This window comes from Bradyrhizobium sp. MOS003 (assembly GCF_003020125.1).
Taxonomy (GTDB): domain Bacteria; phylum Pseudomonadota; class Alphaproteobacteria; order Rhizobiales; family Xanthobacteraceae; genus Bradyrhizobium.
In genome coordinates this window covers 507,264-561,405 of the sequence record NZ_PYFW01000004.1, presented here as the reverse complement: position 1 = coordinate 561,405, position 54,142 = coordinate 507,264, and the positions used below count along the sequence as shown (strand labels likewise).

Sequence of the window (54,142 nt, the reverse complement as noted above, 5' to 3'; positions counted from 1 at the left end):
ATCCACTCGGGGCAGCGGGGCACGGGAGGATGATATGAAACAGGGCCAGGCCGAGACGCGCCGCCAAAATGTCGCGAAGCGTTCGATGACGAAGGAAGCCAAGCAGCTGACCGGCCTGATCGCCGGACTGCGCGAGTCCCTCGAACGGATCCACAAGGAGCGGACGGGCACAAAGCTCACCGGCGCCGAGATGGGCATGCTCGACGAGCGACGCAACAACTTGCTGCTCACAATCGCAGCCCTCGACGACCGCCTCTCTGCGGTGCAGGGGCTGATCGATCTCGGCCGTCCCCACATCATCCGCGTGCACTAGGGGCTCCGGAATTGGGACGATCGGTTCCATCGTCGCCGGTCGCCAGCGCCGATCATTGGCACCATGCCTGCGGATGGCACCAAATTGCCACGCTCCCGGCGAATTGCCGCCAAAGCCCGCTGCCACGAGAAGGCCGGGTGCAGGGCGACGCAAGGGGATGCGAATTGGCCTACAAAATGATCGCAGAACGCGACAACGCGAAGTACAGTTTCGCCCGCGAGAGCCGGTTGCTCATCGTGGCGAAGGCCAAGGTGTGGGCGAGCGAGGGGTGGCAGGTCGTCATCACCGACCAGGACGGCAAGGCTTACGCACCACCGGAGTTCGATCAACTGTCGGCGGCGTGACTGAAAGACGGGACGGCATTTGACATCGCTGTTTCATTCGGGGCGCGACCGGATCGTGCCCGTGATCGCTGTTGCAGCCGCCGCCGTTCTGACGGCGACGGTTGCCGCCGCGCAAAATCTCGACGCCGGCAAGCCGCCCGCAAAGCTGTTCGCTGACGGCTGCGCGACCTGCCATCGCAGCCCGCGGGGCCTTGCCAAGGGGCGCTTCAGCCTGACGCTGGCCTGGTTCCTCAAGGATCACTACGCGACCAGTTCGGACTCGGCCAAGGCGCTCGCCGCCTATCTGCAGTCTGTTGACGAGCCGCCGCGCGCTGCGGTCAGGCCCAAGAAGCCAGCGCGGTCCGCTCCGCGTTCGGCAAAGCCCGTGCAAAGCCAATAGCGGCGCGCCGGTTCCCCGGCATCAACGCACCATGGTCTCCGAGAACAAGTTGATGACCACGACACCTGATACGATCAGGCCAATGCCGACGAAGGCTGCGGCGTCCAGTATCTGGCGGAACAGCACGAAGGGACACGGTGGCGGTCATGATGATGCCGACCCCACCCCAGATCGCGTAGGCGATGCTCAACGGGACAACCCGGATCGCCACCGACAGCGCATAGAACGAGGCGACGTAGAGCAGGACCATCCCCAGTGTCGGCCACGGACGGGTGAACTGCGCCGACTGCTGCAACAACGCCGACGCGGTGACCTCGAACACGATGGCGAGCGCGAGTGCTGCGTAGGCATTGAAAGCTGGGGTCATGAGTCTCTCAGCGGGTGAAAGATGCAGCGCGACAGCCACGGTCAGTCATGAACAGACTCTTCGCCGAGAGCAAATATCATTCGTAAGTGACGAAGCTGCGACACCGGATGGGAAACGGACCGTGCGGTGTCAGCTGATCCGCACGGAGAGCTCGACGTCTTCGGCGAAGTTCGTTGACATGTAGCCGCTGCCGGGCGCGCGCACGCGCGCCAGATAGTCCGGGCTGTCGTCGGCATTGTCGGCGACGATGATCGCGCCCGGTCCGAGATGGCCTTCCAGCAGATCGAGGATATCCAGATAGAGCGCCTTGGCGCCGTCGAGCAGCACGAGATCGATCGTATCGGGCAGATCGATGCCGAGCGTCTTCAGCGCGTCGCCCTCACGAATCTCGACGAGATCGATCAGGCCGCCGGCGATGAGGTTTTCCCGTGCCCGCGCCGCCTTGGACGGCTCGAACTCGCTGGTGATGAGGTGGCCGCCGCCATTGTCGCGCAGGCCTGCGGCAAGGTGCAGTGTCGAGATGCCGAACGAGGTGCCGAACTCGACGATCACCCCGGCCCGGGAGGCGCGTGCCAGCATGTAGAGCAGGCGTGCTGTCTCGCGCGAGACCGCGAGCGGCGCGTCCTTCAGGCGTCCGTAGAGGTCGCGATAGTCAGTCTTGCTCTGCATCAAGCGCGCCCGGTCGGCATCGGACAAATCTGCGACGGCGGCCAGTGTTGCGCCGTTTGCTGCCTCGGACTCGTCGAACAGGCGCTCCAGCAGCGGCCCAAGCGATGTGATGGTTGGGGTGGTCATTTTAGGTCTCCAGAGGGTGGCGAAGAAACGCGTGCTTGCGTGCCGCGTGAAATACGACTAATTCGTCGCATTTCCTATTCGCATTCGCCAAGTGAGCCGTGGCCGAGCGTCGAAGCCGTTCAATCTCTTCACGAAAACAGCCGCAACAGGCCCGCTCAAGCGAGCTTGTCGCGGCCATCCTCGATGCCGCTGTTCAGGTTCTGACGAAGGAGGGCGCGCAGCGTTTCACCACGGCGCGGGTGGCGGAGCGGGCCGGGGTGAGTGTCGGATCGCTATACCAATATTTTCCGAACAAGGCCGCGATCCTGTTCCGTCTCCAGAGCGACGAGTGGCGGCAAACGAGCGAGCTGCTGCGCGGCATCCTCGAAGACCGCACGAAGTCACCGCCGGTGCGGCTGCGCGCGCTGGTGCAGGCTTTCATTCTGTCCGAGTGCGAGGAGGCCGCGATCCGCGGCGCGCTCAGCGATGCAGCGCCGCTCTATCGCGACGCGCCCGAGGCGCAGGACGCGCGGGCCGCCGGTGAGGGGATCATCGCGGCGTTCATGCGGGAGGCGCTGCCCAAAGCATCGGAGGCGACCCGTGCGCTTGCCGGCGAGCTGATCAAGACGACGCTAAGCGAGGTCGGTAAGCGGTTTTCGGAGACGCCGCGCAGTGAGGCCGAGATCGCGCGTCATGCCGACGGGCTGGCCGACATGTTCTGCGCCTATCTCGGCGAGCTGGCACGACGTTGAAGTGCGGGCGCCGCGTGCTCTCGGGGCCGAGACGGGCTAGTCTTGCATCGCCTGATGTTTCTCCTTACGGACCTCTTCCATGCTCGTCATCTCCATTCAAAGCCAGGTGGTCCACGGCCATGTCGGCAACAGCGCGGCCGCCTATGCCATCCAGGCGGAGGGCGTGAACGTTCTGGCGGTGCCGACGACGCTGCTGTCCAACCATCCGCGCTATCCGAGCCTGCGCGGGCGGGTGCTGGAGACCGAGCTCGTTGCCGATCTTCTGACCGGTGTGGAGGAGCGCGGTCTGGTCGACGAGGCCGCTGTGCTCGTCACCGGCTATCTTGGCTCGCCGGGCAATGCCGCCGTGATCGCCGATTTCGTCGAGCGGGCGCTCAGACGGAATTCCAGGCTCGTCTATCTCTGCGATCCCGTGATCGGCGACGATGGCCGCGTCTATGTCGCCGACGGCATTCTGGACGTGGTCCGGCACCGGCTGCTGCCAGCAGCAAACCTCACCACGCCGAACCAGTTCGAGCTCGAGCTGCTTTCGGGCCTCACGATCGCGAATGCGCAGGACCTGCGTGCGGCGTGTGCGGCGCTGGCGGGGACTGGCCGCATCGACGTGGTCGCGACCGGCTGCACGCTCGCTGATACGGCGGCGGGGCAGGTGGAGACGATCCTGTGCGCCGCGGGGCAGTTGTCGCGCTTTGCGACGCCGCACCTGCCGATCCGCCCCTCTGGCACCGGCGATCTCCTGGCCGGCCTGATCGCCGCGCATCTGGCCAAGGGCGAGGCGATCGAGGCCGCGGTGCAGCTTGCGGTCGAGACTGTCTTTGCGGTGCTGGTGCGCACACAGGAAGCCGGCACGGCCGAGATGCGGCTGGTGCCGCTGCCGATGCCGGGACGCGGAACGTAACGTCGTCAGATGGCGCGCTTGCCGGTCGATTGCGCCGCTTTCTGTGGCTTGGCCGGGCTCTTCTGCTCGCGCGCGGCTTGTGCCTTCTGAGCCTTTGGCGGCTTGGCGCTCGCGACAGCGCGCGGCTTCTTATGTTTGGCGCTGGCGACTTCCTTGCGCTCACTCGTGCCACGCTTTGAAATGTATTCGGCGCCGTCGACCGGGCCGACATGCGGCGGATCGCGGCCGAGATAGGGCCGGCCAATGCCGTACGCCTTGGCATTGGCGTCGACCCACTTCCAGAGGATTTCAGTCGAGACCCAGCGCTGCGCGCGGTTATTGCCCTGGGTGCTGACGATGTCCGCCGCCATGCCGTGGCCGTAGCCGCCGCGCGTGCTGCCTCCGTGATAGGAACGGTCGGAGGCGGCCTTCAGGCCGCTCGCGATCGACTGGCGGTAATCGTCGCGGAACGCGCTGGTGATGCCGGGCGAGAGGCCGGCGGCCTCCGCGGCTAGTAGCGTGCGGAACAGCTTCCGCTTGAAGCCCTTGTCCATGCCGCCGATGACGTAGTCCATCATCGACATGCCGGCATGCTCGGCCGCCTTCGGATCCTTCCAGCCGAAATCCTGGTCGACCAGCTTGGTGAAGCTGCGCATCACCGTGACCGTCTTGCCCTTGCGCTTGACGGTGACGGCGCGGCGCTCCTGGACCTTGATCGAGTCCTCTTTTGCGGTGCGCTGATAGAGCGCCCAGAGATAGCGGTCGATGCAGGCATCCATGACGAAGCATTCGTCGAGCACGGCGACGGTGTCGGCCGGCGGCGATGCCTTGCTCACAGGTGTGGCGGGGCCGGTCGCGATCGCCGCGGGGGACAGTTCGTCCGTCGTCACGATCTCGGTGGGATCGGCAGAGGCAAGCTTGATGGTCGCTGGCGCTGCAACTGGGGGAGCCTCACTGACGACGGGCTCTGGTTCAGGGGAGATCTGCATCTGGGGCGCGGGCGGCGTCTCCGCCGGCAGGATCAGCACCGGATCGGCCGAGGCGAGCTTGATAGCGGGCGGCTCGGGCACCGTGTCCGTGATCGTGGGGTCCGGTGCCGCGGCGACGGCAGCCGCGATGTCGGCGGTCAAGGCGATGCCGTCCTCGATCATCGCAGCGTGCGGCACGTCGGCGAGGTTGAACCGGCTGAGATCTTTGGCGCGGGACACGGCAGCCGCATTGGCGCCGCTGTTTTCGATGAGGGCAGGGGCATAGGCGGAGAGGGAGAGCGCCAGCCAGCCGGCGAGCACGGCCGAGGGGCAGGCTACCGCCACCAGAAGAGACCGCCGATCGTTCATGATCCCTGCCTCCAAACGGTTCTGCTCGGACACACTCTGTCGGAACAGTCATGATGCAAAAACAGTGTTGCACGGAAAGGCACGCAGCGCCTCGATTGTTCGGAGGACCGTGTGGCGGCGCAATGGCGTAAATCGGCGGAAACGGGGCTTTTCGCGGAGGTGTTGCCGAGGTGCAACGCTGGTTCCACTGCGTCTCCGGGGACGGCAAGCAAGCGTTCATTGTCGTCAACTTGAAGCGATCAGATTCACTCAATCTTGGATTGTGGTGGTTCATTTCTCGCTTGCCGAAATTCCGGCGGAGTGGGAAGGACGCGATTGTGAATTTGAAATGCAAATGGGTTGAATTCCTTGCCGATGAATCCGGCGCTACCGCGATCGAATACGGCCTGATCGCAGCCGGAATCGCGCTCGCGATCATCGAGATCATCCAGGCGCTCGGTATCAATCTCGTCGCAAAGTTGCAGTCGCTGGCGACGGCATTGAAATAGGGCGTCGCGCGATGGCCGAGGCATTGTGCGCGGTGGCTGAACTCCGCCCATAAAACCGTCATGTCGCGGCCGGCCGTGATTCGGCCAACGCCTTATACGCATTAAACATATCGCCATGCACCGCACGCGCCGTTGCAATGCAACAAAGTATGTCGCAATGCAGCAAAACGCGCCTAAATATGTTCCAGCACTTCCACTGGAGCATCACAATGAACAAGAAGACTATGTCGATCGCCGCCGTCATCCTGGCGATCGCGGGCAGCACCGCGGCTTTCGCCGCCGAGTTGCCGACTTACGAGACCAACGGATTTCCGGTCTCGCCCTTGCAGGTTCGCGTCCTCGGTGCCGCGCATGTCGAGCAGCAGACCGCTGCGCCGACCACGCTCGCCTCGGTCCATCAGGCGAAGGTGCTCAGCCCTCGCAAGGTGAAGACCGCCACCGTCGGCGTGGCGCGCTAAGCGGACATTTTGAACGGCAGGTGGGCTCCGCGGAGACGCGGGACCCACTGCTTCACGAGAGCGAAATCGCCGCTGCTTGCGCACCGCGCGGCGATCGTTGGAAATGTGCGATCTCGATGCGCTGATTGAGATTTCGGCCGCGAACAAGTTCGCGTGAATGTGCCGGAGATGTATCCCCGTTCATAACGGGCGTGATCCCTTTAACAGTTGATTTGCACGTCGCGTTGCTTGATGCGGCCGCTGCATTGTTGCGGCAAATTTTGAAATCATATTGGAGGCCGTCATGCCCGTCGCGCAGAAAGCCGGTATCGTCACCATTTCCCCGCGTGCGTTCATTCTCAAGCACACCGCCTTGTTCGCTGCCGCCGTTTTGTTCGTGTTCGTGCTGGGCCTGACCTACGGCCTCGATCTCAGCCCCGGATTGTTCTGAGCGACATCCGGCGCTGCGCTGAAGCCCGATCATCACCGCCGCGTGCCAGCCCTGCAACCGCGTGGGTTGAGCAGAAATAAGCGCTGCCATAAGGCTTGAGCCCATGGATCAGCGCACGAGCCGCGCCGGCGCTCTCTCTCAGAACAACGATGCGTCGCCGGCACTGCTCGGCGTCACTTGCGGCCTTGCCGCGGCGCTGTTCTGGGCGCTCGGCTTTGCCGCCACGCGGCACGGCCTCAAGGTCGGCTTCACGCCGGTCGATCTGCTGGTGCATCGCTATGTCTGGTCGGGACTCGTGTTCCTGCCGCTGGTGTTCCGCGCCGGCATCTCCGATCTCTGCGGCATCGGCTGGAGTAGGGGCCTTGTGCTGATGGTGCTCGGCGGCCCCGTGATGTCGCTGATCTCCTACACCGGATTCCTGTTCGTGCCGCTCGGCCATGGCAGCGTGATCCAACCCTCCTGCGCGACGCTCGGTGGCCTCCTGCTTGCGGCGCTGGTGCTGAAGGAGCACATCTCGGCCTCGCGCCTCGCCGGCGCCGTCGTCATCGTCGGCGGCCTCGGCGTGATCGGCGCGGAATCGATCGGCCATATCGGGCCCGACGGCGTGCTCGGCGATCTGATCTTCGTGCTCACCGGATTGATGTTCGCAGGCTTTGGCGCGGCCCTGCGTCACTGGCGCGTCTCGGCCGTGTCGGCTGCGCTGGTGATCAACGTGCTGTCGCTGCTGCTGCTGCCGGTCTACATCGCAACCGTCGGCTTCGCCCATGTCGCGGCGATCGGCGTGACCGAGAATGCGATCCAGGCGCTGGCGCAGGGCGTGCTCGCCGGGCCCGCTGCGCTCTATCTCTACGCCGTCTCGGTGCAGCGTCTCGGCGTCGCCCGCGCGGCGGTGTTTCCGGCCTGCGTGCCGGCACTGACGCTGCTCACCGGCTGGCTGCTGCTCGGCGAGGCGCCGACGATGCTGCAGGGCGCGGGGCTGGTGACGGTGCTGTGCGGATTCTATCTGGCGCAGCGGCAGAGCTAGGCGCGAGCTACGCCTTCTTCACGAACTCCGATTTCAGGTTCATCGCGCCGATGCCGTCGATCTTGCAGGCGATGTCGTGGCCGTCGCTGGCGTCCTGCAGGCGGATGTTGCGCACCTTGGTGCCGCCCTTCACCACCGAGGAGGAGCCCTTGATCTTGAGATCCTTGATCACGATGACGCTGTCGCCATCAGCGAGCACATTGCCGTTGGCATCGCGCACGCCGGCCGCCTGCGCGGTGTCCGCCGCAGTCTCCGCCGCACCGCTCCACTCATGGCCGCATTCCGGACAGACCCAGAGATCGCGGTCCTGATAGGCGTGCTCGGAGTTGCAGGCAGGGCATTTCATCGTGTCGGTCATCGGGACTCGTCTCAGGGTTCGTTCGCGGCGCGACCGTAGGGGCGGGATCGCGGAAAGCAAGGGAAAGCTGCAGCCTGCGATTGCTGCCGGTGCGATATCACCGAAACGGCGCGACGAAGATCTGAAACAGCCCGGACGCGCGCTTGACGCAGATCAATTTCAGTCTCTGCGTCCGACCTACGCTTGATGCGCCTCGAGGCAACAGCGGGGAATGGTGATGTCGCACGGCGTTCGAATCTATCTCGGCTTGATCGTCCTGATCGCGTTGTCGGTGCTGTTTCTCCTCGGCATCATTCACCCGGCCGCGGGGGCGCCGCGGTCCGGCTCGCGCGCCGTGACCGAGGGGCATCGTCTGGCCGAGGCGTGGTGCGAAAGCTGTCACGCCGTCGAGCCGCACATGACGGGATTTTTCGACGAGGCTCCGAGCTTCCAGGCCATCGCCGACCGCAGCGGCACCACCGCGCTCTCGCTCAAGGTGTTCTGGCGAACCAGCCACCAGACCATGCCGAACCTCGTGATCTCGCCGCAGCAGGCCGATGCGCTGTCGGCCTACATCCTGAGCCTGAGAGACAAGTGAGGCTGGCGGAGGCGATTTTGCGAAAACAACCCCATGCACAGTAGAGATGTCTTTGATTAGGCTCGCGTTTTCGGTAACGCCGAAGAAGGACTTGAGGCGTCGGGCAAAACACGGGCATGATGGCATGCTCGACCGCGAGAAGTTCGTGCGAAGTGCAGTGCCCGATGGCAGGCTCCGCGAGATCCGGGTCCGGGCGTGCGGCATCATCCCGGATTGCGCTGCGCGCCATCCCGGCTAGGCTCGCCGCGCAACCCGCTACGAGCCCGCCATGACTTTCCTGCTCAACATCGACGTCCCCGACGTGGCGCAAGCCACGCGCTTCTACACCGCCGCCTTCGGCCTCAGCGTCGGCCGCCGCTTCGGGACTGATTTCGTCGAACTGCTCGGCTGGCCCGCGCCGGTCTATCTCCTGACCAAGCAGGCCGGCACGATAGGCGCCGGCGGCGACCGCCGCCGCTACGAGCGGCACTGGACGCCGATGCATCTCGACGTCGTCGTCGAGGATGTCGACGCCGCGGTCGCGCGTGCGCTTGGCGCCGGCGCGATCCTGGAGGCGCCGGCGCGCGATGCGCCCTATGGGCGGATCGCAATGCTGGCCGATCCGTTCGGGCACGGGTTTTGTCTGCTGGCGTTCAGCGAGAAGGGGTATGATGCGTTGATCGAACGTTCGTAAGTCAACTGCAGGACGACATGCCGGCAAAGCCGAAACGAAAGCTGAAGACCTACCAGACCTCGCTCGGCTTCTATGACCAGGCCATCGCCGCACCCTCGATGAAGGCGGCGCTCGAGGCCTGGGGCGCCAGCTCCAATCTGTTCCATCAGGGCGCGGCGAAGGAGACCGACGATCCCGATGTGGTCGCGGCGACCATGGCGAAGCCGGGCGTCGTGCTCAGGCGCCCGGTCGGCTCGGACGGCGCGTTCAGCGAAAGCGCCGAACTGCCGACCGATCTCGGCGATGACGACGCCGAGCCGCGAGGCAAGCGCAAGAAACAACCCAAGAAGCAACCGAAGAGCGAGGCGCGATCGGCGAAGCGTCCCGCCAAGGCCGCGAAGACATCATCCAGCAAGAGCGACGAACAGGCAGCCCGCAAGGCCGCAGCCGCGTTCGAAAAGGAGGAGCGGCGGCGCGAGGCCGCGCGCGCCAAGGAGGAGGCCGCCCGCGCCAGGGAGCGCGCCCGCCGCGACAAGGCGGTCGCTGTCGCCGAGGCGGCGCTGGAGAAGGCACGACGGGAACACGACTCCCGGGCGGAGGCGATCGAAGCCGAGCGCGCCGCACTGGACGAGCGCGCCGAAGCGGAACAGGATCGCTGGGACAAGCAGCGGGTCAAGCTGCAGGAGGCGCTGCGCCGGGCGCGGGAGTAGGGCAGCGAAAATGCGGGACCAACATGTCTCGCGCGAGCCGCAGGATCGCGGTTCCATGCCTATATGAGCTGATGTCTCATACAGGTCCTCAATGCCCGAAAAACTCTCGAAATCCGCAAACCCGATGCTCGTGCGCCCCAAGCGCGCGGCGCCGGTGCTGGTCTGCCGCAAATGCCTCAAGCGCAGCGACGAGGGCCGCGATGTCGGTCGCGCGCTGAAATCCGAATTGAAGGCGCGGAGGCCTGATGGCCTCAAGCCCGCCAAGCTGGTCATGACCGGATGCTTCGGCCTGTGCCCGAAGCGGTCGATCGTGGTCGCGAGTGGCGCGAGCCTGCAGCGGCAGGAATACGTGCTGGTCGAGGACCGCGCCCAGGTGCCGCGCGCGCTCGCGCTGTTGAACGGCGAGCGCGAGGGGTGATCAACAGCCCCGACAGTGGGGCGTTATTTGGCTACGCGCACTGCAAAATCCCTGTCATTGCGAGCGAAGCGAAGCAATCCAGAATCCCTCCGCGGACACATTCCTGGATTGCTTCGTCGCAAGAGCTCCTCGCAATGACGTGGAGGTAGCGGGGCGCCAAACCAGCAGCACGCATCACCTAATCTCGCGCGAAATTTGCTTGCCTTGTTCCGAGTCCTTTTGCACTCTCGCGGCGAAGGAGACCATTGCATGACAAAGATCACCGCCGCCTGTGCGCTCGGAACCGCCCTGGTGCTGGGCAGCCTCGCAACATCGGGTGCTGACGCGAGGCCGCGCAAGGCGGTCGTGGTTCGCGCACCCCAGGAGCGCCTGATCATCACGGCGCCCGTGCTGAGGCCGACGCCGTGGGATTACAACGTCGTTCCGCGCTACCGCTATCGCCCCGAGGACGACAAGGTCGATCCCTACGGCCCGCCGCTGGTGCCGTCCTATGTGCGCTATGAGGGCTGGCGCTGGCCGTACTGGTGGTAGGAAGCGACAATTCGTAGGGTGGGCAAAGCGAAGCGTGCCCACGCGTCTGGTTGGATCGCAGAGATCGTGGGCACGGCGCAAGGGCGCCATTGCGCACCCTACAACGCTGTTTTGGAGCAGCGCCGCAAGCCCGCCCTCAGATGTTGCCTTGCTCGCTCTCCGGCACCTTGTCCCAGGGGCGGTAATAGAGCCGGGCGCATTCCTCCCGCAGCACACCGCCTTCGATCGTGAGATCATCGCGATACGCCTTGGCGACGAAGTCGAGCGTGTCGATCTGGCGCGCTTCGAAATACATCTTGTGGACGTCGTCGCGGCCGGCGCCGTAGACGATGCGCGAGACCTTCGACCAGATCGACGCCATGGTGCACATGCCACAGGGCTGCAGCGTGGTGTAGAGCGTGGCGCCGCGGATCTCGCCGTTCTCGAACGCCGCGCCCGCGGCCCGGATCGCCTCGATCTCGGCATGGGCGACGGCATCGTGATGCTCGGCGACATGATTGCGCTCGGCCGCGAGCACGCGCCCGTCCAGCACGATGACGCAGCCGATCGGGCTCAGCGCGGGATCGGTTCCCCCGGAGCTTGCCACGCGCAGCGCCTCGCCCATCCAGCGTGCATCCTCGCTCATGAGGCGCCTATTTTGGCTCGATGCTCAGCTTGGGGTCTGTCGGCAGCACGGTGGCGCCGGCATCGGCCGCGGCCTGCTCCGTCGTGACGGGGCGGGCGGCATCGGCTTCTCTCGTTGGGAGCGACAGCAGACTGGCGGCACCGAGAGCGATGATGGCGAGAACGATGATCAGGACAGGAAGGTTGCGCATGGTCATACAAATCAAATGACCGGCGCAAGTTCCTGAAAGCGCAGAGACAGAAGAGGTGGATGACGCGGCGCGAAACCACCCTACAAAATCGGCGTGTTCCTCAACCGGTCCGCCATGCGTTCGGCGATGGCGACGGTGGTGAGATGGGTGTTGGCGCGCGGCACTTCCGGCATGATCGAGGCATCGACCACCCGCAGGCCCGTGCAGCCGATCACCCGGCAGTCGGGATCGACGACGGAGCGCGGATCGGAGGCTGCCCCCATGCGGCAGGTGCCGCTGGCGTGCTGGGCGTCGCTGCACTCGGCGAACAGCCAGTCATCGAGTTCGGCCTCGCTGAACGGCGCGTCCATGGAGCGTCCGCTGTTGCCGTAGTCGACGCGGAAGGCGATGTCGGTCACGGCAGGCTGCAGGCAGATCTCGCGCAGGCGGCGGACGCCGTCGCGCATCCTCTCGAGATCGCGCGGGTCGGACAGCATGCGTTCCTCGACTGCAGGATCGACCTCGGGGTCGGTGGTGGTGATGCGGACGCTGCCCTGGCTGAAGGCCTGATAGACGGACACCGCGATGCGTCCCAGCGAGACCACGGCCAGCGCTTGCGGCGTGCGGGCGAGGTTACCTGCGATCATGATCATGTCGTTGTCGCCGGCGCCCGCAAGCCCCGACGAATAGCGCAGGCAGCAATTGGTGTGCCGGTGCATCAGCGTCGAGACCTGGCTGTCGTCGCGCAGATGCAGCAGCGCGTTGACGATCGGATGGTCCAGCAGGTTCTCGCCGACCGGCAGGTCGGCGCGGACGGGGATGCCGAGCCGCTCCAGCAGCGCGGCGGGGCCGATGCCGGAGCGCTGCAGGATTGCCGGCGAATGGATCGCGCCGGCGCAGAGGATCACCTCGCGCGCGGCGCGAGGCGTGTGGGACTGGCCGTTGACGCGGACCCGGACGCCGCTGGCATGCAGCCGGTTGCCCTCGAACATGATGGTGTCGACCAGCGCGTTGCCGACGATGTGGAGGTTGGCACGGCCGCGCGCCGGCTCCAGATAGCCGTCATTGGTGGAGATGCGCAGGCCCGCTTCGCTGTTGATCGCATAGGGCGAGACGCCGGTGCCATCAGGGGCGTTGTGGTCCTCGCACCAGCCATAGCCAAGCGCGAGCGCCGAGGACCGCAGCGCCCGGTCGACATTGCCCCAATCCGGAATCGGCGCGCGATACACCGGGATCGGACCGCGGTCGCCGTGATAGGCGGCCTCGGGAAAATTCCTGTCGGTCTCCAGCTTGCAGAAAGAGGGCAGCATCTCGTCCCACGACCAGCCGGCGCAGCCGGCTTGCGCCCAGCGGTCGAGATCATCGGGAACGGCGCGGATCGCGATCTGGCCGTTGATGGTCGAACTGCCGCCCATCGCACGGCCGCGCCAGAGCAGCAGCGGCTCTTGCCGCTCGGTGCGTCGCGCCAGCAGCTTCGGCCAGCGGAAGTCGTCATCGCCGATCGCGCGCATCGGGTTCGGGATGCGGATATGCTCCGGGGTGGTCGCGGTGCGCAAATCGTGCCCCGCTTCGAGCAGTAGCACGCGGTGCGAAGGATCTTCGCTGAGCCGGGCCGCCAGGGTCGCGCCGGCGGAACCGCCGCCGATGACGATGGTGTCGTAATCCTGCTCAAGCATTTTCGCTTGCTCCATTCCCCGCGCGTCATCCCACGCAGCCCTTGAAAGCGACCCGGCGATGTCGCGTCGTTGATCCCGAGGCGAGGTGCCGATCACCGGGCCGCGTGGCCAACACATAGATCATTGCGCGCGATCGTTTCCAGCCGCGCCCCGCACAAAATTGCGGCGGATCGGCGGTGATAAAACGCGCAGCAGGCCGGGGCAGCGCAGCCGTCGCGTCGAGATTGCCGCGCAAGGCTGGGAGCAGATCTCAACGGCATGGAACGCGTCATGCGCGTCGGCGAGGTTAATACATTGGTCATGTCTTTGCGGTCATTTTCGCGACCTCAGTCAGCAAAGAGGCACCATGTCCGACATTACCATTCCCGGCGGCAAGATCCGGTCCTTCGTCGAGCGGATCGAGAATCTCGACACCGAAATGCAGGAGTTGAGCGAGCAGAAGAAGGAAGTCTTCGCGGAAGCCAAGGGCGAGGGCTTCGACGTCAAGATCCTCAAGGAGATCATCAAGCTGCGCAAGGAAGACAAGAACGAGCGCGACGAGCGCGAAAGCCTGCTCGACCTCTACATGCGCGCGATGGAGACGGCCACGCCGGAGCAGGCGAAGGCGGCGTGAGCCGCCAGACAGATCAGTGAAGAGCGATGGCCGCGATTCCGGCGATTGCGGCCGTCACGCGGTGACAACTGGCCAAGGGGAAGCGCAGCAGAACCCGCCGTCATTCCGGGGCGCGCCCGCTTGGGCGCGAGCCCGGAATCCATCGGGCGGCACGACACGAGGCGCAATGGATTCCGGGCTCGCGCTTCGCGCCCCGGAATGACGGCGGCTCAATAGCGGCTGCCGGTGCCCTTCTGCTGCGTGATCCAGTCCGACAACGATTTCGGTTTCGCTTTCACCATCCGGACGGGGGATGCCTTCGGATTGTCGCGCAGGCCTTTCGCCGAACCTGCGCGCGGCGCTTGCGTTGCGCTGCCTCTCGAGGCCGCCATCGAAGCCTCGGCGGCCTCCTTCTCCAGACGCAACTGCTTCAATCGCGCCATCTTGATGCGCTCCGCCTCGACTTCGGGGCGTTCGGCGAGCAGCGGCTTGGGTTGGGCAAGCTCCGCCGGGACCAGGACACCAAGAATGGTCGTCTCGCCGAGCGCCTTGCAGGCCTCCAGCCGATGCAGTCCCTCGACCAGAACGAGGCGGTCTCCGTCGAGCCTGATGGAAATGGGGGTCTGTTGTCCGATGTCCAGCATGCTTTCCGCGATCTCCGCGACGGTCTCGGGATTGAGGGTCTTCTTCTGCTTCGTGGGAACGAAGATCTTCTCGATTGGGAAAGTTTCCGGTTTGGGCATGGCTCTACTCCGCTTCTACCGGGGCCATCGGAACCCATATCGGTGGTGGTCTGGAGTTTAGGAGGGAAGAGCTCGACCGCAAAGGCAATTCGGCTCCAAGTATGGCTTGAACTCTTGCGAAACCCCATCGCCCTGTCGATTGGGGGGATGGGTATCGCTGCGCCCCCCTCCTGCAACGCCCTGCCGCCATAATCGCGGGGATGGATCGCGGGATATGCGACGGGCCGCCCCTTGATCTGGATCAAGCATGCCGCCCCCGACCGCCCCACTGTGCAGTCATTCATCGGAAGGAAAACATGGTTCAGACAAGAGCGACCGTCCTTGGTGCCTTCGCGGCCGTGCTGCTGGCTGTGCCGGCCAAAGCCCAAGTGCTGGTCGATGTTTCCAAGATCAGCTGCGACCAGTACATCACCCAGCGCATTACCCACATGCAGACCGTGAACGTCTGGCTCGCCGGCTTCTACGCCGGCCGCCGCAACAATCCCGTTGTGGACACGCAAGCGCTGAACAGGAATGGCAATAAGCTCTCGCGCTTCTGCGAGTCGCATCGCGAAATGCCGCTGCTCGACGCGGTCGAGGCCAACACGAAGTAGGGGTGAGGGTTGGTCAGTCGTGTCTATTCTAATGAGGGTGTCAGACTGAGCGGATCAGCTCGTAGGATGGGTAGAGCGAAGCGATACCCATCAATCGCCGTCGTGGAGTGATGGGTTTCGCAATGCTCTTCTACCCATCCTACGAGCTATTCTTGGTACAGGCTAGTTGACAAGGCTCATGTTTGTAAACGTCAGACGGCTCGCGGTAACCTTGGTGCCGATGATCGCCACCAAATCATATTCTCCTCCGACGGGTCTCAAAAGGCGATCCGTTTCAACGGATAATTTGGTGACTAGGGAATCGTCTTGGAGCAAGCAATGGATTGGATGGCTCGAATTTGCTTGTTCGAAATGCTTCTGTTGTGAAGGCGGCGGCAATGCTAAGGCGCCAAGAAGTGTCTTGATACGGTTATCAATGTCCCCGCCATCGCCGATCAATTGACCCGGTGCTTGCCGTCGCAAGAAGGTGATCTCAAGCTCGCACAGAAGATCAAGGCGCTTCGAAACGAGAGGTGCGAAGACCGTTGTGCCTCGCGTTTCAAGGATGCCGATCTTGCTTGTTGGAATGTCGTACTCTTCCTGCAGCATCTTCTCTGCTTCGGTTCGCAAAGGAGAGTGTCGCCAAAGCTCGCAAATTTGAGGAGCTAGAGCCAGCCGAATTGCGTGAATGTCGGCAAGGCTTGCCCTCCGCCGGGGTGCAATTGGACCTTCATATAGAAGTCTAAACTTCATGACTTGCTCGCTTGTAAGCCCAAACAATAATTGCCGCTTTGTTCCACTAATCCTACGGGCCGACATCTCTTGGGTGGTAGCGGAACTCTGACGCGCGGATATTCATGGCCTTTACGAGATCCACAAATCGAGCCGTCTTCTTGTTGAGCTTGCTGTTAGCGGCGAGAATTGCTTGGGCAGTTGCGTATGCACAAATATCGGCCATGTCTAAAAGACAAACGTGATCCGACCGTAGCTCGATTGCATTTGAGTGAACGCGAGCGAAGTGTGCGGCTTGCAGACGCGCAAGACCCCAGTCGATCTTGGTGCGGTCGGGGTCGAATGCTAATTCGTATGTTGCCCCCTGGTGGTGTTGCATGTTCACAATGGCCGCAAAGCAGGCAAGGCCCGTCAAGTGTTTTTCGTTGACGTCAAACAAAGGTCCATCGACGAGTTTTAGCTGTCGAGGGTAGCGCGTTTGATCAATCCAGGCCGAGAACCAGAGTCCACCAAGGTTGAGCATTAATTTCGCGCATTCTTCCACGAAGCTGTAAACATCTGCCGGCTCAAAATGCGCGAATGGTGAGCGGCGACGCGCGTCGCCACTAAACAGAGTGCGGCAGTGAATCTTTGCGTCTATCGGGACATCGCGAGAAGCCTTCAATCGGATCAATGCGCGCCGAGCGTCTTCGCGGGCAATAGGTGGGAGCCATAGTATCCCTCCGGTGACGAACTGCTCAGCCTTGCTTTCGTCGCACAATGCAAGAGGCCGCTCAAACAGGAGCGGCCTCGGCAATTCAGTTGGTGTGGTTGGTGCGGCCAATGGGTTAGCTACACCCTGTCGTGCTCCCACACGTATCGCACTTCATGCACGTGCCATTCCGCACCAGCGTGAAGTTGCCGCACTCGCTGCACATCTCGCCCTCGTAGCCCTTGGCCTTGGCTTCCGCGCGGCGCTCGGCCTTGCTGGGCGCTGCAACCGTTGCGGCGCTGCCGGCCTTGCTCCACTGCAGGGCTTCCAGCTTCTCCGTCGGCGAGAGGTCGTGCTGGACTTCCTGCTTCAGCGCGACGGCGCCTTCGATGGCGTCGCCGACGCGGGCCGAGGTGCCGTGGGCCAGCGCCGTGACCTTGCTGCCGCCGGAGGGCGCGCTGTCATTGCCCTGGGCGATCGCGGCCGAGCCGCCGCGCATCACGACGAGGTTGTCGGTGCGGGAGCGGGTGAGGCCGCGCGACACCAGCTTGTTGGCGTGGTGCGTCTCCTCCGGCTCCTTGCCTTCCTCGACGCCCTTGCCGAGCGCGTCGAAGTTCGACTCGGTCGGGTCGACATGGGCGAGGTCGAAGCGCGACATGTAGCTCACCGCGAGCTCGCGGAAGACGTAGTCGAGGATCGAGGTCGCGTACTTGATCGAGTCGTTGCCCTGCACGGGGCCCGCCGGCTCGAAGCGGGTGAAGGTGAAGGCGTCGACATATTCGTCGAGCGGCACGCCGTACTGGAGGCCCAGCGACACCGCGATGGCGAAGTTGTTGATGAAGGAGCGCAGTGCCGCGCCTTCCTTGTGCATGTCGATGAAGATCTCGCCGAGACGGCCGTCGTCATATTCGCCGGTCCGGAGATAGACCTTGTGGCCGCCGACGACCGCCTTCTGGGTGTAGCCCTTGCGGCGATCCGGCATCTTCTCGCGCTCGCGCATCACGATGATGCGCTCGACCAGCTTCTCGACGATCTTCTCCGAGACCTGGGCGGTGCGCGCCGCCATCGGCTTGTCGTGGAAGGCCTCGACCGCATCGTCCTCGTCCTCATCGTCGCTGATGAGCTGCGAGTTGAGCGGCTGCGACAGCTTGGAGCCGTCGCGATAGAGCGCGTTGGCCTTCAGCGCCAGCTTCCACGACAGCATGTAGGCGGACTTGCAGTCCTCCACCGTGGCGTCGTTCGGCATGTTGATGGTCTTGGAGATCGCGCCCGAGATGAAGGGCTGGGCCGATGCCATCATGCGGATGTGGCTCTCGACCGACAGATAGCGCTTGCCGATCTTGCCGCAGGGATTGGCGCAGTCGAACACGGCGTAGTGCTCGGCCTTGAGGTGCGGGGCACCTTCCACCGTCATCGCGCCGCAGATGTGGACGTTGGCCGCCTCGATCTCGCGCTTGGTGAAGCCGACGGCCTGGAGCAGGTCGAAGCCGGGGGCCGCGATCGCCTCGGCACCGATGCCGAGCTGGTCGCGGATGAAGTCTTCGCCGAAGGTCCATTTGTTGAAGGCGAACTTGATGTCGAAGGCGGTCGGCAGGGCCTTTTCGACCTTGGCGATGGCCTCGTCGGTGAAGCCCTTGGACTTCAGCGTCGAGGCGTTGATGCCGGGCGCGTTGGAGAGCGAGCCGTGGCCGACGGCATAGGCTTCGATCTCCGCGATCTCGCTCTCGCGATAGCCGAGCGCGCGGAGTGCGGCGGGGACCGCGCGGTTGATGATCTTGAAGTAGCCGCCACCGGCGAGCTTCTTGAACTTCACCAGCGCGAAGTCGGGCTCGATGCCGGTGGTGTCGCAATCCATCACGAGGCCGATCGTGCCGGTCGGCGCGATCACCGTGGTCTGGGCGTTGCGATAGCCGTGCTTCTCGCCGAGCTCGAGCGCCGCATCCCAGGCCGCCTGGGCGTGGGTGACGAGGTCGGTCTGCGGGCAGGAGACCAGGTCCATCGGGACCGGGTTGACGCTGAGCGCCTCGTAGCCGTTGGACTGGCCGTGCGCGGCGCGGCGGTGGTTGCGGATCACGCGCAGCATGTGCGCGGCGTTCTTCTTGTAGCCGGGGAAGGTGCCGAGTTCGGCCGCCATCTCCGCGGAAGTCTTGTAGGTGATGCCGGTCATCACGGCGGTCAGCGCGCCGGCGATCGCGCGGCCTTCCTTGCTGTCATAGGGCAGGCCCATGGTCATCAGCAGGCCGCCGATGTTGGCGTAGCCGAGGCCGAGCGTGCGGAACTCGTAGGAGAGCTCGGCGATCGCCTTCGACGGGAACTGCGCCATCATCACGGAGATTTCGAGCACGATGGTCCACAAGCGGCAGAGATGCTCGTAGCTGTCGACGTCGAAGCGCTTGGCCTCGATGTTGTAGAACGTCAGCAGGTTCGCGGAGGCCAGGTTGCACGCCGTGTCGTCCAGGAACATGTATTCCGAGCACGGATTGGACGCGCGGATGTCGCCGGAGGCCTTGCAGGTGTGCCAGTCGTTCATGGTGGTGTTGAAGTGCAGGCCCGGGTCGGCCGACGCCCAGGCGGCGTGGCCGATCTTCTCCCAGAGGTCGCGCGCCTTCAGCGTCTTGGTGATCTTCCTGGTGGTGCGTCCGACGAGATTCCAGTCGCCGTCGGTCTCGACGGCGCGGAGGAAATCGTCCTTCAGCGAGACCGAGTTGTTGGAGTTCTGGCCGGAGACGGTGAGATAGGCTTCCGAATCCCAGTCGGTGTCATAGACGTCGAACTGGATGTCCTTGTAGCCCTGTTTTGCAAATTGGATGACGCGCTTGATGTAGTTATCCGGCACCAGCGAGCGACGAGCCAGTTTGATTTCCCGGCGGAGCGCCGGGTTCTTCTCGGGGTCGAAGCAATCGTCGCCCGAGCCTTCGCAGTTGACGCAGGCCTTCAGCACCGCCTTGAGGTGCTTCTGGTTGATCTTGGATCCGGTGACGAGGGCGGCAACCTTCTGCTCCTCCTTCACCTTCCAGTCGATATAGGTCTCGATGTCGGGGTGATCGACGTCGACGACGACCATCTTGGCGGCGCGGCGGGTGGTGCCGCCCGACTTGATCGCACCCGCGGCGCGGTCGCCGATCTTGAGGAAGCTCATCAGGCCGCTCGATCGGCCGCCGCCGGAGAGCTTTTCGCCTTCGCCGCGCAGGCGGGAGAAGTTGGATCCGGTGCCGGAGCCGTACTTGAACAGGCGCGCCTCGCGGACCCAGAGGTCCATGATGCCGCCCTCGTTGACGAGGTCGTCACCGACGCCCTGGATGAAGCAGGCGTGCGGCTGCGGATGCTCATAGGCCGACTTGGACTTGGTCAGCTTGCCGGTGAAGGGGTCGACGTAATAATGGCCCTGGCCGGGACCGTCGATGCCATAGGCCCAGTGCAGGCCGGTGTTGAACCATTGCGGCGAGTTCGGCGCGACCATCTGCATCGCGAGCATGTAGCGGAGCTCGTCGTAGAAGGCCTGCGCGTCCTCGTCGGTCGAGAAATACTTGCCCTTCCAGCCCCAATAGGTCCAGCAGCCGGCGAGGCGGTCGAACACCTGCCTGGCGCTGAGCTCGCTGACATAGCGCTCCTTCTCGGGCAGGAGGCTAAGGGCCTCGGTGTCGGGCACGGAGCGCCACAGGAAGGAGGGGACGGATTCCTCCTCGACCTTCTTCAGGCGCGCGGCAACGCCGGCTTTGCGGAAATACTTCTGGGCCAGCACGTCGGAGGCGACCTGCGACCACGCGGTCGGGACCTCGACGCCGTCGAGCTTGAACACGACCGAGCCATCGGGATTCCGGATCTCCGACGTGGTCTGGCGGAAATCGATTCCCGCGTAAGGTGACTGTCCCGAAGTGGTGTGGCGCCGCTCAATCCGCATCGTATTGCCCCGTCCTTATTTTTAACCGGCGCACCTCCGCAAGGCGACCGGGTCGATATTTCAGTTCACGAGTCCTCCAGCGGCCATGCCGGCCCAAAGGCTTCGCAGTTCAGCCGGTGGTTCCGGCCCCAGTCTCCCGGCGCGATGGGTCGGTGCGTGCACCTTTCATCGGCCGGCATGCCCACACCCATCCGCCCCCAAGGGGATGCGCGTGACACGCGTTTAACGCCCCACAACATCACAACGTCTACCGTGCCATCCGAGCCTGTTGCCGGCCCGTTCTGGCGCCCGAAAAGTCCGCTTACCGCGGGCAGACAAGCCCTCATTCCGCAGCCTTCGGCTGGCTGGCGGAGCTAGATTTGCGAGACCCTTTGGGGGAGTGCCGGCGGGACGCAAACTCACTCGCGCCGAACGGATCGAAAACTAGGACTCTCCATTGCGCCCGTCAAGAACTAGTGCGAGTTCCTGAATCAAATACTAAATATGGTGGATTGTGGGGGATAACAGGGGGCAATCCCGCGCCTGTTGTGGGGGCAAGTATCAGTGAGTCCTCAGAGATTCCCAACCGAAAAAATTTGCATTCCGTGGTGCTCGCAAGCCTTCATCCCGCTGTTCACAGGGCAGGTATATTTTTGGCCGAAGGGATTGCGTCTGCAGGACTCACGTAGCCCTACGGAAGATGAGGGCAGGCATGCCCGCCGAGGTGGTGGTGGGAGCGGCGAATCCGGGCCAAGCTGACGCTCAGATTTTGCCGGACCACCCACATGCTTGATTCGACCCGCCGGGATGCGCGGCCGCGCATCGCCCCGGCCGGCCTGATGTTCCTCGCGATCACCTCGATCGGCTGGGGCTTCAACTGGCCGGTGACCAAATTCCTGCTCTCCGAGCTGCCGCCGCTGACGTTACGCGGGGTGACCGGCGTGCTCGGGGCGGTGCTGCTGGCGGCGCTGGCCCTGGTCCGCGGCGACAGCCTGAAGGTGGCGCGCGAGATCTGGCCGCGCCTCATCACCGCCGCCGTGCTCAACGTCACCGGCTGGATGGTGCTGATGGGGCTGGCGCTGCTCTGGCTGCCGGCGAGCGAGGCGGCGCTGATCGCCTATACGATGCCGGTCTGGGCCTCGATCATCGCCTGGCCGGTGCTCGGCGAGCGGCCGACATTGCTGCGCACGCTGGGGCTGGTGATGGCCTTCGTCGGGCTTGCCTCGATCATGGGCGGCAACGGGATCGCCGCCAGCGTCGAGAAGCTGCCGGGCATCGTCATGGCGCTCGCCGGCGCGCTCGGTTTCGCGGTGGGCACGGTGTTCTCGAAGAAATACCCGATCCGTCTGCCGCCGATCGCGGCTGCGGCCTGGCAGATCGGGATCGGCTGCCTGCCGATCTCGATCATCGGCCTCATGGTCGAGACCACGCACCTCTCCAACGTAACGCCGCTCGGCTGGTGGCTGCTGGTCTATTCGACCGTGGTGCAGTTCTGCATCGCCTATGTCAGCTGGTTCGCAGCGCTCGCCCGCCTGCCGGCCTCGGTCGCCGCGATCGGCACCATGGCGGTGCCGGTCATCGGCGTCGTCGCCTCGGCGATTGCGCTGGGCGAGCCGCTCGGACCCGGCCAGATCGCAGCGCTGATCTTCACGCTGGCGGCGGTGGTGCTGGCGACGCGCTAGCCGCCCCGCCGCCCAGCGCCTTCCGGATCGTCTCGGCGAGCTGGTTTCTCCGATAGGGCTTCGTCAGCAGCATCACGCCGTCGTCGAGCTTGCCGTGGTGGACGATGGCATTGTCGGTGTAGCCGGAGGTGTACAGCACCTTCACGCCCGGCCGCAGCCTGGCCACCTTGTCGGCGAGGTCGCGCCCGCTCATGCCGCCGGGGATGACGACGTCGGTGAAGAGGAGATCGAACGGCTGGCCGGCCGCGATCAGTTCCAGTGCGGTCTTGCCGTCGGGGGCGGCAATCGTCTTGTAGCCGAGGCTCTGCAATTGCGCGGTGACGAAGGTGCGCACGAGATTGTCGTCCTCGACGACGAAGATGGTTTCGGCGCCGCCTTCGACCTGCGGCGCGCCGGCCGCAGCCACGTCCGCCATGCCCTCGCCCGGGGGCAGGTAGAGCTTGATCGTGGTGCCGTGGCTTTCCTCGCTGTAGATCTTGATGTGGCCGCCGGACTGCTTGACGAAGCCGTAGACCATGGAGAGGCCGAGGCCTGACCCCTTGCCGACCTCCTTCGTGGTGAAGAAGGGCTCGAACGCCTTCAGCTGAGTGTCGGGCGACATGCCGGTGCCGGTGTCGCTCACGGCGAGCATGACGTAGGGGCCGGCCACCACGTCTGCATGGGCCTGCGCATAGGCCTCGTCCAGCACGACGCGGTGGGTCTCCAGCAGCAGCTTGCCGCCGTTCGGCATGGCATCGCGCGCGTTGATCGCCATGTTGAGCACGGCATTGGTGAGCCGGGACGGATCGATATGCGCGGTCATCGGCCCCTGTTCCAGCACGGTCTCGATCTGGATCTGCTCGCCGAGGGTGGGGCGCAGGAGTTTTGCGATGTCGGCGATCGCGGCGTTGATCTCGACGTTGCGCGGTTGCAGCGGCTGCCTGCGCGCGAAGGCGAGCAGATGCTGGATCAGCTCGGCGCAGCGCTCGGCGGCCTCGTCGATCAGCCTCGCCACGCGCTGGAGCTCGGGCTGCCCTTTCAGGCTCGCCACCAGCGTCTCGGTGTTGCCGGAGATCACGGTCAGCATGTTGTTGAAATCGTGCGCGACGCCGCCGGTCAGCTTGCCGATCGCATCCAGCTTCTGCGACTGGTACAGCTGGCGCTCGGTCTCGCGCGACATGGTCGCGTCGTGATAGACCAGCACCGCGCCGGAAATGTCGCCTTGCCCGTTCAGCATCGGCCGGCCGCTGACCATGAGATGACGCGGAGGATTGCCGCTGTGCGGGCGGACGATCATCTCCATGTCCTCGAACTTCTCGCCGCGAAGCACGCGCACCGAGGGCAGCTCGTCGGCCTTGAGCGGCGTGACGCCGTCGCCGTGAAACACATCCGACAGCGCGCGCAGATTGCGCAGGTTCATGCCGGTGTGATGCAGCAGCATGCGCTCTGCGGCCGGATTTGACAGCAGGACGTTGCCCTCGGCGTCGATGACCAGCACAGCCTCCGCCATGCTGTGAAACGTGCTCTGGAGCACGTTGACCGACAGGCGCAGTTCGTCATGCGCGTTGACGAGGTGTTCGGTGCGCTCGGCCACCGCCGCTTCGAGCGCGTGGTTGGCAGCCGTGGTCTCGCTCAGCGTGCTCTCGAGCTCGACCGTCGCGCGCCGGCTCTCGCGCATCACCAGCGCGACCAGCAGCAGGATCAGCAGGGCGCCGGCGACGTCGATGCCGAGCAGCACGATTCCGGTGCGGCGCGAATCCTGGGAGCGCGCGGCGAGCACGCGTTCCTCCTCCGCGCTCAGATGGTCGAGGTTGCCCATCACGGCGTCCATCAGGCCGCGGCCCTCGGCCTTGCTGCTGAGCGCGGCTATGCCGGCCTCGTCGCCAGCCGCGCGCAGGCGCATCGCCTCGGCCGCGATCTCGACCCGGCGCAGGGCCAGCGGTTCTGTGCCCTGCAGCAGCTTGACCTGATCCGGATTGTCGCGCACGCCGCGCTTGAGTTCGGCGAGCGCCGGCGCGATCTGGGCTTGTACAGACTGGAATTCGGCGTTGAAGGCAGGGCTACGGTAAAGTTCATAGCCGCGCGCGGCGCTCTCGGCGCGGCGCAGCAGCACGCGCAGATCCGAGATATTCTTCTGTACCCGGACGGTCTGATGAACCCACGTCGCGTCGGACCGCGACTTGACGTCGAGGGCGATCGAGGCTGCGGTGATGATCAGGAGGATGGCAAGTCCAGCACCGAGAATGACGCGCTGCGTTGGGATCAAGGGGCTTCTTTCTTGTCCTTCGGCTGTGCGCTCTCGCCTGGACCGGCGAGGCATTCCCGGATCGTGGTCAGCAGCGCTTCCGGCGTGAACGGCTTGCGCAGGCAGCGCGTGGCGCCGAGCTCCAGCGCCATGCGGAGGAAATCGGGAGAGGGCGAGGCGGATGAAGCGAAGGCATAGCCGGACATCGCTATCAACGGAGTAGCCGGCGCGCGCTCGTGAAAGATGCGGATGGACTCGAAGCCGCGCATATGCGGCATGAAGATATCTACGAGCATGACCTCAAAGGCCTGCGCTTCCAGCGCAGCCAGTCCTGTTTCGCCACCGTCGGCCAGCGTGACGTCGAAGCCCTGACGTTGGAGGAGGACCTCGATGGTCGCGCCGACCATCGGATCGTCATCAACCACGAGAATACGCGGCATGACACTTCCCAGTCATCGAAGTCCCCACTGTGATGGGTGATATCCGCGAATCGTGTCTCGGGTCAATTTTGGATTGGGTCAGGGTAGATATGCACGGTGCAGTGAATAAAGGTCCGGTTGCTTCGACGCGTAAGCATCATTTGCGGCCAATGCCCCGATGCGTGCGAAATCGCTGAGGCGCAAGGAACGCGAAAAAAGGCGTCGCAGCGATGCGACGCCTCTCTTCAAGCGAGACTCGAGTGCTTACGGACAGGGGTGACGCTGGCCGTCATAGCCGAGATAGGTGCCCGAAGCCGGGTCATATGACTTGTAGCGCTGCGAACAGTAGGCCACGGAATCGCCGCCGCCATCGGGAACGACCGCGACCGACGGCTCGTCATAGTAGCTGTCGCCATAGTAGTCGGGGTCGCCGTAATAGCCGCCGCCGCCATAATAAGCGTAGGAGCCAATTCCGCCGATTGCGGCACCCGTCGCGAAGCCGGGCCAGAAGCCGCCGCCGCCGTGACGATGATAGTGCCCGCCGTTCCAATTGCCGCCGCGGCCGCTCCAGTTGCCACCGCGACCCTGCCAGGTACCGCCGCTGGCGGCCGCAAAGTTACGGGCTGCGCCACCGGTGAAGGAAGTGCCGCCGCTCGGGCGGACCGCTGCACCGGCCGCGAAATTGCCGCCACCGCCGTGGAACGCGGCGCCACCGCCGCCCATCCGCGCTCCGCCAGCGAATCCGCCGCCGCCCATGCGTGCGCCGCCGCCCCCGCCACCGAAGTGAGCGCCGCCGCCGCCACCGCCGATGTGTGCACCGCCGCCGCCACCGCGACCACCGAGGCCCTGCGCGAAGCTCGGCGTCGCCATCGGGAGAACCAATGCTACCGCCGCAGCGGCACTCAAAACTTTCAGACTTTTCATGAGTAAACTCCTTTTCCCGGAAGCAAACCCGACGAAAGGGCTAGGGTTCCTGGGATCACGCCGGTTTGCGCGTAAATGAAAAATTTGCGCACGGGCGATGTACCCGGCATGAACGGATCGCGTCCGATTTGCGGCAACTTGGGTGTCACGGGATGCGCAGCTGCGGAGGGGGCGCCGCTCCCGCCGAACTGGACATTTCGCCGCCCGGATGGCATCAGGACCCGACGAAGCAGGGCCCTTGCCGCATGAAACAGTTCTTCCTCAAGTTCTTCACCTGGTGGAATGGCCAGACTTTTGGCACCCAACTCTGGACCAGGCGGTACGGCGAGCTGGTCGGCCAGGACGAGCAGGGCAATCTCTACTATCGCACCCGCGGCGGGGTGGTCGATCCGACGCTTGGCTTCGAGCGGCGCTGGGTGGTCTATAACGGCTACGCCGAAGCCAGCCGGATCCCGCCCTCATGGCACGGCTGGATGCATCACACCGTTGATGTGCCGCCGACGCAGGAGAACTACCAGCCGCGCGAGTGGGAAAAACCGCACCAGCCCAATCTCACCGGCACGGCCAACGCCTATCGCCCTTCGGGCTCGACGCTGGCCAGCGGCAAGCGGCCGAAGGCGACCGGCGATTATCAGCCCTGGACGCCTGGCTAGGCTTTCCGTCCGCCATCAATCTCGATCGTTCGGTTGGATGCACCCGCATCCGCCTCACCCTGCTGTGGACAACGGGAACAGCGGGGACCGCGTCTGCGCGGGCGTTGCAGCCGCGCGAGCGATGCGGCTCAATGACCCGATCTTACGGAGATGGGAGACCATCGCGTTCGGTTCGGGCAACAGTTCGCGACTGTCCCGAGATGCAGCGGCCGCCGAGCAGGACTCGATCGGGAGATAGGCCCCCGGTCTGGAAGTTCCGAAATCGCCCGATGGAATGTGCAGCCACCGTAAGACAGGAAAGGCCGCTTGGGAAACCGAGCGGCCTTTTTCTTTCGGAGGCTTGTGCGAGGTCTCGTGCCCCGGACGCTGCGTAGCACGAAGGTGGTGCGCTGCTGAGCCGGGGCCCATGCGGCAGCGGACCGTGTGGCATCCTGGGTCCCGGCTCTGCGCAGCAGGTTGCACGCCGCAGCGCGTCCTGGACAGAGAGGAGAGGTTAGTTCACTCGCTCCGCCGCTCGCTTGACCGCCTCGAGCCTCCGCGCCTGGTTTTGCGCGCCGCGCTCTCTCAGCAAGGCCAAGACTTCAGCAGGCGCGGTGTCGGGCGAGCCCGAATTGAACGGCGGGGCGGGGTTGTATTCCATCTGGAGCTGGATTGCTTCCGCCGTGGTGCGATCGACCATGAGGGAGACCAGCGTCAGCGCGAAATCGATTCCAGCGGTGACTCCGCCGCCGGTGATGCGATTGCGGTCGATGCAGACGCGTGTCTTCGTTGGCGTCGCGCCGAATTGGCCGAGCATCTCCATCGCGCTCCAATGGGTCGCGGCGCGGTAGCCCTTCAACAGACCGGCGGCGCCGAGCGCCAGCGAGCCCGTGCAGACGGAGGTGACATACTTTGCGCCTTCGGCCTGCCTGCGCAGGAAATCGAGCACCTCCTCATCGTTGAGCAGGTCGTTGGTGCCGCCGCCGCCGGGCACGCAGATCACGTCGAGTTGCGGGCACTCGGCGAATGTCGTGGTCGGCGTCAGCGTCAGCACGGAATCGCTCGGCACCGGCTCGATCCGCTTCCAGATCAGATGCAGCTTCGCGCCGGGCACCATGGAAAACACCTGCAAGGGGCCGGTGAAGTCGAGCTGGGTGACGCGCGGAAATACCAGAAGACCGATCTGGAGCGGTGACGACATCGGCAGGTCCTCCAAAGATGAGCTTGACGAGCGAAGACTGGCATGGTGCGGTTGTGTCTGGAATGGCGTAATTCCCTCTATTTCGGACATCCCCCTATGATCGGCATCCTGATTTTCCCTGATTTCCAATTGCTCGATGCGGCTGGCCCGATCTCGGTGTTCGAGGTCGCGGCGCGCTGCACAGGCAAGACGCTTGCGCTACGCCTGCTGGCCGCGAGCGCGGGACTGGTGCGCAGCTCGTCGGGCGTCGAGATGATGGCGCGGGATTTCAAGTCGGCGAATGCGATCACGACGCTGGTGATCGCCGGCGGCGCGGGCGTAGCGGATGCCGCGCGCTGCGAGGTCACGCGCGCCTTCGTGCACCGGCTGGCGCGGCGCGGCGTGCGCGTCGCGAGCGTCTGCTCGGGCGCCTATGTGCTCGCTGAGGCGGGGCTGCTCGACGGCCGGCGCGCCACCACGCATTGGGGACGGACGCGCGATTTCGTCGCGCGCTATCCCAAGGTGAAGTTCGAGCCGGACCAGATCTTCACCCGAGACGGCAATGTCTGGACCTCGGCCGGCATCACCGCGGGCATCGATCTGGCGCTCGCGATGGTCACCGAGGACCATGGCGAGGAGGTCGCGCAGGAGGCGGCGCGGCACCTCGTGCTTTACCACCGCCGCAGCGGCGGCCAGTCGCAGTTCTCCTCGTTGCTGGAGTTGAAGACGCCAAACGGCCGCTTCGGCGCGCTGTTGTCCTGGGCGCGCGAAAATCTCGACGCGCCGCTCACGGTGGAGGACCTCGCCGATCGCGCCGGCATGAGCGCGCGGCATTTTGCCCGCGCCTTCGCCGCCGAGACCGGCACGACGCCGTCGAAAGCGATCGAGCGGCTGCGGCTCGAAGTCGCGCGCGAACGCGTGCAGTCCTCGCGCGAAGGGATCGAGCTGGTCGCAGAGGCGACCGGCTTCGGCGATCCCGAGCGCATGCGGCGCGCCTTCATCCGCGCCTTCGGCCAACCGCCGCAGGCGCTGCGGCGCGCGGCGCGGGCGGGGTAGGACGGGTACACGATTGTCAGCCGAAGGCCTTGCCGACCTCCCGACCGACGGATGCGATCACATCATTTCGTCCATTTGGGTCGAGCGATGCGCCGGTGAGGTAGACCGCGATGATGAGCGGCGAACGCTTGGGCGGCCAAACGATCGCGACGTCATTGGTCGTGCCATTTTCACCTGCTCCGGTCTTGTCGCCCACACGCCAGCCTTGCGGCAGCCCGGCGCGTAAACGAGTATCCCCGGTCTTGTTGGCGATGAGCCATTGGCCGAGTTGATCACGCCCTTCCGGAGGCAGGACGTCACCGAGCAGCAAGCGTCGGTAGTTCGCGGCCATCGCATTTGGAGTCGTGGTGTCGCGGGGATCGCCCGGCGTGGCCTCGTTCAGCTCGGTTTCAGTTCGGTCCAATCTGGTGATGTCGTCGCCGAGGCTCCGCGCAAAGCTGGTCAAGCCGGCCGGACCGCCGATATTTTTCAGAAGCGCGTTACCGGCCGTGTTGTCGCTCCGGGTGATGGCCGCATCGCAGAGCTCGCGAAGTGTCATTCCTTCTCCGCCGATGTGCTCGCGGGTGATGGGCGAGTTCTCGACGAGATCGGCCTGGTCGATACGAACCCGTCGTTCAAGTGTTTCCAGCTTGCTGCTCGCGGCCTTGAGGATTGCCGCCGAAGCCAAGACCTTGAATGTGCTGCACATGGGAAAGCGTTCGTCTCCCTTGTGATGGATCGGAACCCTAGTCGTTGTGTCGAGCACGGACACGCCGAGCCGGCCGCCACTCTTCAGCTCCAACTGTTTGATGGCTTCGATCAGCGGTGCGGTTCCAGCTGACGCAGCGCCTGAGACGCTCGGCAGGAAAAGACTTCCGGCCGCCGCCAGTGTTGATGAGCCGAATTGACGTCGTGTGAGCACCGTGACCTCCCGTAAATTGCAGCGAGGTTTTGCGTCTGGCTCCGGCAATTGACAAACGATGCTTCGTAAGGCCATCCATAAGTAAAACTTGGATCAAAATGGCCCGCCGTCCCGCCAGCATTTCCAGCCTGCCTCTAAACGCGCTCCGCTCATTCGAGGCGGCGGCGCGCCATCTGAGCTTCACCAAAGCGGGTCTCGAACTTCGGGTGTCGCAGGCAGCCGTGAGCCAGCAAGTGCGGACCCTGGAAGAGAGTCTGCGCGTCAAGCTCTTCAAGCGGCTGACCCGCGGGCTTGCTCTCACGGAAGAGGGCGAAGCGCTACAGCCCGTCATATCGAGCGCCTTCAGCCAGATCAGTCAGGTCCTGGATCGGTTCGAGAATGGCCGCATGCGTGAGAGCCTCGCCATCGGCGTGGTCGGAACGTTCGCGTCGGGCTGGCTGCTTCCGCGCCTCGGGAGCTTCACCTCGAGCCATCCGCATATCGACGTCAGGATCTTCGCGAACAACAATCGCGTGGACCTCGGCGGCGAAGGATTGGACTACGCCATTCGATTTGGCGACGGCGCGTGGCACGGAACGAACGCCGAGCGTCTGGTCGAGGCTCATTTCACACCGATGTGCGCGCCTGACGTCGCGAAGCGTCTCAAACATCCAGTCGACCTCCATAAGGAGGTGCTGTTGCGCTCGTATCGGCCGGGCGAATGGGCGCACTGGTTCGAGGCGGTAAAATGCAGGCAACCGCGGATGACCGGCCCTATGTTTGACTCGTCGGTCTCCCTGGCGCATGCGGCAGCTCAAGGTGCCGGCGTCTCGCTGCTGCCGGTCGTGCTGTTTTCCGACGACCTGGCGCGCAAGCGGCTGGTTTGCCCCTATGACAGTCGAGCCTTTCTGGGATCCTATTGGCTCACGTCCCTGAAATCGAAAAAGCTCTCACCTGCGATGAAGGCATTTCGCGACTGGATATTGGTAGAGTGCAAGAAAAAGAGGCCACGCAGCGCGTAAGCCTTCTCCGTCTCGCGAAGCGCGGTCAGCGAGGTCCTCAATGCTAACCAGAACTCAGCGTGCCCGAGGTCGCTTTGTCGGAGATTCTCGCTCGCGCCGTCAGCCGCCGCGCAATTGGCATCAGCATGTAGGGCGACAAGTGAATCGGAAACTGCGTCATCGCGAAATAGAGCCAGGTGGTGGGCGGCAACGCGCCGGCCGTGGCCGCCAGCATCAGGCCGAGATTGCGCTGTGACACCATCAGCCCGAGCGCCAGCGCGCGCTCGGTGCCGATGCGGCGGAACAGCAGCGTGGTGATCGCAAGCAGGATGAAATAGATCGCGAAGGAGAGAGCCGCGAGGCCAAGGGTGAACAGCGGCTGTGCGAGGAGGTCGCTGACGACGTCGCCCATGATCGCGGCAGCGAACATGAAGAGGATGATGATGTTGAGGCCGTCGATCGGCGTCTTGTGACGCTGGATCGCCTCCGCGCCGAAGATCCATCGGATGGCGGTCGCCGCAAGCAGCGAGGCCGCGAGGATGCCGAGCAGTTTCAGGCCCAGCGTCAACGGCGTGACGCTGAGCATGTCGCCGAGGAAGAGGCCGGCGAATAGGGAGGCCGTAAAGGGCACCAGCGCGGTCGAGGTCACCAGCGTGATCAGCACGAGCGTGGCATCGAGACCCATCAGCGCGGCCAGTGCCGGAGAGGCCATCATCGGCGAAGCCATGCTCTGGAGCATCAGCGCGAGCGAAAGCCCGGGCGCGCGCGCCGTGAGCCCGGTGGCGTGGGCGATCACCCCGACGATCAACGGCACGCCGATCGTGGTCCAGGCCGTGGCAGTTGCAACCAGCGCCGGTCGGCGCAGATGGCTATAAAGGGCGGCCAGATCGACCCGCATGAAGGAGATACAGAGCAGGCAGAGGATGGCCTCGGTGAGATAGGGGCGCAGCAGCGCGCCGAGCGGTGGCACCGCGGCCGCGATGAAGACGATAGCTGCGACTCCGCGCGTGCCCTGGCTGCCGAGCCATGTCAGGACGCGCAGCGGGAAGGCGAGGATGGTTGTGAGGGTGGACGGCATTGCGATGAGTGTCGGTCCGCAGCCCGGATGAGCGCAGCGATATCCGGGACAGATATTTGCGAGAGGTGAGAGCGGTCCCGCATGTCGCTGTCGCTCATGCGGGCTACGGGAGTTCGCTATCCCAGTCCCTTCAGCCATGCGCCGATCTCGCCGACGGCGACATTGGCCTGCGGCAACAGATTGGCCATCGTGAAGAAGCCATGGAATTGGCCGGGATAGTGCTTGGTCGTGACCGATACGCCGGCCTGCTCGAGCCGCGCGGCATATTCGTGGCCTTCGTCGCGCAGCGGATCGGCGCCGGCGGTCAGCACATAGGCCGGCGGAAGGCCCGCCAGGTTTTGCGCACGCGCCGGTGAAGCGCGCCAGTCGTGGATGTCGGCAGCCCCGTTGAGATAGTGGTCGCGAAACCAGCGGATCACCGAATGCGTCAGCAGCACGCTGGTCTCGGGCTCGCTGTGGGAGCCGTGCGTCATGGCGAAATCGGTCGCCGGATAGATCAGCACCTGGCCTGCGAGCGCGGGGCCGCCAGCATCACGCGCGGCGAGCGCCACGACCGCGGTGAGGTTTCCGCCGGCGCTGTCGCCGCCGATCGACAGGCGCGAGGCATCGATGCCGAGCTCGCGTGCGTTCGCCGCGATCCATTGGGTCGCGGCGATGGCGTCATCGGTTGCGGCGGGAAACTTGTGCTCGGGCGCGAGGCGGTAGTCGACCGAGATCACGATCAGCGCGCCGGCGTCGGCCAGCTGGCGGCAGACGACGTCGTGGGAGTCGAGATCGCCGATCACCCAGCCGCCGCCATGGAAGAACACCAGCGCCGGCGCCAGTCCGTCGTGCCGGCGCGGCTTCTTGGGCTCGTAGAGGCGGGCGGGGATCACCCCGTGTGGCGCCGGGATCGAAAGCTCTGCAGCGCGGGCTAGTTCGGGCGGCTCGGGATTGGTGGCAAAGCGGGCCTGCGAATAATAGGCGCGCGCTTCCGGCGCGGTCAGGGCTTCGTAGGCGGGGCGGCCAGCCTCCTGGAAAGCCTTGTAGACGGCGGCGGCATAGGGATCGAGCACAACGGGCATGGAAGGGCGCACCTCTGGGGTTTCCGGTGATCGTTGGAGGTCGTTTTCGGGGCGATGCCGCCTCGCGCCCTTGGGTGGGGCCTTTCGACTATCCCACCCGTTAGTCTCCCTGGCCAGCGGGCGGCGGACAGGGCAGGGATGCCGCCCTTCCCCCGCCGTATTCCCCGTGTTAACCGGAGGGCCTGCGAGCGGCGGTATCCCCTGTAGAATGTCCAACAAGCCCGATTCGCTGTTGAAGCCGCGCGAGATGTTTCGAACCATTACCCTGACAGGTCTTGCGGCGCTTTTGGCCGCCACCGCACTGACGGCCGCGACGCCGGCCCAGGCGCAGATCGGCACGATCTTTTCCGATCCGCCGCCGCTGCGGCCGCCCGGCAACATTCCGCGCGGCCAGCCCCAGCCGCAGCAGTTCCCCGATGACGACGAAGAGGTGCCGGAGCTGCCGCCACAGGGCCGCGTGCTGCCGTCGCGCCCGATGCCTCCGCCTCAGGGACGGCAGGGCAATGTGATGCCGGGGCCGGTCGAGACCCAGCCGCTGGCGCCGCCACCGGGCTCCACCGTCGCCCCGCCAAACCAGCTGCCGTCCACCGCGGTCGCGCCGCCGGGCGCGCCGGGTCGCCAGCCGCCGCAGAAGGGCGGGCCGGGTGGTGCCGTGCCGCAGACCCCCGCAAGCCTGCAGCCGGGCGACGAGGTCGTCACCGAGCCGCCCGCCCAGAAGATCGTAAACAAAAAGGCGACCTTCTCGGGCCTCGACAAGATCACCGGGCGCATCATCAATTTCGACGAGGAGATCGGCGAGACCGTCCAGTTCGGCGCGCTCAGGGTCAAGACCGACGCCTGCTACACGCGGCCGGCGACGGAAGCCACCAACACCGACGCCTTCGTCGAGGTCGACGAGATCACCTTGCAGGGCGAGGTGAAGCGGATCTTCTCCGGCTGGATGTATGCGGCAAGCCCGGGCCTGCATGGCGTCGAGCACCCGATCTACGACATCTGGCTCACCGACTGCAAAGAGCCGCAGCAGACCATTGCGACGGCAGCGCCGGATCCTGCGACCAAGCCTGCACCTCCGCCGCCCGCGCAGAAGAAGGCCGCGCCGAAGCAGGTGCAACAGCGTCCGCCGCAGCCTCTGCCGCCGATCCAGCAGCAGCAACCGGCACCTCCGCCTCCACCCCCGCCGCCGGAGCAGCGACCGGGTCTGTTCGGCATCCCCGGGTTTGGCCGATAGGCCAAATCCCGGCGGTTTGGCCGTTAGGCCGAATCCCACCGGGTTTGGCCGCTAGGCCTGGCTATCGATCATTGCCTGGCGGCGATGATCTCGAGTGCGCGCGCGCCCGGGATCGCCTCACCCTCAGAGAGCTTCAGGAAATCGCCCGGTTCGCCCGCGAGCGCCTTGTCGAGCAGGGCGGTGTAGCGCCGCCGCGAGATCTCGGCCGCGCCAAAGCTCTTCAGATGGTCCGTGACATATTGGGTGTCGAGCAGCTCGAAGCCGCCATGGATCAGCCGCGCGACCAGATGCACCAGCGCGACCTTGGAGGCATCGCGCGCGGTGTGGAACATGCTCTCGCCGAAGAACGCCCGTCCGAGGCTCACGCCATATAGACCGCCGACGAGGTCCTCACCCTGCCAGGCCTCGACGCTGTGGCAATGGCCGAGCTCGTACAGGCCGCCATAGAGGTCACGGATGCGCTTGTTGATCCAGGTGTCCTCGCGTCCGGCCTGCGGCGCGGCGCAGCCGGCGATCGTCGCCTTGAACGCGGTGTTGACGGTGACGCGAAACACATCCGAACGCACGGTGCGCGCGAGCCGCGAGGCGACGCGGAATCCGTCGAGGGGGATGACGCCGCGCAGCTCGGGCTCGACCCAGAACAGGGTCGGATCTTCGGCACTTTCGGCCATCGGAAAGATGCCGCAGGCATAGGCGCGCAGCAGCACGGCCGGTGTGATTTCAGACGGAGCGGAGTCGCGCGAAGTCATGGTTCGCAATCATAGCAGGATCGCGATGCGGATGCGATGGGGGGCGCGGCAGGGCGCGAAGATCAGCTCGCGGCGGCGGTGCTGGGCCTGCCGGGGGCTGCAGGCATGCGCGCGAACTTCAGCACGATCCGGGTTCCCGAATGGGCGGGATCGCGCTCGACGATGGCGTCGAGTTTGGAGGCCATGGCTGCGACGATGCGCTGGCCCATGCCGGTGGAGCGCGGATCGGCCTTGACGTTGTCGCCGACGCCGTTGTCGGTGATCGACAGCAGGACATCCTCGCCCTGCGCGTGCAGCTCGACATGAATCGGGCCGGCGCGGTCGGGATAGGCGTATTTCACCGCGTTCATCACCAGCTCGTTGACGATGATGCCGACCGCGACCGCGCGGTCCGGATCGATCTCGATCGGCTCGGCCTTCAGCGTCAGGCGCGACATCCGGTTGCCTTCGGCCGAGCGGCGGAGATCCTCGAGCAGCGAGTCCAGATACTGGTTCAGGACCACGCTCTTCAGATCCTGCGAGGTGTAGAGGCGGCGGTGCACCTGCGCGACCGCGGCGACGCGGCCCATCGCGTTGGTCAGGGCCGCCTTGACCTCGTCCTGGGCGGCGGAGCTTGCCTGCAGGTGCAGCAGCGAAGCGATGATCTGGAGCGAGTTGCCGACGCGGTGGTTGACTTCGCGCAGCAGCATTTCGCGCTCGGCGGCGAGAGCTGCGTAGCGATCGCGCGAGGCGTGGATCTCGGCTTCGGCTTCCTCGCGCGCCCTCTGCAATTCGGCCTGGCGCAGCGCGCCTTCGGCGGCAACGTGGAGCAGTGGGATGAAATCGCCGGTGACGTCCTTGACCAGATAGTCGGCCGCGCCGGCCTTCAGCGCGGTGACCGCGATGCTGGAATCCTGCGAGGCCGTGACGAACACAACCGGAGGCGAGCCCGGGATCGCCATGATCTGCTCCAGCGTCTCCAGCCCGTCGAGGCCGGGCATGTACTGGTCGAGCGCCACCACGTCGATGACGCCGTCGATGCTGCCGTTGACGTTGCTTTGGGCACAGGCGCGGCGGATGCGCTCGAGGCCTTCCTCGCCGCTGGCGGCATGGACGACCCTGTAGCCGCGCCGCGTCAGGCCGCGATCGACCAGGCGCGCAAGCGCACTGTCGTCGTCGATGTAAAGCAAAGTTGGCGAGCGCTGGTTCATGGGGCGGCGGGCGGGACCTGGATGACCGAGAAGAACAGACCAAGCTGCCGGATGGCATTGGCGAAATTCTCGTAGTTGACGGGCTTGGTGATGTAGACGTTGCAGCCGAGCTCGTAGCAACGCTTGATTTCCTGGGAATCGTCGGTGGTGGTCAGCACCACCACGGGCGAAGCCTTCAGATATTTGTTTTCCTTGATCTGCTTCAGGATGTCGATCCCGCTCATGTCGGGCAGGTTGAGGTCGAGCAGGATGAGCAGCGCGTTGCCCTTTTGCACGAGTCCGCTGCCGTCGGCGCCGAACAGATGCTGCATGGCGTCCGTGCCGTTGGGGAACGAGACGATCTCGTTGTTGACCCCCGAGCGGCGGATGTTGCGCTCGATCAGGCGGGCGTGGCCCTCGTCGTCCTCGATCATGATGATGGTGACAGGCTGGGTCATCGATCTGCGTTCCGGTTGTTCACATTCCAGGCAATCGGCAACGTGATGGTGAAGGTGCTGCCGGCGTTCAGTTCCGATGATACCGACATGGTGCCGCCAAGGCGACGCACAAGTGCACGCACATGAGCAAGACCGATGCCCTGCCCAGGCTTGTCCTGAGTTCCCGCCCGGCGGAACAGGTCGAAGATCCGCTGGTGATCCTTCGGGTCGATCCCGCGGCCGTTGTCGCTGATCTCGAAGATAGCGTAGCCGAGCTTGGTCCGCCCGCGAATTCTGATCTCGCCGGGCACGCCGGGCTTCAGATACTTGATCGCATTGTCGACCAGATTGGAGAAGATCTGTTCGAGTGCGAGGCGGTCGCTCACGACGTCGGGCAGGGGCTCGATGTGGACCTGGGCCTGGGCCTCGGCCGCCTGATGCGCCAGCGTCGAAACGATGGCCTCGATCAGTTCGCGCGTGTCGATCTTCACGGGCTGGAATTCGCGCCGGCCCTCGCGGGTGAGGTTGAGAATGGCCGAAATCAGCCGGTCCATCTTGGCGATCGACGTCTTGATGAACCTGAGCGCTTCGGAAACATCGTCCGAGAGCTGCTTGTCGGCGCCCTCGAGTGCGATCTCGCCCGGTCCGGCCGGCGCAAGGCTGGCTCCCTCCGCAGGGACGTGGGCGAGGCTGCTGATGCGGCGGAAGACATCGCCGCTGAGCTCTTCGAGCTCGCTGGTAAAGCCCATGATGTTGACGAGCGGCGAGCGCAGATCGTGGCTGACGATATAGGCAAAGCGCTGGATCTCGTCGTTGGCCTCGCGCAAATCGGCCGTGCGCTCGTCGACGATGGATTCGAGATTGGAATTGGCATCGCGCAGCCGCGCTTCAGCCTCGTCGCGGGCGCGGGCCGAGCGCCGCACCAGCCAGATCGAGATCAGCGCCAGCATCACGACGAGACCCGAGCCGATGCCGGTCATCGAGGCCGCGAATGTCTGGCTGCGGTCGGCGTTTTCCGTACGCTGCCGGAATAGCCGTTCCTCTTCCTGGATCATCGCCGAGGCGATTTTGGCGATCGTGGCTGTCGCGTCAGTGGAGGCAACCTCGCGGACAATTGCGGCGGCCTTCTCCGGCTGCCCCTGACCGATGAAACGCATTTCCTGCCCGAACTGCCCGAGCCGGGTCTCGATCGCCGCGCCGAGTTTCTCGATGCTTTCACGCTGCACCGGGTTGTCGCCGGTCAGGCGCCGGAGCCTGTCGAGGGCCGGCAGGATCGCCGCGATCGCCCTCTCATGGTCGGTCCTGAAAACCGCTTCTTGCGTCAGGACGTAGCCGCGCGCGGTACTTTCCGCACGCCGGATTTCCAAGAGCAGGGCATTGATCTGGTTTTCCGCCTCGATGGTGTGAACCACCCATCTGTTGTCATCTCTCGCCTTGTTGACGAGGTAAACGGAACCCACGCTGATGCCTGTCAGCACCAAAAGCCCCGCTGAGAACAGCAGGATCTGCCAAAATGTGCGCCGTCGTTGTGCGTCAACCGTCACGACGGGCCGCCTTGTCAGGCTCGGTCGAAATCAAAGTGCCCCCTGGGAACAAACCCCAAAAGCGGGAACGCGATGGGGGCCAAAGGGTTCCACGACGCAGAGGGATTTATCGCGGCGCGGGTTCCGTCTTGCCTGCGAGGTACTGTTCCAGCCAGTGGATGTGGTAGTCGCCGTTGATGATGTCGCCTTCCCGCACAAGGGCGCGGAACAGCGGCAGCGTGGTCTCGATGCCTTCGACGACCATCTCGTCCAGGGCCCGTCGCAACCGCATCAGGCATTCGGCGCGGGTCTTGCCGTGCACGATCAGCTTGCCGACCAGGGAATCGTAATAGGGCGGGATCGTGTAGCCCTGGTAGACTGCGGAATCGATGCGGACCCCGAGGCCGCCGGGCGGATGGTATTGCAATATGCGGCCGGGCGAGGGGCGGAAGGTCTGGGGATTCTCGGCGTTGATGCGGCACTCGATCGCATGGCCGATGACCTGGATCTCCTCCTGCCTTGCCGGCAAATCGCCGCCGGCAGCGATGCGGATCTGCTCCAGCACGAGGTCGATGTCGGTGATGCTCTCGGTGACGGGATGCTCGACCTGGATGCGGGTGTTCATCTCGATGAAGTAGAACTCGCCGTCCTCGTAGAGGAATTCGATGGTGCCGACGCCGAGATATTTCATGTCGCGCATCGCCTTGGCGCAGGTTTCGCCGATCTTGGCGCGCGCGGCGGCGGAAAGGACGGGCGAGGGGCCCTCTTCCCAGACCTTCTGGTGACGGCGTTGCAGCGAGCAGTCGCGCTCGCCGAGATGGATCGCGCCGCCGCGACCGTCGCCGAGAATCTGGATCTCGATGTGGCGCGGCTTCTGGAGATATTTTTCGAGATAGACGGAGGCATCGCCGAAGGCGGATTTGGCCTCGTTGGAAGCCGTCGACAGCGCCATCAGGAGGTCGGCTTCGCTGTGCGCCACCTTCATGCCGCGGCCACCGCCGCCTGCCGCCGCCTTCACCAGCACGGGGAAGCCGATTGTCCTGGCGATCGCCATCGCGTCGTCATCGGGGCCGACCGCACCGTCCGAGCCGGGCACCACGGGGATGCCGAGCTTCTTGGCGGTCTTCTTCGCCTCGATCTTGTCGCCCATCAGGCGGATGTGCTCGGCCTTGGGACCGATGAAATGCAGATTGTGTTCGCCGAGGATCTCCGCAAAGCGGGCGTTCTCGGACAGGAAGCCGTAACCGGGATGCACGGCATCGGCGCCCGTGATCTCGCAGGCCGCGAGCAGCGCGGGCACGTTGAGATAGCTGTCCTTGGACGCCGGCGGTCCGATGCAGACGCTCTCGTCCGACAGGCGCACATGCATGGCATCGGCGTCGGCGGTGGAGTGCACGGCGACGGTCGCGATGCCGAGCTCCTTGCAGGCCCTGAGGATGCGAAGGGCGATCTCGCCGCGATTGGCTATGAGGATCTTGTCGAACATGGTGCCTCAGGGGCGAATGGGGAATAGCGATTGGCGGGCAGGGAAGAGGAACTATTCGCTCCTCGCTGTTCGCCAGTCCCTCACTCAATGATGACGAGCGGCTCGCCGTACTCGACGGGCTGGCCGTCCTCGACCAGGATCTGCGTCACCGTGCCGGCGCGCGGCGAGGGGATCTGGTTCATGGTCTTCATGGCTTCGATGATCAGCAGCGTCTGTCCGACCGACACCTTGCTGCCGACCTCGATGAACGGCTTGGCACCGGGCTCCGGTGACCAATAGGCGGTGCCGACCATCGGCGAACTGACGGCGCCGGGATGCTTCGACAGGTCGGGGCCGGTGGCGGCGGGCGCGGCGGAGGCTGCGGGAAGTGCGGCGGCGGGAGCGGTCGTCATCTGCATCGGCATGGTCGCGGCAACGCTGACGTTGCGGGCGACGCGCAGGCGCAGGCCCGCCCGTTCGATCTCGATCTCGGTGAGACTGGTCTCATCGAGCAGCAGGGCGAGCTCGCGGACGAGCGCGGAATCCTCGCTGGAAAACTTTGCGGCTGCTTTGTCGTCTGGCTGGCGCGCCATGTTGTTTGATCCGAATGTTCTGTCTGATGAAGGGGGCTTCAGGCTTTGGGCTTGATGGCAAGCTTGGCGGCAAGGCCCTGGATGGCGAGGCGGTAGCCTTCGATGCCGAAACCGCAGAGCGAGGCGAAAGCCGCGCGCGCGGTGTAGGAGTGGTGACGAAAGCTCTCGCGGGCGTGGATGTTGGTCACATGCACTTCGACTGTCGGGATCTGCACCGCGAGCAGCGCGTCGTGCAGCGCGATCGAGGTGTGCGAATAGCCGCCGGCGTTGACGATGATGCCCTTCATCTTGCGGGCATGCGCCTCGTGGACGAAATCGATCAGCTCGCCCTCGCGATTGGACTGCCGGCAGTCGGCCTTGAGGCCGAAGGTTGCGGCCGTGTCCCGGCACAGCGCCTCGACGTCGGCCAGCGTGGCGTGGCCGTACTTCTCGGGCTCGCGCGTCCCCAACATATTGAGGTTCGGTCCGTTGAGAACGAGGATCGTATCGGTTGCTGGTTCGGCCATTCCTATCCCGGCAGGTGCTTCGGCGTGGCGGGGTTATAGGTAACAAAGCGGCCTAGGGGAAGCCTTGAAGGGCCTCCCAGGGGCCCTCAAGTACCTCATCCCCGGTGCAAAAACCTGTGCGGAAGCCACGGAAATTGCTTGTTAACCAGTTCTAATCGTGGCTGCCGGAGGGAGGCTCGCAGGGGAGGGCAACGTACAGACCAAAGGCCCCTGCCGATGTCTCGGCAAGGGCCCATTTGGGGTTCAGCGAGGCAGCTTAGCCTTCGATGATGTAGACGATTTCGCGCGTCTGCGGACGGACGATCACATACTGGCCGCGGACGTAGATCACTTCATAGCCACGCCACTGCGGATAGATCTCGACGATCCGGGGCGGCAGCGGATGGAAGTGGACCGATGCCGGAATCGCGGTGCCGACCGAGATGTTGAAGTTGACGTTGGTGGTCTCCTCGATCTTGGTCGACTTGATCGCCGTGGAGATTTCAGTCCGCTTCTCGGCGGGCGGCGCAGGCGCGGTGGCGGGCGCGTTACCCGTCGTGGTCTGAGACTTGCCGTCGGTGGCGGCCTTGCCGTCCGCGCCCTTGGTCTGGGCGTTCATGTTGCCGCTCTTGGTGTCCGTCTCGGTGCTCTTGGACTTGTCCGCCTGGGACTTGTCCATCGTGCTCTTCGACTTGTCCTGCGCACCCTGGGCGTGCTCGCCCTTCATCGCGCCGGCCTTGTCGTCAGCCGCGTTCTTGTTCATCGCGCCCGACTTTTCCATCCCGCCGGATTTCTCCATGGTGCCGGATTTTTCCATCGCGCCGGACGACTTCTCCTCGGCGGCTCCGCCGGGCTTCATGGCGCCGCCGGCCTGGCCGACCGTACCCTTCTCCCGGCTCATGGCGCCGCCGCGCTCTGCCGCGCCACCCGAAGGCTGCGCTTGCTGCGTCGGCTGTGCACCAGCCGCACCACCGGTGTCACCTTTCATACCCTGTGCGTTCGCCACACCGGCGCCCGCGACAAGTGCGGCGGCGGCAACCGAGATCATAAAGCGGTTCAACATGGAATTCTCCTCACGTGGTTCTTTGCGTCATTGCCCGCGCCGACAACGAAAGGGGATGTGAGTTGTTCCGGAACTTGGTCAGTTCCGCGGCATTTGTTTGTTGAACGCCAGATGAATGACCCTGCACGAAGCTGCCAAGCTTCGCGCGCAAGAAAAAGGCCGGCTTTTCAGCCGGCCTTGGTCAAATCGGGATCGCAAGTCGTGTGATCAGCAGGTCGCCTTGCCACAGCGGGCAATGCCGATCTTTTCCTTCAGGCCTTCGACGCCGACGGCGCCGATCACGATCTGCTTGCCGATGACGTAGCTCGGCGTGCCGTTCATGCCCATCGCTTCCGCGAGCTTGAAGTTCTCCTCGATGGTGGCGCGCACCTCGGGGCTGGCGAGATCCTTCTCGATCCTGGCGGTGTCGAGGCCGGCTTCCTTGGCGGCCTGAAGCGCGCGCGCCTTGTCGGCGGCGCCGCGGCCGCCGAGCAGCTTCTGGTGGAAATCGAGATATTTCTTGCCGGAGGGGTCCTGCATGCGCACGGCAACCGCGACCTGCGCCGCCTCGACCGAGCCCTGGCTCAGCACCGGAAACTCCTTCAGCACCACCTTCAGCTTCGGATCGCTCTTCATCAGGGTGAGCATGTCGTCCATCGCGCGCTTGCAGTAGCCGCAATTGTAATCGAAGAACTCGACGAAGGTGACGTCGCCGTCCTTGTTGCCGAGCACGACCTGGCGCGGCGAGTTGAAGATCGCGTCTGCATTCTGCGCGACGCTGGCCTCGTGCTTCTGCGTCTCGGCCGCGGCCTGACGCTTGCTGAGCTCAGCCATCGCCTCTTCGAGCACCTCGGGATGGCTGACGAGATAGTTCTTGATGATCTTCTCGATATCGGTGCGCTGGCCATCGGAGAAACTATCGGCCGACGCGGGCGCGGCCGCGCCGAACAAAGCGAGCGCAAACAGCGCGGGTGCAAGCAGGCGCAGCGAAGGCATGGTCAAATCCTCTTATCCAAAGCAGGTTTCGGAATACGTCCCGGCGGACTTAAGCTCGGTGTCGTGACGTCGTGGGTTCGGGCGTCGTTCGAGTTCGTCAGTTGCGTGCCGGCTTCGCCGCCACGATGTCGTCGGCCTTGACCCATCCGGGCGTGCCGACGGCGAAACGGGTTTTCGCGCGCGTGGCGAGCTCGCGGGCGGTCTTGTTGTCGCCGCGCAGGTAAGCGGCTTGCGCCGAGGCGAGATCCGCTTCGGCATAGTCGCCCTTCCGGCCATAGGCCATCGCGAGCTGGGTATAGCCGAGCACCGCCTCGGGTTCTCGGGCTACCGCACCGCGGAGAATCCGAACGGCGTCGTCGGTGTAGGCCTTATTATCGGTTCCAACCAGAGCCTGCCCAAGTAACATCTCGATGAGGGGGGCGTTGTTGGAAAGCTGTGCGGCCTTACGCAGCGGAGCGATCGCCTCGGCCGGCTTGCCGCTTTCTAACAGGGCCTGGCCGCGGACCTCGTAGAAGTACGGATTGTTGGGCTGCACCTGGATCAGCGCGTCGATCTGGGATAGCGCGCTGCGCAAATCGCCGTGCAGATAGGTGCTGATGGCGCGGGCATAGCGTGCCGGCATGCTGTCGTTGGTCTGGGGATAGCGGCGGTACACAGTTTCCGGCCGCTCCATGAACGCGGAGATCTTGGCGCGAACCATGTCGTGGCGGAGCTGCAGCGCGGGATCGTCCTTCTTGTTCCAATACGGGCTGGAGCTGGCGAACTCCTGAAGCGCGGCGACGCGCTCGGCCGGCATCGGATGCGACTGGAGATAGGGATCGGCGCCGCGCGAGGCGAACAGGCTCTCGCTGGTGAAGCGCTTGAAGGTCTCGTACATACCCTTCGGCGATTGCTGGGTCGCGGTCAGGAATTTCACGCCGGCTCGGTCGGCGTTCTCCTCCTGCTGGCGCTGGTAGGACAATAGCGTCCGGCGGATCACCTCCTGCGGAGCGGAGATCGCGGCGGCACCGGCGTTGGCGAGCCCGTTGTTGCCGGCGCTGCTGCGCTGGGTGCTGCCCGCAGCGATCGCGCCGGCGCCGAGCAGCATCGCGATGATCATCTGGGTCTGGGCGGCGGCGAGTTGCTCGCGCAGCTTGGACAAATGGCCACCGGCCAGATGCCCGGTCTCGTGCGCGAGCACGCCGATGATCTGGTTCGGCGTCTCCGATTGAAGGAGCGCGCCGTAATTGACGAAGATGCGGCGGCCGTCCGCGACGAACGCGTTGAACGAGCCGTCGTTGATGATCACCATCTGGATGTTCTGCTTCTCCAGACCCGCGGCGCGCAGGATCGGGCGCGTGTATTCGCGCAGCAGCTGCTCGGTCTCGGTGTCGCGCAGGACCGGCGGCCCCTTCTGCTGCGCCCGCGCCGCCGGGAGCGGCAGCAGCGTGATCGCCACAGCCGTGACGAGGGCGGTGAGGGCGGAGGCCTTCTTGCGCAATGCGATCTGGAACGACATCAAACGGTCTTGGTCAAACGGTCTGGACAGCAGTTTCGTGATTGGTTTTGGCGATTGGCGGCGGACCGGATACGCGATATGCCCTTACGAGCGTTACCCTTATGAGCCGTACAATGCGGCCAGTCTGGGGCGCAAGCGCCCCGTTTTCCGGGCCGGACGCACCGGTCCGCCAGCGAAATAGCAGAAATCGATGCACGATGCGACATTGAGGACCCGGTTGGGGCAGTGGCTCGAGCCCTCCCGCCGCAGCGATGTTCCCCCGTTCATGGTGATGGACGTCATGGCCGCGGCGGCTCGAATCGAGGCCGCCGGGGGGCATGTCATTCATATGGAGGTCGGCCAGCCCGCGGCCGGCGCGCCCGGCACCGCGATTGCGGCTGCCCACGCTGCGCTGGAGGCGGGGCGGATCGACTATACGTCCGCCCTCGGTATTCCCAGCCTGCGGCAGCGCATCGCGCGCCATTATCGCGATGCCTATGGCTGCGACGTCAACCCTGACCGGATCGTGGTGACCACCGGCTCCTCCGGCGGGTTCATCCTGGCCTTCCTGTCGATGTTCGAGCCCGGCGACCGGGTCGCCGTGACGGTGCCGGGCTATCCGCCTTATCGCCATATCCTCACCGCGCTAGGCTGCGAGCCGGTGCTGATCGAGACCACCAACGAGACGCGCCATGCGCTCACCGGCGAGACGTTGCTCGCGGCGCATCGCAAGGCGCCGCTGAAGGGTGTGCTGGTCGGCAGCCCCGCCAATCCGACGGGGACTATGATGTCGCGCGAAGCGCTCGCCAGCCTGATGGCGGCCGCCGAAGACGCCGGCATCCGTTTCATCTCCGACGAGATCTATCACGGGCTCGATTATGCCTTTCCGGCAGTCACCGCAGCGGCGCTCTCCGAGCACGCACTCGTGATCAACTCGTTCTCGAAGTATTTTTGCATGACCGGCTGGCGCGTCGGTTGGATGGTCGTGCCTGACATCCTGGTGCGGCCGATCGAGCGGCTGCAGCAGAACCTCTCGATCTCGGTACCGTCGCTCTCACAGATTGCCGCCGAAGCCGCCTTCGACGGCGCAGCCGAGATGGAGGCGATCAAGCACGGCTACCAGGAAAACCGGCGGATTTTGAGCGAGGGTTTGCCGAAAGCCGGCCTCACCAGGTTCCTGCCGGCCGATGGTGCATTTTATCTCTATGCCGACGTTTCGGACTTCACCTCCGACAGTTTCGAATTCGCCAAGCAGATGCTCGAACAGGCCCGCGTCGCGGCCACGCCAGGGCTCGATTTCGATCCCGTTCATGGCCGCTCCTTCATTCGTCTTTCTTATGCGCGCTCGCCCGGAGAGATGCGCGAAGCAGTTGACCGGATCGCTCACTGGCTTAAATAGCCGCCAGTTTTCGACCAATTCCGGAGTTCAACTTGTCTGACCGATCTGCCTCGACCCCTGCCACGCCGCATTTTCCTCTCGCCGCTTTGATGTGGCCGACCCGACCGGGCGAAACCGTTGGCGCGCTGCGTGCCGTCGTTCTGGTTGCGCTCGGCACCTCCTTGATGGCGCTGTCAGCCAAGGTCAACCTGCCGCTGCCTTATGTACCCATGACGTTGCAGACGCTGGTCGTGCTGATGATCGGCGCTGCCTATGGCTGGCGTCTTGGCAGCGCAACCATGGTCGCCTACCTCGTGGAAGGCGCGCTCGGGGCGCCGGTGTTTGCCGGCCCGGTCGGTGGAATTGCGCCGCTGGTCGGACCGACCGCGGGCTATCTCCTCGGCTTCATTGCGGCCGCTTTCGTGACCGGCTGGCTCGCCGAACGTGGTTGGGATCGCAGCGTGACGCTGCTGTTCGCAGCGATGGCTGTCGGCCATATCGTCATTCTGGCGGCCGGCTTCGGCTGGCTGGCGTTCGGCCTCGGGCTGGGCGCTGAGAAGGCCTTTCAGGTCGGCATCGTGCCGTTCGTCGCGGCCTCGCTGGTGAAGAATGCGCTTGGCGCAACGTTGATGCCGGCGGCGCGCAGGCTGATCGATCGCCGCCGGTAAAACGCGCAAGCGCGGGCAGTTCCGATTGACAGGGCCGGCCAAGTTGATCTTGGCTGGCCCAGTGTTTTGAGGGGGAGTGAAACGATGACGACGACAACCATGACGGGGGCGCCTCCCGCGCCGCCCGTCGCCAAGCCGTGGTACAAGGTTCTCTACGTCCAGGTGCTGATCGCCATCGTGCTCGGCGCCATCGTCGGTTGGCTCTGGCCGCAGGTCGCCACCAACGAATGGATCAAGGCGCTCGGCGACGGCTTCATCAAGCTGATCAAGATGGTGATCGCGCCGATCATCTTCTGCACCGTCGTCTCCGGCATTGCCCACATCCAGGACGCCAAGAAGGTCGGCCGCATCGGCGTCAAGGCGCTGGTTTATTTCGAGGTCGTCTCGACCTTCGCGCTGGTCATCGGTCTCCTCGTCGGCAATCTCGCCAAGCCGGGCGCGGGCTTCGGCAATGCGGCGGCAAACGAGGCGGCCGTTGCAAATTACGCCAAGCAGGCCGCCGGGCAGAAGTCCGTCGACTTCGTGCTGCACATCATTCCGGACACCGTGGTCGGCGCCTTCGCGCAAGGCGAGATCCTCCAGGTATTGCTGTTTTCGGTGCTGTTCGGCTTCGCGATCATGAGCCTTGGCGAGCGCGGCCACACCATCCGCAGCTTCATCGATGACGCCGCCCATGCCGTGTTCGGCGTCATCTCCATCGTGATGCGCGCGGCGCCGATCGGTGCGTTCGGTGCGATGGCCTATACGATCGGCAAGTTCGGCACCGGCGCCATCCTCAATCTGGTCGGGCTGATCGCCACCTTCTACCTCACTGCGGCGCTGTTCGTCTTCGTCGTTCTCGGCATCATCGCGCGCCTGGCCGGGTTCTCGATCTTCAAGTTCCTGGCCTACATCAAGGACGAATTGCTGATCGTGCTCGGCACTTCGTCCTCGGAAAGCGCGCTGCCGTCCCTGATGGAGAAGCTGGAGCGGCTCGGCTGCTCCAAGTCGGTGGTCGGCCTCGTGGTGCCCACGGGGTATTCGTTCAACCTCGACGGCACCAACATCTACATGACGCTGGCGACGCTCTTCATCGCGCAGGCGCTCGGCTACGATCTCAGCTTCAGCCAGCAATTGACCATCCTGGTCGTGGCGATGTTGACCTCGAAGGGCGCCTCCGGCATCACCGGTGCGGGCTTCATCACGCTGGCGGCGACGCTGGCCGTGGTCGATCCGCGCCTCGTGCCGGGCATGGCGATCGTGCTCGGCATCGACAAGTTCATGAGCGAGTGCCGCGCCCTGACCAACCTGTGCGGCAACGGCGTCGCCTGCGTGATCGTCGCCTGGTGGGAGGGTGAGCTCGACCGCGACAAGCTCAACGCCAACCTCTCCAGGCAGATCGATCCGACCGACATGGAGACGGCGATCACGACGGACTGATCTGGATCTGACAACGCGAGCCGCGTTGTCAGACCTCGAAGTAATGGGGCTGGTCGAGATCCTCGATCAGCCCTTTTTCCTTGGGCGCCCAGCCGAGCGCAGCCCGCGTCTTCGCGCTCGAGGTCGGAACGTCGACGGCCGCAAACCGCGCCAACCAGCCGAAATGAGATTCGGCCTCGTCGGGAGATTTCGCGACCACGGGCACGCCAAGCCTCTTGCCGATCACCTCCGCGATCACCTTGAACGGCACGCCTTCCTCGGCGATGGCGTGATAGCGGCGAGCGGATGCGCCTTGCTCGAGCGCGAGGCGATAGACCCGCGCGGCATCGAGGCGATGGGCGGCCGGCCAGCGGTTCATGCCGTCGCCGATATAGGCTGCAGCTCCTTTCCCCCGGGCAATCGCAATCAGGCGCGGGACGAAGCCGTGGTCGCCCTCGCCATGGGTCGTGGGCGGCAGCCGCACGATGCCGGCGCGGATGCCGCGGTCGGCGAGCTCTTCGGCGGTCGCTTCCGACACGCGCGGAAAGTGGCGTGCCGCCGCATCGTCCTCGGTCGCGAGCCGTCCGGGCGCGAGCAGCGCGACGCCCGAGGTGACGATCAGCGGACGCTCGGAGCCTTTCAGCTCGTCGCCCAGCGCGAGGATCGCACGGCGGTCGAGTTCGCAATTCTCGGCGAATTTCGAGAAGTCGTGGTTGAATACGAGGTGAAGCACGCCGTCGGAGGCGGCCGCGCCGCTGCGCAAGGAGGCGTGATCCTCCAGCGAGCCGTGATGGACCTCCGCGCCCATCACCGTGAGGGCGGCGGCACCGGCATCGGTCCGGGCGAGGCCGGCGACGCGGTGCCCGGCGGCGATCAGGTCGGCAACGACGGCGGAGCCGACGAAGCCGGTGGCGCCGGTGACGAAGACACGCATGAGCAATCTCCAGGAATTGGCAGGTAGGGGTTGGTGGAGACGACCATCCGCGTTACAAATATCCTGGTAAAGTAGTGACCTTATCAGGGTATAATAGCTAACAGCATGAGCGAGACCGCCGCCGCCGAGAACCTGCTCGGGGCCTATCTCCGGGATCGCCGCACCAGGCTCGATGCCGCCGCGTTCGGCCTTGCCGGCAGTCGCAGGCGCACGCCCGGCTTGCGTCGCGAGGAAGTGGCGCAGCGCGCCAACATCAGTCCGACCTGGTACACGTGGCTGGAGCAGGGCCGGGGCGGAGCGCCGTCGGCCGATGTGCTCGACCGCATCGCCCGCGCGTTGATGCTGACCGATGTTGAGCGCGAGCATTTGTTCCTGATCGGCCTCGGCCGCCCGCCCGAGGTGCGTTACCAGGCCAGCGAAGGCGTTTCCCCGCGGCTGCAGCGCGTGCTCGACGCGCTCGCATTCAGCCCGGCGCTGGTGCGGACCGCGACCTGGGACGTCGTCGCCTGGAATCGTGCCGCAACCGCCGTGCTGACGGACTACGGCGCGATCCCGCCGGGACAGCGCAATATCCTGCGCTTCATCTTCTGCGATCCGCGCGTGCGCGCCGCGCAATATGATTGGGACAGCGTGGCCCGCTTCGTCGTGGCCGCGTTCCGGGCGGATGCCGCGCGCGCGGGCGCGGTCTCGCATGTCGCCGATTTCGTCGATGAGCTGTGCCGCACCAGTCCGGAATTCGCCGCGCTCTGGCGCGACAACGACGTGCGCCATCACGGCGACGGCACCAAGCGGCTGCGCCACCCGGTTCACGGCATGATGTCGTTCGAATTTTCGAGCTTCAACGTCGAGGGCCGCTCCGATCTCAGCATGATCGTCTACAACCCGGCGACGTCCGAAGACGCCGAGCGCATCAGAAAGCTGCTCGCCGGGCGAACAGGTTGACGGAAGCAGGCAGCTTGCCCGAAGGGCCTAGAACCGCCCCGGCCTGTACGGCGTCGGATCGATCGCAGGCGTCTCGCCGCTCATCATGTCCGCGAGCAGGCGCCCCGTCGCCGGTCCGAGGGTGAAGCCCTGGTGGCCGTGGCCGAAATTCATCCAGAGGCCCGGATGACGCGGCGCTTGCCCGAGCACCGGCAGCATGTCGGGCGTGCAGGGGCGGGTGCCGAACCACGGATCCGGCTCGACGCGCTTGCCGAGGTCGATCAGCTCGCGTGCGGAGCTTTCCGCGCTGGCGAGCTGCACGGGCGTCGCGAGAGCCTCAGGGCTCGTCAGCTCGGCTCCCGTGGTGATGCGAATGCCCTTGGCCATCGGCCCCATGGCATAGCCGCCGGACTTGTCGATCAGCGGCAGGTCGAGCGAAGCGCCGCCGCTGTAGTGCATGTGGTAGCCGCGCTTGCGCACCAGGGGGATGCGGTAGCCGAATTTGTGGAGGAGATCGGGCGACCACGGCCCGAGGGTCACGACGGCGTGGGCGGCGTCAAGGCGCCCCTGGTCGGTATCGACCGACCAGCCGGTCGCGGTCTGCCGCAGCGACTGTGCATCGCCGAGCACGATGGTGCCGCCGCGGCGCTCGAACAGCTCGGCATAGGCCGTGACCAGCGCGCCGGGATCGGACACCGTCCAGGTGTCGAGCCAATGGATCGCGCCGGGGAGATCGTCGCGCAGGACCGGCTCTGCCTTGGCAAGCTCGCTGCCCGAGAGCACGCGAAAATTCACGCCGAACTCGCGCTGGTCTTGTTCGGCGTCCCTGATCGAATGCTCAAGGGCGGCAGCATCACGATACAGCGCGCGATAGCCGGCGCGGCGGATGAGATTGTCGGCATGGGCTTCGCGAATGAGGATGTCGTGCTCGCTCGTCGCGTAGGCGATCAGCCGCGCCCATGCCTCGATAGCCTCGCGATGGCGCTTCGGCGCCGAATGCCACCAGTAACGGAGCAGGGGCTCGATATGGAGATGAAGCGACGACAGGCTGTAGCGCACGTCGTTGGTGCGGCCGGTCGCGATCTTCAGGAGCGAGGCAAGGTCGCGCGGCATCGGATAGGGGCGGACCGCTTCGGCCTGGATCATCCCGGCGTTGCCGTAGCTGGTCTCGCGGCCCGGCTCCCTGCGGTCGACGAGCGTGACGGTCCAGCCGCGCTGCTGGAGGTGCAGCGCCGCGCTCACGCCGATCATGCCGCCGCCGAGAACGATTGCGCTTTGCATTGAAACTGACCTCGCCAAATCAAAAAACGCCCGGCTTGACCCGGGCGTTTTCTCTTGAGTGTTCGGTTTTATTCGCCGCCGCCGAAGCGGCGCGACCACCAGCCGGCGCGGCGTGGCGCGGCCGGCGTTTCGCCTGCCGGTTCCGGCGCGGGCTCAGCTGCCGGCGGAGTGGCCGGCTCAGGCGCCTGCGCAACCGGGGCTGCCGGCTCGCTCGGGCTGCTCGACATGAAGCTCACCTTTTCCCGGACCGTGGAGCGGCGCCGCGCGGCCTTGTCGTCGGCGGGCTCCTCTTCTGCGGCAACGGGCTCCGGCTGGGCCGGTGCCACCTCGGTCTGAACCTCGGCGCGCGGCTCAGGCTGTGAGACCTCAGGCTCGGCGGTGTGCTCGGCTTGGGCGATCGAGGGCGCAGCCTCGCTGCCGAAGCCGTCGAAATCGGCGACTGCGTCGGACGCTTCCGGCGGCTGACTGGTACCGAGTTCGTCGCTGATGGAGCCTGCGAGACCCTCCTCGCCACTACCACGCCGACGGCGTCCGCCCCGGCGACCGCGTCGGCGGCGGCGGTCAGCGCTGCCCTGCTGCTCGCCGCGGGCCGCCTGCTCCTCGCCCTCTTCGCCATCCTGCTCGGATTCGGCATCCTCTTCGCCTTCGCCGGCCGCGACAGCCGGCTCGGGAAGGGTGGCAGGGCTATCCTCACGCAACTCGCCGTCGCGCTGGCCACCACGGCCGCGCCGGCGGCGCCGCCGCTTGCCACGGCGCTGGCCGTCCTGTTCGGAACCTGCCTCGCCCGCGGCCTGCTCCTCGGTGAGACCTTCGGTCTCCTCGGTCTCGACTTCGGATTCGGTCTCGATGTCGAAGCCGTCCTCGTCGTCGAAGGCTTCTTCCGCCAGCGGGGGCGGGCTTGCGGCCGCCTGCGCCACCAGCAAAGCCTTGGCGGCTTCCAGCGTGTGGACCTGCTCGCCGCGGTCGATGAGATAGGCCTGCGGTCCGCTGACGCTTGCGTCGGCGATGACCGACAGCGTCACCTTGAAGCCGTTCTCGAGATCGCGCAGATGGCCGCGCTTGTGGTTCAGCACATAGAGCGCGACGTCGGTGCGGGTGCGGACCACCAGATTGTGGGTCGCGCCCTTCATCAGGATCTCTTCGAGGCCGCGCAGCAGCTGCAGCGCCACCGAAGACACCGAACGGACATGGCCGGTGCCGCCGCAATGCGGGCACGGATCGGTCGAGCTCTCGAGCACGCTGGCGCGGATGCGCTGGCGCGACATCTCGAGCAGGCCGAAATGCGAGATGCGGCCGACCTGGATGCGCGCGCGGTCCTGCCGCAGGCAATCCGACAGCTTGCGCTCGACAGCACGGTTGTTGCGCTTCTCGTCCATGTCGATGAAATCGATGACGATCAGGCCGGCGAGGTCGCGCAGACGAAGCTGGCGGGCGACCTCTTCGGACGCTTCCAGATTGGTCTTGAGCGCGGTGTCCTCGATATGGTGCTCGCGGGTCGAGCGGCCGGAGTTGACGTCGATCGAGACCAGCGCCTCGGTCTGGTTGATCACGATGTAGCCGCCGGAGCGCAGCTGCACAGTCGGCGAGAACATCGCGTCGAGCTGGCTTTCGACGCCCATCCGCGAGAACAGCGGCTGGCCGTCGCGATACTGCTTCACCGCGCTGACATTGGCGGGCATCAGCATCTTCATGAAGTCGCGGGCTTCGCGGTAGCCGGCTTCACCGGCAACCGAGATCTCGTCGATCTCCTTGTTGTAGAGGTCGCGCAGCGAGCGCTTGATCAGCGAGCCTTCCTCGTAGACGAGGGTCGGGGCCTGCGACTTCAGCGTCAGGTCGCGCACCGTCTCCCACATCCGGATCAGATATTCGAAGTCGCGCTTGATCTCGGGCTTGGTGCGGGCGGCGCCGGCGGTGCGCAGGATGATGCCCATGCCTTCCGGCACGTCCAGATCCTGCACCACTTCCTTCAGGCGCGAGCGGTCCTGGGCGCTGGTGATCTTGCGGCTGATGCCGCCGCCGCGGGCGGTGTTCGGCATCAATACGGCATAGCGGCCGGCGAGCGAGAGGTAGGTGGTCAGCGCTGCGCCCTTGTTGCCGCGCTCTTCCTTGACAACCTGCACCAGCATCACCTGGCGGCGCTTGATGACTTCCTGGATCTTGTACTGGCGGCGGGGGCGGAAGGTGCGCTCCGGCACTTCCTCCAGCACGTCGTCGCCGCCGACGGATTCAACGACTTCCTCTTCGGCTTCCTCGTCGTCCTCGTCCTCATCCTCATCCTCATCGTCTTCGCCGGTCGTTTCCAAAGCCTCGGCATGCGGGGCCTCGCCGTAGACGGCGTCGGCCGGCTCAGTTGAAGCGGTCACGGCCTCGGCGAGATCCTCGGCGTGCGTTTCGTGGGAATCGGAGGCGTGAGCCTCGAAGGTCCGGGCCTCCTGCGGTTCGGCAGCAACCACGGGCTCGGCGCCGACGGCCGCGACCGGCGCGGGGGTCTCATCGGCATGATGATGCTCGTGATGATCGTGAACATGGTCATGATCATGCGCGTGATCGTCGCCATGGGCATGATGATGGTCGTGCGCGTGTTCTTCGTGGTCATGATCGTGGTGATCATGATCGCCATGTTCGTGGTCGTGATGATCGTGCTCGCCCTGATGCTCCGCATCGGCGTGCAGATGCTCGCCTTCGTGCGACGCGCCTTCGGCGAGCAGGGCCTCGCCCTCGACCGGCTGGGCCGCCGTGGCATCGGTGCCTTCAACGACGTCGCTGCGGACGCGTTCGCCATGACTGCGTCGGCGGGAGTTGCGGTGGCGCGAGCGGCGGCGGCCGTGGGAGCGGTTCTCGCTCTCTTCCTCGGCCTCGCGATGGGCCTGTTCCTCGGCCTCGATCAGCGCCTGCCGGTCTGCGACCGGGATCTGATAATAGTCTGGATGGATTTCGCTGAAGGCGAGGAAGCCGTGGCGGTTGCCGCCATATTCGACGAAGGCGGCCTGGAGCGAGGGTTCGACCCTTGTGACCTTGGCGAGGTAGATATTCCCGCGCAGTTGCTTGCGTTGCGCGGTCTCGAAATCAAACTCTTCGACGCGATTGCCGCGGACCACGACGACCCGGGTCTCCTCCGGGTGGGTGGCATCGATCAACATCTTGTTGGGCATGGCTTAACTCTTGGCGGCGGCGGGCGCTTTTCACCGTGGGCGCGAGCTGCGCTGCCGGGTGACGCGACGGTCCACCTGATTCGGGGGTGAGGGGAAGGCCGAAACGCCGTCTCTCGCGCCTTGCCGAACCGGAAGCTTCAGGACCAAGGCGGCGCGCGGGATTTTCACTCCGCAGCGTCGCGAATGATCCTTCAGAATTGGTCGGCACAGTCTGGCGCATCAAGCGTCGGCCCGTATGAAACACTGGGCGGTGAGGCCGCCCTTCAATCAGTTGCTGCTGGCCAGGCATGGCGCGAGCGCGCTCGCCTTGGGGTCACGAACCGCTCCCCTGGGATCAAGGGACCGGGTAATGGGTTACGTCGCTGTCAGAACCGTCCCGGAAACGCGAGTGGTACACCAGGACCGTCCGCCACCTGCGCTTGACCCGCTCCACCTCGCTGCCGCGCACCGCGCTGGTCTTAGAGGGGAACGGAAAAACGCTGGAATTCCCAAATCTTGAGAGTTCCGGCGCTGCACCGGGAGGCTGAATGCGACACAACCGGAAATATCGGCCGTCAGCATTCCGTACATACTTGGAATGAGCCATCGGTGCAAGGGAGCGTCGCATGGCGGTCACAGTCAGCGAGTTTCGCGTTTC

General features: G+C 65.1%; 56 protein-coding genes and 1 pseudogene. 25 read left to right on the top strand and 32 right to left on the bottom strand.

The genetic code is table 11. The features are described from left to right. The first annotated feature begins 34 nt into the window (after positions 1-34). The 3 genes from C7G42_RS21480 (at position 35) to C7G42_RS21470 (ending at position 1,036) form a co-directional block, all read left to right on the top strand. Complete coding sequence (locus C7G42_RS21480; RefSeq protein ID WP_106950934.1) at positions 35-313, top strand: hypothetical protein; 279 nt, start codon at positions 35-37, stop codon at positions 311-313. 137 nt (positions 314-450) lie between these two features. After that, complete coding sequence (locus tag C7G42_RS35395) at positions 451-657, top strand: hypothetical protein (protein ID WP_199581047.1); 207 nt, start codon at positions 451-453, stop codon at positions 655-657. 19 nt (positions 658-676) lie between these two features. Next, positions 677-1,036 (top strand): hypothetical protein, encoded by a 360-nt coding sequence (locus tag C7G42_RS21470; protein WP_245427858.1) that lies wholly within the window; start codon positions 677-679, stop codon positions 1,034-1,036. Between the two features lie 21 nt (positions 1,037-1,057). On the opposite strand, the pseudogene C7G42_RS21465 reads toward C7G42_RS21470, so the two are convergent. Together C7G42_RS21465 and C7G42_RS21460 are read right to left on the bottom strand one after the other, a co-directional pair. Next, a pseudogene (locus C7G42_RS21465) lies at positions 1,058-1,403 on the bottom strand (DMT family transporter). A gap of 129 nt (positions 1,404-1,532) precedes the next feature. Then, positions 1,533-2,198, bottom strand: coding sequence for an O-methyltransferase (locus C7G42_RS21460; protein ID WP_106950932.1), 666 nt, complete (start codon positions 2,196-2,198; stop codon positions 1,533-1,535). Positions 2,199-2,296: 98 nt separating this feature from the next. Between C7G42_RS21460 and C7G42_RS21455 the strand changes: the two genes are divergently transcribed. Together C7G42_RS21455 and pdxY are read left to right on the top strand one after the other, a co-directional pair. Beyond that, a complete protein-coding gene (locus C7G42_RS21455; RefSeq protein ID WP_106950931.1) occupies positions 2,297-2,929 on the top strand; it encodes a TetR/AcrR family transcriptional regulator in 633 nt (210 codons plus the stop codon). A 79-nt stretch (positions 2,930-3,008) separates the two neighbouring features. Beyond that, entirely contained in the window at positions 3,009-3,827 is an 819-nt protein-coding gene (gene pdxY / locus C7G42_RS21450) for a pyridoxal kinase (protein ID WP_106950930.1), read from the top strand. 5 nt (positions 3,828-3,832) lie between these two features. Here the strand turns inward: pdxY and C7G42_RS21445 are convergent, their stop codons facing one another. After that, positions 3,833-5,143, bottom strand: coding sequence for a hypothetical protein (locus C7G42_RS21445; protein WP_106950929.1), 1,311 nt, complete (start codon positions 5,141-5,143; stop codon positions 3,833-3,835). 317 nt (positions 5,144-5,460) lie between these two features. On the opposite strand from C7G42_RS21445, the gene C7G42_RS21440 reads away from it, so the two are divergent. Together C7G42_RS21440 and C7G42_RS21435 are read left to right on the top strand one after the other, a co-directional pair. Then, positions 5,461-5,631: a Flp family type IVb pilin gene (locus tag C7G42_RS21440; RefSeq protein ID WP_106950928.1), complete on the top strand. Its 171-nt coding sequence runs from the start codon at positions 5,461-5,463 to the stop codon at positions 5,629-5,631. A 209-nt stretch (positions 5,632-5,840) separates the two neighbouring features. Further along, positions 5,841-6,089, top strand: a complete 249-nt coding sequence (locus C7G42_RS21435) for a hypothetical protein (RefSeq protein WP_106951079.1) — start codon at positions 5,841-5,843, stop codon at positions 6,087-6,089. Positions 6,090-6,141: 52 nt separating this feature from the next. Here the strand turns inward: C7G42_RS21435 and C7G42_RS35390 are convergent, their stop codons facing one another. Beyond that, on the bottom strand, positions 6,142-6,609 hold the full coding sequence (locus C7G42_RS35390) for a hypothetical protein (protein WP_199581046.1): 468 nt from the start codon (positions 6,607-6,609) through the stop codon (positions 6,142-6,144). Positions 6,610-6,622: 13 nt separating this feature from the next. Between C7G42_RS35390 and C7G42_RS21430 the strand changes: the two genes are divergently transcribed. Next, the gene (locus C7G42_RS21430) at positions 6,623-7,543 is read left to right on the top strand and encodes a DMT family transporter (protein ID WP_106950927.1); all 921 of its coding nucleotides are present in this window, start codon (positions 6,623-6,625) and stop codon (positions 7,541-7,543) included. A 7-nt stretch (positions 7,544-7,550) separates the two neighbouring features. On the opposite strand, the gene C7G42_RS21425 is transcribed toward C7G42_RS21430, so the two are convergent. After that, a complete protein-coding gene (locus C7G42_RS21425; RefSeq protein ID WP_106950926.1) occupies positions 7,551-7,901 on the bottom strand; it encodes a zinc ribbon domain-containing protein YjdM in 351 nt (116 codons plus the stop codon). A gap of 217 nt (positions 7,902-8,118) precedes the next feature. Here C7G42_RS21425 and C7G42_RS21420 point away from each other — a divergent pair, with 217 nt between their 5' ends. The 5 genes from C7G42_RS21420 (at position 8,119) to C7G42_RS21400 (ending at position 10,789) form a co-directional block, all read left to right on the top strand. After that, positions 8,119-8,478: a c-type cytochrome gene (locus C7G42_RS21420; RefSeq protein WP_199581045.1), complete on the top strand. Its 360-nt coding sequence runs from the start codon at positions 8,119-8,121 to the stop codon at positions 8,476-8,478. Positions 8,479-8,746: 268 nt separating this feature from the next. Continuing rightward, entirely contained in the window at positions 8,747-9,151 is a 405-nt protein-coding gene (locus C7G42_RS21415) for a VOC family protein (RefSeq protein WP_106950925.1), read from the top strand. 17 nt (positions 9,152-9,168) lie between these two features. Then, positions 9,169-9,840, top strand: coding sequence for a cell envelope biogenesis protein TolA (locus tag C7G42_RS21410; protein WP_106950924.1), 672 nt, complete (start codon positions 9,169-9,171; stop codon positions 9,838-9,840). A 91-nt stretch (positions 9,841-9,931) separates the two neighbouring features. Continuing rightward, positions 9,932-10,258: a non-ribosomal peptide synthetase family protein gene (locus tag C7G42_RS21405; protein ID WP_106950923.1), complete on the top strand. Its 327-nt coding sequence runs from the start codon at positions 9,932-9,934 to the stop codon at positions 10,256-10,258. A gap of 249 nt (positions 10,259-10,507) precedes the next feature. After that, positions 10,508-10,789: a hypothetical protein gene (locus tag C7G42_RS21400; RefSeq protein WP_106950922.1), complete on the top strand. Its 282-nt coding sequence runs from the start codon at positions 10,508-10,510 to the stop codon at positions 10,787-10,789. Positions 10,790-10,925: 136 nt separating this feature from the next. Here the strand turns inward: C7G42_RS21400 and C7G42_RS21395 are convergent, their stop codons facing one another. The 3 genes from C7G42_RS21395 to C7G42_RS21385 all read right to left on the bottom strand — a co-directional run bounded on the left by C7G42_RS21395 (position 10,926) and on the right by C7G42_RS21385 (position 13,259). After that, positions 10,926-11,414 carry a nucleoside deaminase gene (locus tag C7G42_RS21395; RefSeq protein ID WP_106950921.1) on the bottom strand — a complete coding sequence of 163 codons (489 nt, stop codon included), beginning with the start codon at positions 11,412-11,414 and terminating at the stop codon, positions 10,926-10,928. A 7-nt stretch (positions 11,415-11,421) separates the two neighbouring features. Beyond that, entirely contained in the window at positions 11,422-11,604 is a 183-nt protein-coding gene (locus C7G42_RS21390; RefSeq protein ID WP_147250273.1) for a hypothetical protein, read from the bottom strand. Positions 11,605-11,684: 80 nt separating this feature from the next. Continuing rightward, a complete protein-coding gene (locus C7G42_RS21385) occupies positions 11,685-13,259 on the bottom strand; it encodes a GMC family oxidoreductase (RefSeq protein WP_106951077.1) in 1,575 nt (524 codons plus the stop codon). 346 nt (positions 13,260-13,605) lie between these two features. Here C7G42_RS21385 and C7G42_RS21380 point away from each other — a divergent pair, with 346 nt between their 5' ends. After that, a complete protein-coding gene (locus C7G42_RS21380) occupies positions 13,606-13,872 on the top strand; it encodes a DUF2312 domain-containing protein (protein ID WP_106950919.1) in 267 nt (88 codons plus the stop codon). Positions 13,873-14,081: 209 nt separating this feature from the next. Here C7G42_RS21380 and C7G42_RS21375 read toward each other — a convergent pair whose 3' ends face one another. Next, positions 14,082-14,594: a ParB N-terminal domain-containing protein gene (locus C7G42_RS21375; RefSeq protein ID WP_106950918.1), complete on the bottom strand. Its 513-nt coding sequence runs from the start codon at positions 14,592-14,594 to the stop codon at positions 14,082-14,084. Between the two features lie 296 nt (positions 14,595-14,890). Between C7G42_RS21375 and C7G42_RS21370 the strand changes: the two genes are divergently transcribed. Further along, positions 14,891-15,187 (top strand): HdeA/HdeB family chaperone, encoded by a 297-nt coding sequence (locus C7G42_RS21370; RefSeq protein WP_245427856.1) that lies wholly within the window; start codon positions 14,891-14,893, stop codon positions 15,185-15,187. Between the two features lie 162 nt (positions 15,188-15,349). Here the strand turns inward: C7G42_RS21370 and C7G42_RS21365 are convergent, their stop codons facing one another. From C7G42_RS21365 to C7G42_RS21355, 3 genes are all read right to left on the bottom strand, one after another. Then, positions 15,350-15,775, bottom strand: a complete 426-nt coding sequence (locus C7G42_RS21365; RefSeq protein WP_147250272.1) for a hypothetical protein — start codon at positions 15,773-15,775, stop codon at positions 15,350-15,352. Between the two features lie 196 nt (positions 15,776-15,971). Then, positions 15,972-16,721, bottom strand: a complete 750-nt coding sequence (locus tag C7G42_RS21360) for a hypothetical protein (protein WP_147250271.1) — start codon at positions 16,719-16,721, stop codon at positions 15,972-15,974. Positions 16,722-16,725: 4 nt separating this feature from the next. Then, positions 16,726-20,490 carry a vitamin B12-dependent ribonucleotide reductase gene (locus C7G42_RS21355; protein WP_106950915.1) on the bottom strand — a complete coding sequence of 1,255 codons (3,765 nt, stop codon included), beginning with the start codon at positions 20,488-20,490 and terminating at the stop codon, positions 16,726-16,728. Between the two features lie 764 nt (positions 20,491-21,254). Here C7G42_RS21355 and C7G42_RS21350 point away from each other — a divergent pair. Then, on the top strand, positions 21,255-22,151 hold the full coding sequence (locus tag C7G42_RS21350) for a DMT family transporter (protein WP_106950914.1): 897 nt from the start codon (positions 21,255-21,257) through the stop codon (positions 22,149-22,151). On the opposite strand, the gene C7G42_RS21345 is transcribed toward C7G42_RS21350, so the two are convergent. The 3 genes from C7G42_RS21345 to C7G42_RS21335 form a co-directional block, all read right to left on the bottom strand. Beyond that, positions 22,117-24,396 (bottom strand): CHASE3 domain-containing protein, encoded by a 2,280-nt coding sequence (locus tag C7G42_RS21345; protein ID WP_106950913.1) that lies wholly within the window; start codon positions 24,394-24,396, stop codon positions 22,117-22,119. The two genes, C7G42_RS21350 and C7G42_RS21345, sit on opposite strands and share 35 nt — an antisense overlap. Then, positions 24,393-24,815: a response regulator gene (locus C7G42_RS21340; RefSeq protein WP_018322990.1), complete on the bottom strand. Its 423-nt coding sequence runs from the start codon at positions 24,813-24,815 to the stop codon at positions 24,393-24,395. Before C7G42_RS21340 ends, C7G42_RS21345 begins: the two co-directional genes overlap by 4 nt. A gap of 243 nt (positions 24,816-25,058) precedes the next feature. After that, a complete protein-coding gene (locus tag C7G42_RS21335) occupies positions 25,059-25,718 on the bottom strand; it encodes a BA14K family protein (RefSeq protein WP_106950912.1) in 660 nt (219 codons plus the stop codon). Between the two features lie 245 nt (positions 25,719-25,963). Between C7G42_RS21335 and C7G42_RS21330 the strand changes: the two genes are divergently transcribed. Beyond that, positions 25,964-26,371, top strand: a complete 408-nt coding sequence (locus C7G42_RS21330; RefSeq protein ID WP_106950911.1) for an NADH:ubiquinone oxidoreductase subunit NDUFA12 — start codon at positions 25,964-25,966, stop codon at positions 26,369-26,371. A 493-nt stretch (positions 26,372-26,864) separates the two neighbouring features. Here C7G42_RS21330 and C7G42_RS21325 read toward each other — a convergent pair whose 3' ends face one another. Further along, positions 26,865-27,551: a DJ-1/PfpI family protein gene (locus C7G42_RS21325; RefSeq protein WP_106951076.1), complete on the bottom strand. Its 687-nt coding sequence runs from the start codon at positions 27,549-27,551 to the stop codon at positions 26,865-26,867. 96 nt (positions 27,552-27,647) lie between these two features. Here C7G42_RS21325 and C7G42_RS21320 point away from each other — a divergent pair, with 96 nt between their 5' ends. Next, on the top strand, positions 27,648-28,586 hold the full coding sequence (locus tag C7G42_RS21320; RefSeq protein WP_106950910.1) for a GlxA family transcriptional regulator: 939 nt from the start codon (positions 27,648-27,650) through the stop codon (positions 28,584-28,586). A 16-nt stretch (positions 28,587-28,602) separates the two neighbouring features. On the opposite strand, the gene bla is transcribed toward C7G42_RS21320, so the two are convergent. Further along, complete coding sequence (gene bla, locus C7G42_RS21315) at positions 28,603-29,487, bottom strand: class A beta-lactamase (protein ID WP_245427854.1); 885 nt, start codon at positions 29,485-29,487, stop codon at positions 28,603-28,605. A gap of 98 nt (positions 29,488-29,585) precedes the next feature. Here bla and C7G42_RS21310 point away from each other — a divergent pair, with 98 nt between their 5' ends. Next, positions 29,586-30,488 (top strand): LysR family transcriptional regulator, encoded by a 903-nt coding sequence (locus C7G42_RS21310; RefSeq protein ID WP_106950908.1) that lies wholly within the window; start codon positions 29,586-29,588, stop codon positions 30,486-30,488. A gap of 43 nt (positions 30,489-30,531) precedes the next feature. On the opposite strand, the gene C7G42_RS21305 is transcribed toward C7G42_RS21310, so the two are convergent. Both C7G42_RS21305 and lipP1 read right to left on the bottom strand, forming a co-directional pair. Next, complete coding sequence (locus C7G42_RS21305) at positions 30,532-31,545, bottom strand: Na+-dependent transporter (protein ID WP_106950907.1); 1,014 nt, start codon at positions 31,543-31,545, stop codon at positions 30,532-30,534. 116 nt (positions 31,546-31,661) lie between these two features. Beyond that, positions 31,662-32,609 (bottom strand): LipP1 family hormone-sensitive lipase, encoded by a 948-nt coding sequence (lipP1, locus tag C7G42_RS21300; protein WP_106950906.1) that lies wholly within the window; start codon positions 32,607-32,609, stop codon positions 31,662-31,664. 208 nt (positions 32,610-32,817) lie between these two features. On the opposite strand from lipP1, the gene C7G42_RS21295 reads away from it, so the two are divergent. Then, positions 32,818-33,837, top strand: coding sequence for a DUF2155 domain-containing protein (locus tag C7G42_RS21295; RefSeq protein ID WP_199581044.1), 1,020 nt, complete (start codon positions 32,818-32,820; stop codon positions 33,835-33,837). 68 nt (positions 33,838-33,905) lie between these two features. Here the strand turns inward: C7G42_RS21295 and aat are convergent, their stop codons facing one another. The 10 genes from aat to C7G42_RS21245 all read right to left on the bottom strand — a co-directional run bounded on the left by aat (position 33,906) and on the right by C7G42_RS21245 (position 43,794). Further along, positions 33,906-34,586 (bottom strand): leucyl/phenylalanyl-tRNA--protein transferase, encoded by a 681-nt coding sequence (aat, locus tag C7G42_RS21290; protein WP_106950904.1) that lies wholly within the window; start codon positions 34,584-34,586, stop codon positions 33,906-33,908. Between the two features lie 62 nt (positions 34,587-34,648). Continuing rightward, positions 34,649-35,776 (bottom strand): sensor histidine kinase, encoded by a 1,128-nt coding sequence (locus C7G42_RS21285; RefSeq protein ID WP_106950903.1) that lies wholly within the window; start codon positions 35,774-35,776, stop codon positions 34,649-34,651. Next, the gene (locus C7G42_RS21280; protein WP_106950902.1) at positions 35,773-36,213 is read right to left on the bottom strand and encodes a response regulator; all 441 of its coding nucleotides are present in this window, start codon (positions 36,211-36,213) and stop codon (positions 35,773-35,775) included. Before C7G42_RS21280 ends, C7G42_RS21285 begins: the two co-directional genes overlap by 4 nt. Next, positions 36,210-37,736, bottom strand: coding sequence for a sensor histidine kinase (locus C7G42_RS21275; protein WP_106950901.1), 1,527 nt, complete (start codon positions 37,734-37,736; stop codon positions 36,210-36,212). Before C7G42_RS21275 ends, C7G42_RS21280 begins: the two co-directional genes overlap by 4 nt. 106 nt (positions 37,737-37,842) lie before the next feature. Continuing rightward, positions 37,843-39,201: an acetyl-CoA carboxylase biotin carboxylase subunit gene (accC, locus tag C7G42_RS21270; protein WP_106950900.1), complete on the bottom strand. Its 1,359-nt coding sequence runs from the start codon at positions 39,199-39,201 to the stop codon at positions 37,843-37,845. A gap of 80 nt (positions 39,202-39,281) precedes the next feature. Beyond that, complete coding sequence (gene accB, locus C7G42_RS21265) at positions 39,282-39,773, bottom strand: acetyl-CoA carboxylase biotin carboxyl carrier protein (protein ID WP_106950899.1); 492 nt, start codon at positions 39,771-39,773, stop codon at positions 39,282-39,284. Between the two features lie 38 nt (positions 39,774-39,811). After that, a complete protein-coding gene (gene aroQ / locus C7G42_RS21260; protein ID WP_106950898.1) occupies positions 39,812-40,279 on the bottom strand; it encodes a type II 3-dehydroquinate dehydratase in 468 nt (155 codons plus the stop codon). 256 nt (positions 40,280-40,535) lie between these two features. Further along, positions 40,536-41,321, bottom strand: coding sequence for a DUF1236 domain-containing protein (locus C7G42_RS21255; protein WP_106950897.1), 786 nt, complete (start codon positions 41,319-41,321; stop codon positions 40,536-40,538). Positions 41,322-41,528: 207 nt separating this feature from the next. Next, positions 41,529-42,296, bottom strand: a complete 768-nt coding sequence (locus C7G42_RS21250; protein WP_106950896.1) for a DsbA family protein — start codon at positions 42,294-42,296, stop codon at positions 41,529-41,531. Positions 42,297-42,393: 97 nt separating this feature from the next. After that, the gene (locus C7G42_RS21245) at positions 42,394-43,794 is read right to left on the bottom strand and encodes a M48 family metalloprotease (protein WP_106950895.1); all 1,401 of its coding nucleotides are present in this window, start codon (positions 43,792-43,794) and stop codon (positions 42,394-42,396) included. Positions 43,795-43,984: 190 nt separating this feature from the next. Here C7G42_RS21245 and C7G42_RS21240 point away from each other — a divergent pair, with 190 nt between their 5' ends. From C7G42_RS21240 to C7G42_RS21230, 3 genes are all read left to right on the top strand, one after another. Further along, on the top strand, positions 43,985-45,172 hold the full coding sequence (locus C7G42_RS21240; RefSeq protein WP_106950894.1) for a pyridoxal phosphate-dependent aminotransferase: 1,188 nt from the start codon (positions 43,985-43,987) through the stop codon (positions 45,170-45,172). A gap of 89 nt (positions 45,173-45,261) precedes the next feature. After that, positions 45,262-45,819 carry a biotin transporter BioY gene (locus C7G42_RS21235; RefSeq protein WP_106950893.1) on the top strand — a complete coding sequence of 186 codons (558 nt, stop codon included), beginning with the start codon at positions 45,262-45,264 and terminating at the stop codon, positions 45,817-45,819. A gap of 84 nt (positions 45,820-45,903) precedes the next feature. Continuing rightward, complete coding sequence (locus tag C7G42_RS21230) at positions 45,904-47,238, top strand: dicarboxylate/amino acid:cation symporter (protein ID WP_106950892.1); 1,335 nt, start codon at positions 45,904-45,906, stop codon at positions 47,236-47,238. Positions 47,239-47,266: 28 nt separating this feature from the next. On the opposite strand, the gene C7G42_RS21225 is transcribed toward C7G42_RS21230, so the two are convergent. Continuing rightward, positions 47,267-48,151, bottom strand: coding sequence for an SDR family oxidoreductase (locus tag C7G42_RS21225; protein ID WP_106950891.1), 885 nt, complete (start codon positions 48,149-48,151; stop codon positions 47,267-47,269). 105 nt (positions 48,152-48,256) lie between these two features. On the opposite strand from C7G42_RS21225, the gene C7G42_RS21220 reads away from it, so the two are divergent. Next, a complete protein-coding gene (locus tag C7G42_RS21220) occupies positions 48,257-49,093 on the top strand; it encodes a helix-turn-helix transcriptional regulator (protein WP_106950890.1) in 837 nt (278 codons plus the stop codon). 27 nt (positions 49,094-49,120) lie between these two features. On the opposite strand, the gene C7G42_RS21215 is transcribed toward C7G42_RS21220, so the two are convergent. Then, positions 49,121-50,353, bottom strand: a complete 1,233-nt coding sequence (locus tag C7G42_RS21215; RefSeq protein WP_106950889.1) for an NAD(P)/FAD-dependent oxidoreductase — start codon at positions 50,351-50,353, stop codon at positions 49,121-49,123. A gap of 68 nt (positions 50,354-50,421) precedes the next feature. Beyond that, entirely contained in the window at positions 50,422-52,716 is a 2,295-nt protein-coding gene (locus C7G42_RS21210; protein WP_283809855.1) for a ribonuclease E/G, read from the bottom strand. Between the two features lie 45 nt (positions 52,717-52,761). Here C7G42_RS21210 and C7G42_RS36145 point away from each other — a divergent pair, with 45 nt between their 5' ends. After that, positions 52,762-53,595 carry a hypothetical protein gene (locus tag C7G42_RS36145; protein ID WP_283809854.1) on the top strand — a complete coding sequence of 278 codons (834 nt, stop codon included), beginning with the start codon at positions 52,762-52,764 and terminating at the stop codon, positions 53,593-53,595. Positions 53,596-54,142: the final 547 nt, after the last annotated feature.

What these genes read in the sequence shown, in the direction of transcription:
- C7G42_RS21480 (WP_106950934.1), top strand. Translation starts at nt 35, where the DNA reads ATGAAACAGGGCCAGGCCGAGACGCGCCGCCAAAATGTCGCGAAGCGT.
- C7G42_RS21460 (WP_106950932.1), bottom strand. Translation starts at nt 2,198, where the DNA reads ATGACCACCCCAACCATCACATCGCTTGGGCCGCTGCTGGAGCGCCTG.
- pdxY (WP_106950930.1), top strand. Translation starts at nt 3,009, where the DNA reads ATGCTCGTCATCTCCATTCAAAGCCAGGTGGTCCACGGCCATGTCGGC.
- C7G42_RS21445 (WP_106950929.1), bottom strand. Translation starts at nt 5,143, where the DNA reads ATGAACGATCGGCGGTCTCTTCTGGTGGCGGTAGCCTGCCCCTCGGCC.
- C7G42_RS21435 (WP_106951079.1), top strand. Translation starts at nt 5,841, where the DNA reads ATGAACAAGAAGACTATGTCGATCGCCGCCGTCATCCTGGCGATCGCG.
- C7G42_RS35390 (WP_199581046.1), bottom strand. Translation starts at nt 6,609, where the DNA reads ATGGCAGCGCTTATTTCTGCTCAACCCACGCGGTTGCAGGGCTGGCAC.
- C7G42_RS21430 (WP_106950927.1), top strand. Translation starts at nt 6,623, where the DNA reads ATGGATCAGCGCACGAGCCGCGCCGGCGCTCTCTCTCAGAACAACGAT.
- C7G42_RS21425 (WP_106950926.1), bottom strand. Translation starts at nt 7,901, where the DNA reads ATGACCGACACGATGAAATGCCCTGCCTGCAACTCCGAGCACGCCTAT.
- C7G42_RS21420 (WP_199581045.1), top strand. Translation starts at nt 8,119, where the DNA reads ATGTCGCACGGCGTTCGAATCTATCTCGGCTTGATCGTCCTGATCGCG.
- C7G42_RS21415 (WP_106950925.1), top strand. Translation starts at nt 8,747, where the DNA reads ATGACTTTCCTGCTCAACATCGACGTCCCCGACGTGGCGCAAGCCACG.
- C7G42_RS21410 (WP_106950924.1), top strand. Translation starts at nt 9,169, where the DNA reads ATGCCGGCAAAGCCGAAACGAAAGCTGAAGACCTACCAGACCTCGCTC.
- C7G42_RS21405 (WP_106950923.1), top strand. Translation starts at nt 9,932, where the DNA reads ATGCCCGAAAAACTCTCGAAATCCGCAAACCCGATGCTCGTGCGCCCC.
- C7G42_RS21400 (WP_106950922.1), top strand. Translation starts at nt 10,508, where the DNA reads ATGACAAAGATCACCGCCGCCTGTGCGCTCGGAACCGCCCTGGTGCTG.
- C7G42_RS21395 (WP_106950921.1), bottom strand. Translation starts at nt 11,414, where the DNA reads ATGAGCGAGGATGCACGCTGGATGGGCGAGGCGCTGCGCGTGGCAAGC.
- C7G42_RS21390 (WP_147250273.1), bottom strand. Translation starts at nt 11,604, where the DNA reads ATGCGCAACCTTCCTGTCCTGATCATCGTTCTCGCCATCATCGCTCTC.
- C7G42_RS21385 (WP_106951077.1), bottom strand. Translation starts at nt 13,259, where the DNA reads ATGCTTGAGCAGGATTACGACACCATCGTCATCGGCGGCGGTTCCGCC.
- C7G42_RS21380 (WP_106950919.1), top strand. Translation starts at nt 13,606, where the DNA reads ATGTCCGACATTACCATTCCCGGCGGCAAGATCCGGTCCTTCGTCGAG.
- C7G42_RS21375 (WP_106950918.1), bottom strand. Translation starts at nt 14,594, where the DNA reads ATGCCCAAACCGGAAACTTTCCCAATCGAGAAGATCTTCGTTCCCACG.
- C7G42_RS21370 (WP_245427856.1), top strand. Translation starts at nt 14,891, where the DNA reads ATGGTTCAGACAAGAGCGACCGTCCTTGGTGCCTTCGCGGCCGTGCTG.
- C7G42_RS21365 (WP_147250272.1), bottom strand. Translation starts at nt 15,775, where the DNA reads ATGCTGCAGGAAGAGTACGACATTCCAACAAGCAAGATCGGCATCCTT.
- C7G42_RS21355 (WP_106950915.1), bottom strand. Translation starts at nt 20,490, where the DNA reads ATGCGGATTGAGCGGCGCCACACCACTTCGGGACAGTCACCTTACGCG.
- C7G42_RS21350 (WP_106950914.1), top strand. Translation starts at nt 21,255, where the DNA reads ATGCTTGATTCGACCCGCCGGGATGCGCGGCCGCGCATCGCCCCGGCC.
- C7G42_RS21340 (WP_018322990.1), bottom strand. Translation starts at nt 24,815, where the DNA reads ATGCCGCGTATTCTCGTGGTTGATGACGATCCGATGGTCGGCGCGACC.
- C7G42_RS21335 (WP_106950912.1), bottom strand. Translation starts at nt 25,718, where the DNA reads ATGAAAAGTCTGAAAGTTTTGAGTGCCGCTGCGGCGGTAGCATTGGTT.
- C7G42_RS21330 (WP_106950911.1), top strand. Translation starts at nt 25,964, where the DNA reads ATGAAACAGTTCTTCCTCAAGTTCTTCACCTGGTGGAATGGCCAGACT.
- C7G42_RS21325 (WP_106951076.1), bottom strand. Translation starts at nt 27,551, where the DNA reads ATGTCGTCACCGCTCCAGATCGGTCTTCTGGTATTTCCGCGCGTCACC.
- C7G42_RS21320 (WP_106950910.1), top strand. Translation starts at nt 27,648, where the DNA reads ATGATCGGCATCCTGATTTTCCCTGATTTCCAATTGCTCGATGCGGCT.
- C7G42_RS21310 (WP_106950908.1), top strand. Translation starts at nt 29,586, where the DNA reads ATGGCCCGCCGTCCCGCCAGCATTTCCAGCCTGCCTCTAAACGCGCTC.
- C7G42_RS21305 (WP_106950907.1), bottom strand. Translation starts at nt 31,545, where the DNA reads ATGCCGTCCACCCTCACAACCATCCTCGCCTTCCCGCTGCGCGTCCTG.
- lipP1 (WP_106950906.1), bottom strand. Translation starts at nt 32,609, where the DNA reads ATGCCCGTTGTGCTCGATCCCTATGCCGCCGCCGTCTACAAGGCTTTC.
- C7G42_RS21295 (WP_199581044.1), top strand. Translation starts at nt 32,818, where the DNA reads ATGTCCAACAAGCCCGATTCGCTGTTGAAGCCGCGCGAGATGTTTCGA.
- aat (WP_106950904.1), bottom strand. Translation starts at nt 34,586, where the DNA reads ATGACTTCGCGCGACTCCGCTCCGTCTGAAATCACACCGGCCGTGCTG.
- C7G42_RS21285 (WP_106950903.1), bottom strand. Translation starts at nt 35,776, where the DNA reads ATGAACCAGCGCTCGCCAACTTTGCTTTACATCGACGACGACAGTGCG.
- C7G42_RS21280 (WP_106950902.1), bottom strand. Translation starts at nt 36,213, where the DNA reads ATGACCCAGCCTGTCACCATCATCATGATCGAGGACGACGAGGGCCAC.
- accC (WP_106950900.1), bottom strand. Translation starts at nt 39,201, where the DNA reads ATGTTCGACAAGATCCTCATAGCCAATCGCGGCGAGATCGCCCTTCGC.
- accB (WP_106950899.1), bottom strand. Translation starts at nt 39,773, where the DNA reads ATGGCGCGCCAGCCAGACGACAAAGCAGCCGCAAAGTTTTCCAGCGAG.
- aroQ (WP_106950898.1), bottom strand. Translation starts at nt 40,279, where the DNA reads ATGGCCGAACCAGCAACCGATACGATCCTCGTTCTCAACGGACCGAAC.
- C7G42_RS21255 (WP_106950897.1), bottom strand. Translation starts at nt 41,321, where the DNA reads ATGTTGAACCGCTTTATGATCTCGGTTGCCGCCGCCGCACTTGTCGCG.
- C7G42_RS21250 (WP_106950896.1), bottom strand. Translation starts at nt 42,296, where the DNA reads ATGCCTTCGCTGCGCCTGCTTGCACCCGCGCTGTTTGCGCTCGCTTTG.
- C7G42_RS21245 (WP_106950895.1), bottom strand. Translation starts at nt 43,794, where the DNA reads ATGTCGTTCCAGATCGCATTGCGCAAGAAGGCCTCCGCCCTCACCGCC.
- C7G42_RS21240 (WP_106950894.1), top strand. Translation starts at nt 43,985, where the DNA reads ATGCACGATGCGACATTGAGGACCCGGTTGGGGCAGTGGCTCGAGCCC.
- C7G42_RS21235 (WP_106950893.1), top strand. Translation starts at nt 45,262, where the DNA reads ATGTGGCCGACCCGACCGGGCGAAACCGTTGGCGCGCTGCGTGCCGTC.
- C7G42_RS21230 (WP_106950892.1), top strand. Translation starts at nt 45,904, where the DNA reads ATGACGACGACAACCATGACGGGGGCGCCTCCCGCGCCGCCCGTCGCC.
- C7G42_RS21225 (WP_106950891.1), bottom strand. Translation starts at nt 48,151, where the DNA reads ATGCGTGTCTTCGTCACCGGCGCCACCGGCTTCGTCGGCTCCGCCGTC.
- C7G42_RS21220 (WP_106950890.1), top strand. Translation starts at nt 48,257, where the DNA reads ATGAGCGAGACCGCCGCCGCCGAGAACCTGCTCGGGGCCTATCTCCGG.
- C7G42_RS21215 (WP_106950889.1), bottom strand. Translation starts at nt 50,353, where the DNA reads ATGCAAAGCGCAATCGTTCTCGGCGGCGGCATGATCGGCGTGAGCGCG.